51 protein-coding genes and 2 pseudogenes are annotated in these 57,671 nt (G+C 42.2%); 35 read left to right on the top strand and 18 right to left on the bottom strand.

Annotation, left to right across the window (positions count from 1 at the left end):
* Positions 1-71 precede the first annotated feature (71 nt).
* Both IEY42_RS13150 and IEY42_RS13155 read left to right on the top strand, forming a co-directional pair.
* On the top strand, positions 72-575 hold the full coding sequence (locus tag IEY42_RS13150) for a hypothetical protein (protein WP_188925661.1): 504 nt from the start codon (positions 72-74) through the stop codon (positions 573-575).
* 257 nt (positions 576-832) lie between these two features.
* A complete protein-coding gene (locus tag IEY42_RS13155; RefSeq protein WP_188925662.1) occupies positions 833-1,180 on the top strand; it encodes a hypothetical protein in 348 nt (115 codons plus the stop codon).
* Positions 1,181-1,302: 122 nt separating this feature from the next.
* Here IEY42_RS13155 and IEY42_RS13160 read toward each other — a convergent pair whose 3' ends face one another.
* Genes IEY42_RS13160 through IEY42_RS13170 form a run of 3 tightly spaced genes read right to left on the bottom strand, consistent with a single transcriptional unit; the run spans position 1,303 to position 4,524 of the window.
* Entirely contained in the window at positions 1,303-2,508 is a 1,206-nt protein-coding gene (locus tag IEY42_RS13160) for an ABC transporter permease (protein WP_188925663.1), read from the bottom strand.
* Complete coding sequence (locus tag IEY42_RS13165; protein WP_308424987.1) at positions 2,508-3,230, bottom strand: ABC transporter ATP-binding protein; 723 nt, start codon at positions 3,228-3,230, stop codon at positions 2,508-2,510. Before IEY42_RS13165 ends, IEY42_RS13160 begins: the two co-directional genes overlap by 1 nt.
* Positions 3,223-4,524 carry an efflux RND transporter periplasmic adaptor subunit gene (locus IEY42_RS13170; protein WP_188925664.1) on the bottom strand — a complete coding sequence of 434 codons (1,302 nt, stop codon included), beginning with the start codon at positions 4,522-4,524 and terminating at the stop codon, positions 3,223-3,225. The genes IEY42_RS13165 and IEY42_RS13170 overlap by 8 nt, the downstream gene beginning before the upstream one ends.
* Before the next feature lie 257 nt (positions 4,525-4,781).
* Here IEY42_RS13170 and IEY42_RS22665 point away from each other — a divergent pair.
* Positions 4,782-4,853 (top strand): annotated as a pseudogene (locus IEY42_RS22665) (transcriptional regulator); the annotation flags it as partial.
* Positions 4,854-4,855: 2 nt separating this feature from the next.
* Here IEY42_RS22665 and IEY42_RS13180 read toward each other — a convergent pair.
* Positions 4,856-5,839, bottom strand: a complete 984-nt coding sequence (locus IEY42_RS13180; protein WP_188925665.1) for an FAD:protein FMN transferase — start codon at positions 5,837-5,839, stop codon at positions 4,856-4,858.
* A 166-nt stretch (positions 5,840-6,005) separates the two neighbouring features.
* Here IEY42_RS13180 and IEY42_RS22670 point away from each other — a divergent pair, with 166 nt between their 5' ends.
* The gene (locus tag IEY42_RS22670; protein ID WP_188925666.1) at positions 6,006-6,962 is read left to right on the top strand and encodes a 4'-phosphopantetheinyl transferase family protein; all 957 of its coding nucleotides are present in this window, start codon (positions 6,006-6,008) and stop codon (positions 6,960-6,962) included.
* Positions 6,963-7,108: 146 nt separating this feature from the next.
* Here IEY42_RS22670 and IEY42_RS13190 read toward each other — a convergent pair whose 3' ends face one another.
* Positions 7,109-9,100, bottom strand: a complete 1,992-nt coding sequence (locus IEY42_RS13190) for an alkyl/aryl-sulfatase (protein WP_188925667.1) — start codon at positions 9,098-9,100, stop codon at positions 7,109-7,111.
* A gap of 142 nt (positions 9,101-9,242) precedes the next feature.
* On the opposite strand from IEY42_RS13190, the gene IEY42_RS13195 reads away from it, so the two are divergent.
* A complete protein-coding gene (locus IEY42_RS13195) occupies positions 9,243-10,175 on the top strand; it encodes a LysR family transcriptional regulator (RefSeq protein ID WP_188925668.1) in 933 nt (310 codons plus the stop codon).
* A gap of 227 nt (positions 10,176-10,402) precedes the next feature.
* Here IEY42_RS13195 and IEY42_RS13200 read toward each other — a convergent pair whose 3' ends face one another.
* Positions 10,403-11,926: a S10 family peptidase gene (locus IEY42_RS13200; RefSeq protein ID WP_188925669.1), complete on the bottom strand. Its 1,524-nt coding sequence runs from the start codon at positions 11,924-11,926 to the stop codon at positions 10,403-10,405.
* 306 nt (positions 11,927-12,232) lie between these two features.
* The gene (queF, locus tag IEY42_RS13205) at positions 12,233-13,090 is read right to left on the bottom strand and encodes an NADPH-dependent 7-cyano-7-deazaguanine reductase QueF (protein ID WP_188925670.1); all 858 of its coding nucleotides are present in this window, start codon (positions 13,088-13,090) and stop codon (positions 12,233-12,235) included.
* A gap of 54 nt (positions 13,091-13,144) precedes the next feature.
* Between queF and syd the strand changes: the two genes are divergently transcribed.
* Positions 13,145-13,798, top strand: coding sequence for a SecY-interacting protein (syd, locus tag IEY42_RS13210; RefSeq protein ID WP_188925671.1), 654 nt, complete (start codon positions 13,145-13,147; stop codon positions 13,796-13,798).
* Between the two features lie 86 nt (positions 13,799-13,884).
* Here syd and IEY42_RS13215 read toward each other — a convergent pair whose 3' ends face one another.
* Positions 13,885-14,658, bottom strand: coding sequence for a Zn-ribbon-containing protein (locus IEY42_RS13215; RefSeq protein ID WP_188925672.1), 774 nt, complete (start codon positions 14,656-14,658; stop codon positions 13,885-13,887).
* Between the two features lie 3 nt (positions 14,659-14,661).
* The gene (locus IEY42_RS13220) at positions 14,662-15,015 is read right to left on the bottom strand and encodes a hypothetical protein (protein WP_188925673.1); all 354 of its coding nucleotides are present in this window, start codon (positions 15,013-15,015) and stop codon (positions 14,662-14,664) included.
* Between the two features lie 157 nt (positions 15,016-15,172).
* Between IEY42_RS13220 and IEY42_RS13225 the strand changes: the two genes are divergently transcribed.
* Positions 15,173-15,556 (top strand): DUF3192 domain-containing protein, encoded by a 384-nt coding sequence (locus IEY42_RS13225; RefSeq protein WP_188925674.1) that lies wholly within the window; start codon positions 15,173-15,175, stop codon positions 15,554-15,556.
* Between the two features lie 19 nt (positions 15,557-15,575).
* On the opposite strand, the gene IEY42_RS13230 is transcribed toward IEY42_RS13225, so the two are convergent.
* Positions 15,576-15,806, bottom strand: a complete 231-nt coding sequence (locus IEY42_RS13230; protein WP_188925675.1) for a DUF2789 domain-containing protein — start codon at positions 15,804-15,806, stop codon at positions 15,576-15,578.
* A gap of 181 nt (positions 15,807-15,987) precedes the next feature.
* Between IEY42_RS13230 and IEY42_RS13235 the strand changes: the two genes are divergently transcribed.
* On the top strand, positions 15,988-16,641 hold the full coding sequence (locus tag IEY42_RS13235; RefSeq protein ID WP_188925676.1) for a GNAT family N-acetyltransferase: 654 nt from the start codon (positions 15,988-15,990) through the stop codon (positions 16,639-16,641).
* 81 nt (positions 16,642-16,722) lie between these two features.
* On the top strand, positions 16,723-17,046 hold the full coding sequence (locus IEY42_RS13240; protein WP_188925677.1) for an Mpo1-like protein: 324 nt from the start codon (positions 16,723-16,725) through the stop codon (positions 17,044-17,046).
* 711 nt (positions 17,047-17,757) lie between these two features.
* On the opposite strand, the pseudogene IEY42_RS13245 reads toward IEY42_RS13240, so the two are convergent.
* A pseudogene (locus IEY42_RS13245) lies at positions 17,758-18,654 on the bottom strand (LysR family transcriptional regulator).
* 187 nt (positions 18,655-18,841) lie between these two features.
* On the opposite strand from IEY42_RS13245, the gene IEY42_RS13250 reads away from it, so the two are divergent.
* Together IEY42_RS13250 and IEY42_RS13255 are read left to right on the top strand one after the other, a co-directional pair.
* A complete protein-coding gene (locus IEY42_RS13250; protein WP_188925678.1) occupies positions 18,842-19,441 on the top strand; it encodes a short chain dehydrogenase in 600 nt (199 codons plus the stop codon).
* Between the two features lie 1,037 nt (positions 19,442-20,478).
* Positions 20,479-21,186, top strand: a complete 708-nt coding sequence (locus IEY42_RS13255; RefSeq protein WP_188925679.1) for a hypothetical protein — start codon at positions 20,479-20,481, stop codon at positions 21,184-21,186.
* A 91-nt stretch (positions 21,187-21,277) separates the two neighbouring features.
* Here IEY42_RS13255 and IEY42_RS13260 read toward each other — a convergent pair whose 3' ends face one another.
* Both IEY42_RS13260 and IEY42_RS13265 read right to left on the bottom strand, forming a co-directional pair.
* Positions 21,278-21,664 carry a DUF3301 domain-containing protein gene (locus IEY42_RS13260; RefSeq protein WP_188925680.1) on the bottom strand — a complete coding sequence of 129 codons (387 nt, stop codon included), beginning with the start codon at positions 21,662-21,664 and terminating at the stop codon, positions 21,278-21,280.
* Positions 21,661-22,674 carry a DUF3549 family protein gene (locus IEY42_RS13265; protein ID WP_188925681.1) on the bottom strand — a complete coding sequence of 338 codons (1,014 nt, stop codon included), beginning with the start codon at positions 22,672-22,674 and terminating at the stop codon, positions 21,661-21,663. The genes IEY42_RS13260 and IEY42_RS13265 overlap by 4 nt, the downstream gene beginning before the upstream one ends.
* Before the next feature lie 93 nt (positions 22,675-22,767).
* Between IEY42_RS13265 and IEY42_RS13270 the strand changes: the two genes are divergently transcribed.
* Together IEY42_RS13270 and truC are read left to right on the top strand one after the other, a co-directional pair.
* Positions 22,768-23,085 carry a YqcC family protein gene (locus IEY42_RS13270; RefSeq protein WP_188925682.1) on the top strand — a complete coding sequence of 106 codons (318 nt, stop codon included), beginning with the start codon at positions 22,768-22,770 and terminating at the stop codon, positions 23,083-23,085.
* Positions 23,086-23,128: 43 nt separating this feature from the next.
* Positions 23,129-24,010, top strand: a complete 882-nt coding sequence (truC, locus tag IEY42_RS13275) for a tRNA pseudouridine(65) synthase TruC (protein ID WP_188925683.1) — start codon at positions 23,129-23,131, stop codon at positions 24,008-24,010.
* 46 nt (positions 24,011-24,056) lie between these two features.
* Here the strand turns inward: truC and IEY42_RS13280 are convergent, their stop codons facing one another.
* On the bottom strand, positions 24,057-24,218 hold the full coding sequence (locus IEY42_RS13280; RefSeq protein ID WP_160056695.1) for a hypothetical protein: 162 nt from the start codon (positions 24,216-24,218) through the stop codon (positions 24,057-24,059).
* 166 nt (positions 24,219-24,384) lie between these two features.
* Between IEY42_RS13280 and IEY42_RS13285 the strand changes: the two genes are divergently transcribed.
* The 4 genes from IEY42_RS13285 (at position 24,385) to IEY42_RS13300 (ending at position 29,648) form a co-directional block, all read left to right on the top strand.
* The gene (locus IEY42_RS13285; RefSeq protein ID WP_188925684.1) at positions 24,385-24,849 is read left to right on the top strand and encodes a flavodoxin; all 465 of its coding nucleotides are present in this window, start codon (positions 24,385-24,387) and stop codon (positions 24,847-24,849) included.
* Complete coding sequence (locus IEY42_RS13290) at positions 24,801-26,279, top strand: PTS transporter subunit EIIC (protein ID WP_188925685.1); 1,479 nt, start codon at positions 24,801-24,803, stop codon at positions 26,277-26,279. Before IEY42_RS13285 ends, IEY42_RS13290 begins: the two co-directional genes overlap by 49 nt.
* Positions 26,280-26,449: 170 nt before the next feature.
* Positions 26,450-27,319 (top strand): formyltetrahydrofolate deformylase, encoded by an 870-nt coding sequence (purU, locus tag IEY42_RS13295; protein ID WP_188925686.1) that lies wholly within the window; start codon positions 26,450-26,452, stop codon positions 27,317-27,319.
* A 418-nt stretch (positions 27,320-27,737) separates the two neighbouring features.
* Positions 27,738-29,648 (top strand): HD domain-containing phosphohydrolase, encoded by a 1,911-nt coding sequence (locus IEY42_RS13300; protein ID WP_188925687.1) that lies wholly within the window; start codon positions 27,738-27,740, stop codon positions 29,646-29,648.
* A 111-nt stretch (positions 29,649-29,759) separates the two neighbouring features.
* On the opposite strand, the gene dapD is transcribed toward IEY42_RS13300, so the two are convergent.
* The 3 genes from dapD to map are packed head-to-tail and all read right to left on the bottom strand — an operon-like array spanning position 29,760 to position 34,036.
* Positions 29,760-30,584 (bottom strand): 2,3,4,5-tetrahydropyridine-2,6-dicarboxylate N-succinyltransferase, encoded by an 825-nt coding sequence (gene dapD, locus IEY42_RS13305; RefSeq protein ID WP_188925688.1) that lies wholly within the window; start codon positions 30,582-30,584, stop codon positions 29,760-29,762.
* 60 nt (positions 30,585-30,644) lie between these two features.
* Complete coding sequence (gene glnD / locus IEY42_RS13310; protein WP_188925689.1) at positions 30,645-33,218, bottom strand: bifunctional uridylyltransferase/uridylyl-removing protein GlnD; 2,574 nt, start codon at positions 33,216-33,218, stop codon at positions 30,645-30,647.
* A gap of 20 nt (positions 33,219-33,238) precedes the next feature.
* Positions 33,239-34,036: a type I methionyl aminopeptidase gene (gene map / locus IEY42_RS13315; RefSeq protein WP_188925690.1), complete on the bottom strand. Its 798-nt coding sequence runs from the start codon at positions 34,034-34,036 to the stop codon at positions 33,239-33,241.
* A gap of 372 nt (positions 34,037-34,408) precedes the next feature.
* On the opposite strand from map, the gene rpsB reads away from it, so the two are divergent.
* The 18 genes from rpsB (at position 34,409) to IEY42_RS13405 (ending at position 55,988) form a co-directional block, all read left to right on the top strand.
* Positions 34,409-35,137, top strand: coding sequence for a 30S ribosomal protein S2 (rpsB, locus tag IEY42_RS13320; RefSeq protein ID WP_188925691.1), 729 nt, complete (start codon positions 34,409-34,411; stop codon positions 35,135-35,137).
* Positions 35,138-35,253: 116 nt separating this feature from the next.
* Complete coding sequence (gene tsf, locus IEY42_RS13325; protein ID WP_188925692.1) at positions 35,254-36,105, top strand: translation elongation factor Ts; 852 nt, start codon at positions 35,254-35,256, stop codon at positions 36,103-36,105.
* A gap of 69 nt (positions 36,106-36,174) precedes the next feature.
* The gene (gene pyrH / locus IEY42_RS13330; RefSeq protein WP_188925693.1) at positions 36,175-36,912 is read left to right on the top strand and encodes a UMP kinase; all 738 of its coding nucleotides are present in this window, start codon (positions 36,175-36,177) and stop codon (positions 36,910-36,912) included.
* A gap of 166 nt (positions 36,913-37,078) precedes the next feature.
* On the top strand, positions 37,079-37,621 hold the full coding sequence (gene frr / locus IEY42_RS13335) for a ribosome recycling factor (protein ID WP_275974619.1): 543 nt from the start codon (positions 37,079-37,081) through the stop codon (positions 37,619-37,621).
* An 81-nt stretch (positions 37,622-37,702) separates the two neighbouring features.
* Positions 37,703-38,527, top strand: a complete 825-nt coding sequence (uppS, locus tag IEY42_RS13340) for a polyprenyl diphosphate synthase (protein ID WP_188925695.1) — start codon at positions 37,703-37,705, stop codon at positions 38,525-38,527.
* 19 nt (positions 38,528-38,546) lie between these two features.
* Entirely contained in the window at positions 38,547-39,404 is an 858-nt protein-coding gene (locus IEY42_RS13345) for a phosphatidate cytidylyltransferase (protein ID WP_188925696.1), read from the top strand.
* Positions 39,405-39,409: 5 nt separating this feature from the next.
* Positions 39,410-40,600, top strand: coding sequence for a 1-deoxy-D-xylulose-5-phosphate reductoisomerase (ispC, locus tag IEY42_RS13350; protein ID WP_188925709.1), 1,191 nt, complete (start codon positions 39,410-39,412; stop codon positions 40,598-40,600).
* A gap of 12 nt (positions 40,601-40,612) precedes the next feature.
* On the top strand, positions 40,613-41,983 hold the full coding sequence (gene rseP, locus IEY42_RS13355; RefSeq protein WP_188925697.1) for a sigma E protease regulator RseP: 1,371 nt from the start codon (positions 40,613-40,615) through the stop codon (positions 41,981-41,983).
* Between the two features lie 31 nt (positions 41,984-42,014).
* Positions 42,015-44,498, top strand: coding sequence for an outer membrane protein assembly factor BamA (gene bamA / locus IEY42_RS13360; RefSeq protein ID WP_188925698.1), 2,484 nt, complete (start codon positions 42,015-42,017; stop codon positions 44,496-44,498).
* Between the two features lie 64 nt (positions 44,499-44,562).
* Positions 44,563-45,060 carry an OmpH/Skp family outer membrane protein gene (locus IEY42_RS13365; protein ID WP_188925710.1) on the top strand — a complete coding sequence of 166 codons (498 nt, stop codon included), beginning with the start codon at positions 44,563-44,565 and terminating at the stop codon, positions 45,058-45,060.
* Positions 45,061-45,065: 5 nt separating this feature from the next.
* Entirely contained in the window at positions 45,066-46,091 is a 1,026-nt protein-coding gene (gene lpxD / locus IEY42_RS13370) for a UDP-3-O-(3-hydroxymyristoyl)glucosamine N-acyltransferase (RefSeq protein ID WP_188925699.1), read from the top strand.
* 30 nt (positions 46,092-46,121) lie between these two features.
* Positions 46,122-46,583, top strand: a complete 462-nt coding sequence (gene fabZ / locus IEY42_RS13375) for a 3-hydroxyacyl-ACP dehydratase FabZ (protein ID WP_188925700.1) — start codon at positions 46,122-46,124, stop codon at positions 46,581-46,583.
* The gene (gene lpxA / locus IEY42_RS13380) at positions 46,580-47,350 is read left to right on the top strand and encodes an acyl-ACP--UDP-N-acetylglucosamine O-acyltransferase (RefSeq protein WP_188925701.1); all 771 of its coding nucleotides are present in this window, start codon (positions 46,580-46,582) and stop codon (positions 47,348-47,350) included. The genes fabZ and lpxA overlap by 4 nt, the downstream gene beginning before the upstream one ends.
* An 8-nt stretch (positions 47,351-47,358) precedes the next feature.
* Positions 47,359-48,513, top strand: coding sequence for a lipid-A-disaccharide synthase (lpxB, locus tag IEY42_RS13385; protein WP_188925702.1), 1,155 nt, complete (start codon positions 47,359-47,361; stop codon positions 48,511-48,513).
* Positions 48,514-48,530: 17 nt separating this feature from the next.
* Positions 48,531-49,160, top strand: a complete 630-nt coding sequence (rnhB, locus tag IEY42_RS13390; RefSeq protein WP_188925711.1) for a ribonuclease HII — start codon at positions 48,531-48,533, stop codon at positions 49,158-49,160.
* Between the two features lie 110 nt (positions 49,161-49,270).
* A complete protein-coding gene (gene dnaE / locus IEY42_RS13395; protein ID WP_188925703.1) occupies positions 49,271-52,747 on the top strand; it encodes a DNA polymerase III subunit alpha in 3,477 nt (1,158 codons plus the stop codon).
* Positions 52,748-52,756: 9 nt separating this feature from the next.
* The gene (gene tilS, locus IEY42_RS13400; protein ID WP_188925704.1) at positions 52,757-54,250 is read left to right on the top strand and encodes a tRNA lysidine(34) synthetase TilS; all 1,494 of its coding nucleotides are present in this window, start codon (positions 52,757-52,759) and stop codon (positions 54,248-54,250) included.
* A 148-nt stretch (positions 54,251-54,398) separates the two neighbouring features.
* Complete coding sequence (locus tag IEY42_RS13405; RefSeq protein ID WP_188925705.1) at positions 54,399-55,988, top strand: M28 family metallopeptidase; 1,590 nt, start codon at positions 54,399-54,401, stop codon at positions 55,986-55,988.
* A 488-nt stretch (positions 55,989-56,476) separates the two neighbouring features.
* Here IEY42_RS13405 and IEY42_RS13410 read toward each other — a convergent pair whose 3' ends face one another.
* Positions 56,477-57,448, bottom strand: a complete 972-nt coding sequence (locus IEY42_RS13410; RefSeq protein ID WP_188925706.1) for an integron integrase — start codon at positions 57,446-57,448, stop codon at positions 56,477-56,479.
* Positions 57,449-57,671 lie beyond the last annotated feature (223 nt).

Below are 57,671 nucleotides of genomic sequence, written 5' to 3' on the forward strand. Positions count from 1 at the left end.
CGGTAGTTCCGCACGTCCGGATCTGTGTGGGGTCGGGTCAGTAATGGCCCGCTCTACCACGATGGTTACCAATGAAGTTTATTTACATTCTGCTAATACTCATATTACTTGGGTGTTCGTCGAAACAGCAAACAAAAAGCTTTGAGTTAGGATCATATAGCGTTTTTGAATCGTATGTTTCAACTACAAAAATTTATAACAAACAATTGTGCAATGGCAACCTAGATTACTCAGGGGATATCAAATTCTCTAGAGCTCAAATTGAAAGAATTGTTAATGAAGCTCAAACAATTAACTTTTTTGAACTTCCTAGCACTATCACTCACCCATTAGCACCGATGCCTTTTATACAAGAGGACATCGAAAGAATTGATATTTGCGCACCTTGTTCAACAACGGCTTTGTATTTAAAAATTGGCAATAAAAGTCATAAAGTGTCTTGGCCATGCAATTGTTCAAATTTCAACGAACCAACGCCAAAAATATTAAGGAAACTTGTTAACACTGTTAATGACTCAATTAAGTCATCAGCAGCTTATATCCAAGCACCAGAAAGTTTTTGCCGTTTAAGGTAACAATTAACTATGCCACCCACGATAATTAACTATACCATCCACGATAATTGGTGTTGGTATTCGTTAAAAGCACTTAACAAACAGTTGGTGTGCTTACTTGCGGTGCTGGTGCGGTGAAACCTCGCTCGTTCCTCGCTGCGTTTCACCACCCCACAACAAAAGCGTTATATACTATCAAGGTAATAAAGCACTATCTCCCCCTTTTTTAGTACTATTATTGCTGTTTTTGGGTCTTAATATTGTAGGAATAAATTAATATGTCTAAAGAATTAGAATTGGCAAAGTATTATTTTGACTTGTCTAATACGAGTGATTTTACAGCGATTGCAACATTATTTGACGAGAAATCAACTTTTTGTACACGCAACTTAGATTACTTTATTGGCGTTAAAAATATCATGTCGATGCAAAAGGCGCATCATGGCTCTTATCAAAAACTCCACTGGGAAGTTACAACTGTTGAAGAAGTAAAGTCGGGTGTAATACGTTTTGAGTTTGATTTTTCTGGTTTGAATAAGGTAAATGAATTAATTCAGTTTTCAGGTATAGAGTATGTCGTAATTCGTGATGGGATAATTAGACATATCGATATCAGAAGTGCTTAAATAATCCGTTGAAAACGCATATAACTAATAAGGATAGGCCGCGTAGTAGAACATTATTATAACATGGCTACCCACCCCAACTGTACCAACACAGTTTTTGTATAGGCTATATTTTAAAAAGTCTATTCATGGCGTAAGGCTTCTATAGGATCGAGTTGTGCGGCCTTACGAGCAGGGAAGTAGCCAAAAATAACGCCTACAGCGGCTGAAAATAAAAAAGATATGGCGACAATGCTTAGATTAAATACAAAAGGAACGCCCATTAAGTTTGCCAGCGTAACCGATCCAATTAATGCCAGTATAATCCCAATAATGCCGCCTAATGATGACAACATTACAGCTTCGACCAAAAACTGTAACAGTACTTCCCGTTCCATGGCGCCAATAGCAAGACGAATACCAATTTCCCGCGTGCGTTCGGTGACGGATACCAACATGATATTCATAATACCAATGCCGCCTACCAGTAAACTCACTGCTGCTACAGCACCCAATAACGTGGTTAATACTTTAGTTATACCGCTTAACATATTAGATATTTCTTTCATATCCATGACGGTAAAGTCGTCTTCTTCATTAGTCGCAATGTGGCGCCGTTCACGCAATAATTCGCCGATAGCTTGTTTTACTTTTTGTGTTGACTCGCCATCGTTAACTGAAATTTGAATCAGTTTAATATCTTGATTACCGGATAAACGTCGCTGAAAAGTCCGCAGGGGTATCACCACTAAATCGTCTTGATCCGTCCCCATGGTAGACTGTCCTTTGGCATTCAATAGCCCGATAATTTCACAGGAAAATTTTTCTAATCGAATTTTTTGACCTAAAGGATTTTGACTACCAAACAATTCTTTACGAACGCTTTCGCCGATAACGCATATGGCTTTACCCGCGCGTAATTCACTTTGGGTAAATGCGCGCCCAGCTTCAAAAATCCAGTTACCAGCCACAAAAAACTGGTTGGTGGAGCCCATAATACTGGTGCTCCAGTTTTCATTACCGTACACCACGGTAGCACCTTGCGATGAAGAGGGAGCGACTGCATTGATATTGTTAATCTCTCGAGCAATTGCCTCTGCATCAGCCAAACGAAATGCAGAGGCCGATGAGCGTTGTCCCATCCCCATTCTCTGTCCCGGTGAGACTAATAACAGATTACTGCCAAGGCTAGCGACTTGTTCTGTCACCTGTAAGGTTGCGCCGCCACCAATGGTGACCATAATAATCACCGCAGCAACACCGATAACAATACCTAACACAGTAAGGAATGAGCGCATAAGATTACGGCGTATTTCTCGCATAGCCAGTAACACAGCATTCCATAACATTAGTGAGCTCCTCCGTTGTCATCATCTCTGACAACCTGCCCATCGAGGAAGTGGATCTGTCGTTTGGCAAAGGCCGCCATGTCAGGCTCGTGAGTGACCATAACAACCGTAATATCCAACTCACTATTAAATGAACTTAATAACTCCATGATTTCTCGGCTACGGGAAGAATCTAGGTTACCGGTTGGTTCGTCTGCTAATAACACCGCTGGTTGAGTCACAATTGCTCGTGCAATCGCCACGCGTTGCTGTTGACCACCAGACAATTCACCTGGCGTGTGATGAGCCCAACCACTCAAACCCACGACATTTAATGCATTTAATGCTCGCTCACGGCGCTCGCCTGCAGGCAAACCTCGATAGATTAATGGTAATTCGACATTTTCTAATGCGGATGTTCTATTGAGTAAGTTGAATCCCTGAAAGATAAACCCAAGGTAATTGCGTCTTAAAAGTGCTAATTGATCGCGACTTAATGTGCCGACATCTATTCCATCAAACAGATATTGACCTGATGTGGGAGTATCTAGGCAACCTAATACATTCATACAGGTCGATTTACCTGAGCCACTTGGACCCATCACGGCAACAAAATCACCACGGTTAATGGTTAAATTGACTCCTGCTAAAGCTTGCATTTTTGCTTGGCCAGTTCCGTATACCTTATATACTTCTCTTAACTCAATGAGAGGGGATTGATGACTGACGATAGCATTACTCACTTTTAGTACTGATTGTATCGATGATCAATGGCATATCGGCTTTAAGGTCACCGCTGATTATTTCGGTATTGATACCATTGGTTGATCCAGTTGTAACATTAATCGCGATTGGTTGATTATCACGAAGTGTCCACACGTGCTGTTGAAGGTTATCTGTATCATTACTTTCGACTTTAGTTTTGGAGATACTGGGTGGTCGAGGCATGATACTTTTCATAAAGCCGCCGTTGTTACTGGATTGTGTTTCCTCATTTGATGGTTTAAAGCGCAGTGCGGCATTAGGCACCAATAATGAATCTTTAATTTGTTTTACGAGAATATCTGCGGTTGCCGTCATTCCTGGACGCAGTAATAAATCAGAATTATCAACGCGTAAAACGGTTTCATATGTCACCACGCCATCTATTGTTTGCGAGGCAAAATGCACATCAGTTATTGTCGCGGGAAAGTTTCTGTTTGCATATGCATCTACTGTAAATAATGCTTTTTGCCCTACGTTAATTTGCCCTACATCAGCTTCATCTACATCTACATGTAATTCCATTTGAGTGAGGTTTTCGGCGAGAGTAAACATCACCGGGGTTTGGAACGACGCGGCCATAGTTTGCCCTGGCTCAACATCACGAATTAATACTATGCCATCAATGGGAGAATGTATGGTCGCTTTTGCCAAAGTGGTTAATTCAGCATCCAGTGCGGCTTGCGATTGAGCGACTAATGCTTTAGCACTGGCAAGGTTAGCGATCGCTCGGTCGTATGATGCTTGTGATACGTCTAATTCTTGCACTGAATACAAGTCTTTTTTAACTAATTGACGATAACGAGTTAAGGCTTTTTGAGTTTCTACAATGGTGGCTTCTATTTGCTTAACTTGAGCTTTTGCAGAATCTAGCGATGCCCTTGCTTGGCTAACTTTAGCTTCTAATTGATCGGTGTTCATGCGAGCAAGTATCTGGCCTTTTTCTACATAATCATTGAAATCAACTAATACCGTTTTAATGGTTCCAGAAATTTCAGATCCTACTTCAACTTGATTGACCGGTTGTAATGTCCCCGTAGCCGTAACCGTAATATTTAATGAACCTTTACTTACGTTAGTCGTTTTGTATTGTGTGGTTTGAGACTGACCATTGGCTAAAAATTGCCATGACAAAATAGCGATAACCACTATTATTCCAGCGAACCAAAAATATTTACGGAAAGTGTTATGGTGTTTAGTCGACTCATCTAGACCTAACGTTTTACGAATATCATTTTTTTGATTTGTGCTAGATTTTTGCGGTGTAGATACCATATAGCACACCTCGATTGGGTTGCATTATCTCTATTAAGGCTGGTGACCTTTTCTTTAATAAATAGCCCAAGGCTTTCTTGGGATTATATTAATCAGTGTAATGATTAGAAAAAAAGGCAATGTGATCTGAATCAACTTAGCGAGAATTATTAGAATATAACACTGTGTTGAATGGGCTAAAGATAGAGCATGGCCATATATGGTTTTTTTAGGAAAATGGGTGGCTCTTTTAGGAAGGAACTGGGAGCAAGGGAGCAGGGCAAGCAATTACTCTTTTGAAATTAGTACAGCGCCATCCAGAAACTCTCACGCACAAGGCAGAGCTATAGCATCAATCTTGTTGTAATCCCGTTGATACATGCAGGGTTTGTTGGTTATCGATAATGATGGCTTCGTATTCAGGTAACTCATTGATTAGCGCCATGCCTTGTTGTAATCCCATCACAAAAATGGCGGTGGAGAGGGCGTCTACGTAAGTTGGGTTTTTACCAATAATCGATACACTCACCACATTGCGGGCCGAGTCGCCGGTTTTGGGGTTAATGATGTGATGATAACGCACGCCGTCTTCGATGAAATAACGCTCATAATCGCCAGATGTGGATATCGATTCGTTACTCAGAGGTAATTGCACTGCGGTTTTCTCTTCGGCGCGAGGGTGTTTAATGCCAACAAACCACGGGCGACCGATACGATCGCCAAGTAACGTGGTGTCGCCGCCAGCGCTAATGAGTGCATGTTCAATGCCGGCTTTCTTAAGAATGGCGATACAGTTTTTAACCGCATGGCCTTTGGCTATACCGCCCAAATCGATTTTAACATCAGCATCGGTAAATTTAACGGATAAGCTCGGTTTATCTAAGATAACCGTTTGATAATTAATGGCGGTTAACGCTTGTTTGATTGCAGCTTGATTGGGTTTTTGATGCTTGCGGTAATTGTATTGATAACCGATAGAGGCATAAGTGATGTCAAACATGCCATGGGTTAATACTGCAATGTCGTGCGCATCGGTGAGTAAATCAAATAATTCCTGGCTAACAATAACAGGGCGGGTGGCCGCATCTCGGTTTATAACACTCAGTTCGCTGGTGGCGATATAAGGGCTCATGGTTTGATCAATGCGCTGCATCTCTTGTTCAACCGCCACAATGAGCTTATCTGCTGTTGCTTTTGTAGCGTCATCGTCTAACCAAAATTCAACATGAGCTAAGGTTCCCATGACATGGAAGCTCTTTTGGTGCCACTGGGCAAAGGCCGAGTGCGAATTAAATGCAAACAACATAATGACAATAACGGCGCTGAATTTACCCATGGATCTTCTGTTTTCTCTAATACGATAGTGCTGATTGTTGATTAAATGACATCGTTCGGCAACCGCTTAGGTGAAAATAACCGTCTACACAGACAAATTACTCGCTGAACAGCACATATTACGGTAATTTAGCCTTATTATCGTCTACTCGAGTTTTGTTGTTTTAATGCCCATTATTGCTGATGTAAATCAATGTTATCCATCCATAAAACCGCATATTTACTTTGTGCCACTTGATGATGAACTTGCCCCTGCAGACTTTGATGCTGGATTAGCCCTGGGTTGGTTAAGCGAAGACGAAGAGGCAAAAGTTGCCCGTTATAAAAGCCTGTCGGCGCGTAATAATGCCCTGCAAGTTAGACTGGCATTAAGAGCGATATTATCGCGCCATAGCGATATTGAGCCTACACAGTGGCAGTTTATTTATGGCGCTAAAGGCAAACCGGCATTAAGCCATGATTTGTGTGCGCAAACCGGATTACATTTCAATTTAAGTCACAGTGGTCAGTGGTTAATGATTGGCGTGATTGAAGTGGCGAGCAGTCAGCATAACGTTAACCTTACGTCTGAGCGTAGTGTTGAGTTAACCCAAAGCACTCAATCTGAGCTTCTTCCCTCTCTGTTTTTTGGTGTCGATATTGAGCGTGAGCGCAGCAGTACCGATATTGTGCCGATTTTAAATCACTATTTTACCCAGGCTGAAACCGACACATTGTTGCAGTTACCCATTGAGCAGCAGCGGCAACGTTTCTTTGATTTATGGGCGGTAAAAGAGTCTTACATTAAAGCGCGTGGGCTAGGTTTAGCCTTGTCACTTAAATCTTTTGCCGTTGATTTTAGTGAATTTAATGAAGGGCACGTGCAGTTGAAAGGCAAGGTTGAGCAATCAATTGTGTTACATCAAGGGGTTAAGCTTAACTTTACCGATGTTTCAGATATTGCCAATACGGTGGCATGGCAAACGCAATTGGGCCGGCTTGATCAACAATATCGTTTTGCCATCACTTTAGGCGTAAATAAACAAGATATTGGACTAGAGTTGACGAGAGCTGACGATGACGATAGTGCATTAATGGTTTATCAATTGTCACTGGCACAATTATTGGCCGATGCGAATGCTTAGGTCGCTGATCGTAAGTTCTCTATAAAGAATCATCTATAAAGCATCAGGCATAATATGCGAGAAGCCATTCAGCCGAAGCATCGCTTCGGCTGAATTAAGTGACGAAACATGTGAGTTGTAATTCGCAACTGTTTTACTGCTAACGTTTACTTTAAAGGGACGATGGCAAAGCTTTCATCAAATTGCACTAAGGTGGAGGCTATTTTGCCAAAGGCTTGTTGGTCACCTGTCATACTGGCTTTGCCTTTCTCAAGTAGTTGTTTAAGTGATGTTTTACCTAATAACACATTAACAATATCGTCTTTGTCGACGGTTAATGTAGCGTCTGCCGTTTTAGCTTTTTCGACCACAATGTTATTGAGGTTGCCATGACTTAGTTCAACAAACACGGTAGTTTCAGGTGTTGTTTTTGTCGCTTGAGTGACCACATTTAAACTGATATTGCCTAACTTGTCTGCTGCAATACTGTCGACTTTGACGGCTAAAAAGTCAAACAATGTGGTCATATCCATTTCGCTTAATACATCAGCAGAGGCCGATTTAGGTGCGCCAGGTTGAATACCAATGCGCAACTCTTGGGCACCAGTAAGGTAAATGTTTCTCCAACCAGCGCCTTCAGCTTGATAACCCAGTTGTTCATAGGTGTCTGCTAATAAATCGCGAGCATGTTCATTACTTGGGTCTGCCATCACCACTTTATTGAGCGCCGTTGCGACAAAGCGATACTCACCTTGATTGAAGTCAGCTTTAGCCTTTTTAACAATATTATTGGCTCCACCCATGTATTCGACAAATTTAGTCGCTTCTTGCTGAGTTGGCAGAGGGTTTAAGTTGGCTGGATTCATGTCAAAGTAACCCAAATACATATTGTAAACCGCTTTGGCGTTGTGACTGTAGGTGCCGTGATAGCCATTGGTATACCAGGTGTCTTTGACCTGTTGCGGAATCGTGTCCATGATGGCATCACCAATATCTTGTATCACCACACCTTGGTTGGCTAAACGTAATGATTGGTTATGCACTAAACCATAGTTGTCGCGCTGCATTTTAAGGTATTGATTAATTTCACTATTACCCCAAACTGGTGCAGAATGTGATGCAAATAATACTTCAACATCTTGACCAAATGCATTGACCATTTGGTTAATGTCTTTTGACCACTTTAAGGCATCACGCACTTTGGCACCACGTAATGTATAAATGTTATGCATACCGTCATAGGTTAGCTCTCCCGTCCATAATGCTTTCATTGACGGTATATAAGTCACCATTTCGCTGGCTGCTTCAGTACCAGAGGCATCCATAAATACCATTTCTAGCCCGTCGATCGTTAACGTTTCCCATTTACCTTGTTGGTTGAGTTCGTAATCTGGTTTTACATAGGTAATTTCACCTTTTGATAAGCCTTTTGCCAAGGCCGCATCGACAATACCGTGATCGTGTTTACCCAATGTGGCGCCATATTGATAACCCGCTCGGCGACTCATTGCATTACCGGCAAGGACATTTTCATCGACAATTTCGGTGGTAATATTATGTGAACCATAAACTTTCACGTCAGGATATAAGTTTTGAACACCGCGCGCGCCACCAAAGTGATCTGCATGACTGTGAGAGTAAATCATTGCAACAATGGGTAAATTTTTACCTTCAGGTAAGTGTTCAAAAGCAAATTTTATTGATTGCTCTGCGGCTTCTTTTGTGAGCAGTACATCATAAACAATCCAACCTGTTTCTCCACGGATCAAGGTCATATTAGATAAGTCAGTGCCACGAACTTGGTAGATACCATCAGTCACTTTATATAAACCGTTTGGCACCATATTGAGTTGTGCTTGGCGGTAAAGTGATGGGTTAACTGAGTCTGGAAACTGTTCACTGATAAAGCTAAATTCTGCACGCAAAATATCTGCTGTCGCTTGATCAAATTCTGCAATTTGGTTTTTACTAAAGCGCTCAAAAGCAACCTTGTCGTCAAACTTAAGGCTTTTTGTTAAGGCTGCATTATGGGCAACAGTAGCCGGTGTTGCTGCTTTACCGTGATAGTCGACCGTTAGATGGTCGTGCTCGTGTTGGGCGGCAAATGCATTTAGCGACAATATTGTTATCATTGATAGGGCAATGGTTGATTTTTTCATGATGGTATTCCTCGTTAAAATAAAAATGTAGGTTTTAAATTTGATGAACCTATCTTAGACAATAAATACCGAAAGATAACTATGGCTAAATTGTTATAATACATTCATATTATAAATGTATTTGCCGTGGTGGAATAAGTATATGAATGATGAAGTGAACCATAAATTAGCGACTTTAGACTTAAATTTATTGCGGGTATTTTGTGTCGTATGTCAGCAATCATCTATTACTCGTGCGGCCGAACAATTAGCATTAACGCAATCATCGGTGAGTAATGCGATAAATAGACTTAAAATGGCATTAGATTGTGAGTTATTTATTCGAATTGGTCGTGGTATTGAGCCGACAGCAGTAGGGTTACATATCTTCAATTCGGTTCAACCTATGCTCGATGCTATAGAGCAGACATTGATGGGAGTCAGTGAGTTTGATCCTTATACTTCTAAACGAGTATTTAGCATTTATGCAAATGAAGCGGTGATAGATTTACTTCAGCCTCATTTGGATAAGGCGTTAGCTCACTTTTCGGTGAGGGTGGTATTTCGAGATTCTCCCGTGCTTGAAGAAGCTCAATATCAAGACTTGCAAATGCAAAAGGTGGATTTGGTGATAGATATTGTACCGCCAAAACTTAAAACGTTTAGTTTTCAAAAGGTCGCACAAGAGCGGATTATTTGTGTTGTCCGTCAACAGCATCCGCAGATACATGATTGCATTAGTCGTGAAGATTACTTTGCTGCAGAACATGTAATGTATCGCTTTCATCGTGACAATATGCGTGTTGCAGATATCATTTCTAATGACCCATTACCAGATAGAACACTATACTGTGAACAGTCATCGTTACTGAGTATGTTGTCGCTGATCAGTAAGTCTAATGCGATTGCTATTGCACCTTATGCATTTACCAAAAATTATGCTGAGTTATTTAAACTCAACATCATTGAATTGCCATTTGATACCCGCCCGATTGAGCTATTCAGCATTTGGCCCAGCAAACATGCGCAAGATAAGTCGTGTATTTGGCTCAGACAAACCATTGAAACATTAATGAAAGAAGCATATGTTGCTTGATAAAAAACAGCCTAAATTTAACTTAGGGCTTTAGTTTCTAATAACGATTCGAAATTTACCGTTACAGATGATGACTTGCAACAATGGAAGTTTGCTTTGGACGTTTAAATCGAGCCTACAATTCAGTTTATGTTGTGGTGCACTCCAATCCAATCTCAGTCGACAGAACCAATAAAAACGCCAACGATGATAATATCGTTGGCGCAATTTATTAACGCTACAACAGGTTAGTATTTTGCAGGTTGGTCTGTTTTCGGTAGTGTTGACTGAATAAATTCACGTAAGTCATGGTTTGATTGCTTTAAGTCATCATGTCGTAGATACATCATATGACCACTGCGATAACCTTTGAATGACAACCTATCTTTTATTAACCCACTCCGGTCAAGTTGCCACATGGTGTACTTTGCATCAAAGTAATTGGTGGCTCCATCATAATAACCAGATTGAATCATCACATTAAGGTATGGATTTTGCGCCATCGCTAAACGTAAGTTTGCACCAGTATTGTTTTTACTTCTATCCCATGGATGAACAGGGCCGAACATATTATATTTTAGGTCTGTTTTATAGTTTAGTTCAGTGCGAAGGTAATCATTAATTGCCGGGGTAAAGCTGTGTAACCAAGATGCCAGCTCTGGATTGTAATCAGGTTTTCCACCCACACTTTTTTCGTCGATACCAATATAACGCGAGTCTAAACGGCCAATGGTTTGTTGGCGGTCACGCAGAAGTGTTTTCCAGAAATACTTGGTATCAATATCTAAATTACTTTGCAGCACTTCAGTGACACTCAGTCCTGAATATTGGGCGACTTGCTCCGCAACACGTTGTTTTTCTTCTGCTTCAATAAAGCTACCTTTAGCGAGCGCAGGTAAATATTGATTTAAAGTAAATTGTTCCACTTCGGCCAATAGTGGGCTTAAATCTTGTTGTTGTAAATCTTCCCCAAGTGCCTTGTGGTACCAAGCTGCAGCGGCAAAATAGGGTAAGCGGTTGGCGGCTTTAACTGGTCCGTTTCGTTCAATGCCGAGATCTGTTGGTGAAACTAAAATAACCCCGTTAGGGTACATCCACTGGTTTTTTTGCAGCTCTAAAGCTAAACCGGAAACGCGGGCAGTGCCGTAACTTTCGCCGATTAAATATTTAGGCGAGCGCCAGCGTTCATTGCGAGTCACAAATGTTGTCACCCATTCCGCTAGATATTTAATATCGGCGTTTACGCCAAAGAACATTTTCTGTTGTTCGTCTTTTGATGGCATTTTCCCTTCAACATTCGGTAATACTCTTGAGTAGCCAGTATTGACTGGGTTTACATATACGATGTCTGCGATATCTAATATTGAATAGTTGTTACTTTTAACACCATACGGTTGCAGTGGGTAACCTTCGTCGTCGATATTTAATACTTTAGGTCCCGTGTAAGCAATGTGCATCCATACCGAAGCAGAACCTGGGCCACCATTAAATGAAATAATTAATGGTCTTTTGCTATTGTCTTTAACATCAGTGCGCTGGTAGTAAGTATAAAATAAGGTTGCGGTGGGGTGACCTTCGTCATCCCATACTGGTTGAGTCCCTGTGGTCGCACGATAAGGTATCGTTTTTTCGTTGATTTGTGTTCGATGTTCGGTGATCACTTTTTCATCGATAAGGGATTGTCTCATTTCGTCGGCAAAAGTCGTTGATGAAATACAAAAACTTTGCAGGCAAAGCACAATGACACTTGTTTTGAATAAATAATGGAGCATAAGAGGTCTTATTAGGTATAGGGTTATTACTGAATACTTAGCAGATTATCATAAGGATTATGCAAAAGGGGCTGGTAAATGAGCCTATATTGTAAACAATTGTGCTTTATTGAATTACAATTAAAATGAGAGTGACAAAATGGTTACGAGCACAAATTGCTACCTTTATTGTTCTATCATCGCCTGATAAAAGCGAAAATGGTGTGGCCATATTTGAGTGTATTAATTATTTTAAATCAATGATTAATAAAAAGCCTTTATCGATTGATAAAGGCTTGGTGTATATTGAGATAGTTTACTATCAAATTACTGTCTGGCTAACCTGTTTGACTCTGGCGGGTTTTCAAAATCACTGCGGTAGGGGTTAATGTCTAAGCCGCCACGACGAGTGTAACGTGCATACACGGTTAACTTAGTGCATTGGCAGTATTTTTTTAGGTCGACAAAAATACGCTCAACGCACTGCTCGTGAAACTCATTATGCTGACGGAAAGAAATCAAATAGCGCAGCAGTTTTTCACGATCAATCTTAGGGCCCTGATAGCGTATCATCACACTGCCCCAGTCAGGTTGTGAGGTAATTAAGCAGTTAGACTTTAATAAGTTTGAGTTAAGAGTTTCGGCGACATTTTTGTCAGGATCTGTACTGCCAACTAAATGGTCTGGATTAAACTCGTACTCGGTGACTTCGATGTCTAAATCGTCAATACAGGTGCCGGGTAGGTCGACAATACGTTCAAGGTTAAAATGCTTAGGCTCAATGACTTTAACGCTAACATCGCCGTCGGCGCACAGTGCTAAATCGCGGCTTAAGGTGTCTTGCACGTCTTCAACGTTATCAAACTTAGTTTGGTTAAAGCTATTTAAGTACAATTTAAACGATTTTGATTCAATCAGGTTGGCGCTATTGATATCCAGTTGCACTTCTAATAACGCCACAACTGGCTTGCCTTTGGCGTTTAGCCACGACAACTCATAGCCTGTCCAAATGTCAGTACCATGGAAAGGTAAATCACCACTTAATGCAATTGCATCTCGATTAAGTTTGCGTGGAACCCCTTGCAGCAGTGACGCGTCATACTCAGCTTGATATACAGTTGCATGACCTAAGGTTAGGCCTTTAAGTGCATCAGCATCACTATAAGGGTCGTGATTGTGTGTCATCTAATCGGTTTCCGTGTCAAAATATGGTTTTATTATAAACTACGAGTGGCTTAAGTGTCTTGTTCATCTGCATTAGAAAACTTTATAAATAGCTATCTTAAATCTTACCAAGATACCTTGTCTGAATTTCCGCGCTATTATCCTTTGGGCGAAGACTCAATATGTATTCAAGGGGCCTTTAAACCTGGCTGTGATGATACTGTGTTTTGGCAGCCGGTTAAACGTGACGATGTGGCTGACTTTAATAATGTAGAGCATGCATTAAATATTCAACTACACCAAGATATTCATGCATTTTATGGTGAGTATTTTTCTGCGCCATTGCAGTTTACCGCACCATTTGGTGATGGTGAGTTATTGCAAGTGTGGAACCAAGATGACTTTGAAATTTTGCAACAAAATGTAATTGGTCATTTGATCATGAAGAAAAAGCTCAAACAACCGGCAACTTGGTTTATTGGCGTGCTAGGTGAGGGCGATGAAATGCTCACCGTTAATAATGACGATGGCAGTGTGTGGATTGAAATTCCGGGTGAAAAACAACGCACAAAATTAGCCGAGTCATTAACCGATTTTTTACAGATTATTTCGCCAATGATCAAACCTCCACAAAAGCCCGTTGAAGAGAGTGCGCCAATTGTTGAGCACCCTGGTATTTGGCAGCGGATGAAAATGATGTGGAATATGTTACGTGGTAAACATCATTAGTTAATGTTCATTGCAATTGAATATCTGCATCACGCTGTATAATCATATGCATATTAAAGTGTGATGCGTTTTCATGTTCATTCGATTTATTGATGATCCCAAGATAAGTTAGACACAATGCGGCAAGGCTCACACCTAAAGTGAAACATGTCTAATAACGGTTGTTCGAGCTTCCAATCATGTGAGCCGCAGCGCGGGCAAGGGCGGGCGAGCTCTGTTTGTAATGACTCTCCGCCCACGCGATATAAATAATAGTAAGTGGGTATCTTCGTTAGGTACTCAATCCGCCCACGTAAGTCCCATCCACGTCTAAATAAGTCACTGTCTGCCCGAGTAATTTCATCTAATGCGGCAAATTCTGCTTTAGTGGCTGCTGCCATTTGCAGTTCATCACAGGCTTGCCATTCGGTTTGCCATTTAATGATACGTTTATGGTCGCCATTGAAGGTGGCTGGTAGTTGATACAGCGGAATAGGTAATAAATTGTCACCACTGCGCAGTGGCGAGCACATGTGCACGTAGCTAGTATATAACAATTGCCAAGACGGCGTGTCGGTATTACTTACTTCAGAGTTAATGTCCTGCCCAATAAACTTCTCTCTTGGCGCTAGTAGCTTGGCTTGTGTCAGCTCTGTTAATGCCACTTTTACCCACGGGCTGTTATAACGATTGGCTAGGCTGGTTTTTTCTGGCAATAACAAGCGAACTTTAAACTCACCATCATTAAACGCGACCGCGAACTCACGCCCCAGTATTTGTCCATTAGCGCGCAGCGCCTCGAGTAAGCCGTTAATGGCTTTTTCGGCGGCATCAATGGTGGTGTCGGCAAAGCATTCAAAGCGAAGTTCAAAAACAAACATGGATTATTCGGCCTTAGGGGAAATGGTTGGCAAATGTTGGTTAACTTGTTGCTCAAGTTCATTCACACGGCTGTTGAGTTGGTTAATCAGTTGCTGCATGGTGTCGACTTGTTGCTGCAATTGCAAAATCGGATTGGCTAGCTCATCACTTGGGGTTTCAGGTGCTGGAATATCGGCTAATTCAGGTAAGTTTTGCCATTCCGATTTTGGCAAAGCTTTAAATTGTTGTAGCCCCTGGATCAGCACTGGCATCGGCAAACGACTGCCTAAACGTCCTTTTATTAACGCTAAGCTCGGTGTATGGCCATTTATGGCAATGGACTTGGCTGCGGCTAACACTTGTTCAATTGGACTCATTGTTAGTTAAATTCCTTAATTTTTGGTAATCAGAATCACTACTGTTGCAGAACTAAAAGGTAAAAACTAATTAATTCAATGTTTTATTTTTTGGCATGATTCTAGCTTTAAGGATCACAACACAATGCGGGTTATATTTTAACAAAAAGGATGCAACATGAAATCAAAACTTATTGCGGCAAGTGTCGTGGCGCTAATGTCAGTGGGATTAAGTGGCTGTGTGATCAGCGTAGGCGATCATGAATCAGGTAAAAGCCATGAGTATTGGCAAGAACAACAAGATAAAAACCGTGCTTTATTGGCTAACCTTGCACTCGGCATGACCAGCGAGCAAGTGTTGACATTAATGGGCACAGCCGATTTCAGTGAAGCGTATTCAAAAACAAATTCAGATAATACAGACCAGGCAATAAAAGTCTTATTTTATCGTACTCAGTGGGCAAAAGGTGACGGTAAAACAACTAAAGATGAGTGCACCCCAGTGGTGTTTAGAGATAACCTTTTAGTGGGCTGGGGTGACACGGCATATCAGCAAATTTAAGCTAATGTAATTATTGGTACTATTCTCTCATCATGACGTCCAATTGGTCGATGACTTCCGACCATTGGGCGTCTTCCATTAATGCCTCTTTTAAAAATGCGCGCTGACTAGAGCTCCAACACGGGGCATCAATTAACAAGGTGTGTTTAGCTAATTTATTCTGGCTAACAAATTCATTAATGTCTTCTGATTTATGGCCTAGCCCTAATTGTTGAAATAAATGGCTTAAATCATTTTCTGTTGTATCCATTTTCACGACTCCCTAGGTGACTCATTGTAATTATTTCAGTATTAATCTTAAGCGCAAAAATTGCAAAGAACTCGCCGAGAAAGCGAGTTATCAGCTATACAAGGTAAACAAAATTTGTTGATTGTTTCAAACTTGTTAACTTGCTAAGTTAACAAGAGTCATAACACAAGGAATAACAATAATGGACAATAACACCTTGGAAACCTTACGAGCAGTGTATTTAACTGCTGAAGATTTACGTGTGGCGGCCTCAATCCTATATAACGCTTACCACGATGATCCTTATTTTATTGAGGTGTTGGGTAAGCAAGATGTTCAACAATATGAACAAAAACTCCGCGCGGCGATCCGCGAAGAGTTAAATGAACTGTGGCAACAAGAACAGGCGCTAATTGGCTTATTTGATCAAGAACGTCTCATCGGTGTGGCCTGTGTGATAACACAACAAATCCCCTTAGGCGAGGCACGCTATTGGCACTGGCGTTTAAAAATGGTGATGGGCACAGGTTGGAAGTCAACCCAGGGATTAATGGAAAAAGAGAACTGTATATTAGAACATCTTCCGTCGGATAAATGCGGCATTTTACAGTTTATTGCCCTGGCCCCAAATGAGCAAAAAAAGGGTTACGGTTCGCGATTAGTCGAGGCGGTACTGAGTTGGTGCGACGAACAACCACGGCTAGATGGTATTGGTGTATTTGTGACTCACCCCTATCATCATGCTGTGTTTGTCCAACAAGGATTTATCAGCCTAGCAGAAGTAAATATTGGTCAGGTTGATGGTGAAATTTTATTTTACAACAAACAAGAAGCAGCCAATCAAGGCCAGATTTAATCCGATGACCGTCAATACCTAATATTCTCAACGGTGGCTTGTTGTTATCCGTTGTTAGTTAGATACATTATGGAGTGAGTTATGCAGCCCAAACGTTATACCTCTTTTGCCGAGTTTTATCCGTTTTACCTGTCGCAACATCAAGACCCTGTATGCCGAAGGTTACACTATGTTGGCAGCACCATTATTTTAGTTATTATTGTCAATACACTTATTAACCAACATTGGTGGCAACTGCTTTTATTGCCGGTTGTTGGCTATGGTTTTGCCTGGTTAGGCCACTTTATATTTGAAAAAAATCGCCCAGCAACATTTACCTATCCACTGTACAGTTTATGGGGAGATTGGGTGATGTTTGGACAAATGTTAAAACGGCAGTGGCGCAACGTTATTGGGGCAAAGTAGAGCCTTGCTCACACTCTTGTAAGCATTATCCTACATTGATGTAGGTTATTTTATCTTTAGTTGCCAGCATTTAGCATGGATTATGATTAAAATTTAATATTAAACAGTGGTTTGCGTGTTTTAGTACGTTTTTTGATATGTGAATTTTTTATGTCAGTCAGTTTTAGTGACTTTCCATGCAATGCTTTTTAGATAAAATGTACCCATCGAAAGCAAATAACGAACTGGTTTTCTTAGGATGAGAAATAAAGGTGAGTTTGCTTGAGAGCTGAAACCAATTGCTAAAGTAGATTGTTAGTACAGAATTTCAAGGATGATGCACAGGACACGCCCACGGAACTAGGCATAAGCTCGGTAAATGGATAACCGAATCAAGGAAGGGTGAAGCGCAAGCGACACAAGGAAAAAGGGATAGGACTGCAGGACGCAGCAAGGATGACTCAACGGATTGAATGCTCAGTCGATGGATAGGCTGTTCAATGGAATGACACTCATAAGATACTTTGTTTACAAAGAATCAAGGAAATGGGCATAAGGAAACGGATGCAGGATGCATGTATACATGGATGATGCAGGGAGCACAATTTCAGCTGGATTGCTGACAAAAAGCGTTACGGGCACAACCTTATTATTAAGGTTGTGCCTTTTTGCTTTTATAGCCTAAAATTCTTTAAAATCAATCGTTTTAAATCAACTTACTTCGTAATTATCTTAATGACTGGCGGCATGCAGCCGCAAAAAGTCGACTAAAAATTCAATTAATGCTTTGATTGCAGGGCTGATTAGGCGTTGCGATGGATAAAGTAAATTTATCGGCAACGGTGCGGGAGCAAAATTCGATAAAATGTCGACCAAATTATGATTAGCAATATCCTTATCGACATAAAAACTGGGTAATTGAGTAATGCCCTGATCTGCCACCGAAAACGCTTTTAAGCATAATGAATCGTTGGACTCCGTGTCGCCATTCACTTTTACCGTTTGCGGCTTTCCTTCTATTTGATATGTCCACTTTCTTGGGGTTGTAATGGCGCTGTGGATTAAACAGTTATGTTCAGATAATTATTTAGGATGATTAGGTATACCTCGCAACGCTAGATAACCTGAACTTGCGACGGTTTTAAACTGCATTTGGCCAATGCTGCGTGCAATCATGCTTGAGTCTGCGAGGTGTCCAACCCGCAGCGCTAAATCAAAGCCTTCTTCTATTAAATCTACTTTACGATTAACTAATGACAACGATAGCTGAATATGGGGATGCTGGCGTTTAAACTCGGCTAACGCATTGGGCAAAACATATTGCCCCATCATCATTGGTGCGGTGAGTTTAATGCTACCAGTTAAATGCTGGCTTTGTTGAGCTGTGGATTTTAAATCTTCCACTTGCGTCATTATGCTCGCCATTTTGGCCAAATAGGCGTGGCCGTCATCGGTTAGATTTAATGTGCGAGTCGTACGATTAATAAGACGAATATCGAGCCATTTTTCAAGTTCGCTAATTTGTCGACTGACCGCCGAAGGCACAAGGTTTAACTCATCAGCAGCACGACTAAAGCTTTGATGTTTGGCTACCTGTTGAAAAACCTGAATTGATTTTAGAAGATCCATTAACTGCCTTTACAATTACTCGACATTATTCACAAGAACTGTTTCCTAGAACCGATCCTTCTGAAACGATTACTTATTCACTATTATTCAGAAAAAGTCACAAGTCTTGTTCTTGTTGTAATATTTATTGATAAATATGTTACCAGTACTATAAACCTACTTAAACAGCAAACTTGTGGGATTTATGATGAAAATAGTATTAATTGGCGCAACAGGCATGATTGGTAAAGCAGTCGCACAGGAATTACACGACCATGACGTTATCTCGGTGGGATATAACAACGGTGACTATCAGGTTGATATTGAAGACATCGCCTCAATAGAAGCGTTATTTGCCAGTATTGGCCAGGTTGACGCGGTGATCTCAACGACCGGACTCATTGCTTTTGCGCCAATCACCGAGCTTAGCCAGGCGCAAATTGTCATGACAGTAAATAATAAATTAATTGGCCACATCGCATTATTTCAAGTTGCGCAAAAGTACATTTGTAAAGGTGGTAGCTTTACCATGACTTCTGGTTATTTAGCCCAGCATCCAATGGTCGGCTCATCAGTAATCAGTGTGGTGAATGCCGGATTAGACTCATTTGCCAAAGCCGCCGCTTTGGAGTTCGGGAATGCATTACGAACCAATACCGTGAGCCCGCATTTTGTTAAAGAAACCATGGAATTAATGGGTATGGACAGTACAGATGGGGTTTCTGCTGCTGACACAGCAAAAGCTTACCGTGTCGCCATTGAAACAAACGTGTCAGGTGCTGCGTTAGACACCAAAGACTATATTTAAGTTTGTTCACTGTTGTAAATAATTAACTCTGAATAGCTTTTACATAAAGCAAGTGCTTAACCATTTAGGTGCTTGCTTTTGAGTAGGTTATGCTTAACGCTAATGTCTTACTCATTAATCCCATCGCCCTCTTCATCACCTGTTATGGCTATCCATCGGTTATTCACGTTTATTTAACAAAACCCTGTTCAACAAGTGGAGTGATTATTTGTTCAAGCGCAACAACCTAAAGTACAAATATTATACTCACACCGTATTGTTTGTTGTTTTTTGTTAATAAGCAGCGTGATCGCTGCCATTTTTGCCTGCCTCCTTGTGAGATATATCTCACAAGCAATGTGAGATTAATCACTTTATTTTTGAGTAAATAATCTATAAAAATCCTAAGTTATTAATTTTATGTGCTTTTATTTTTTATGCGATTATGGTGCTAAATTATTCACTTGATAGGGCCTGTTTACGTGGAGGTAAATGAACTATTATTTATCTTGTTCCTAGGACGGAACAATCACAAGGAAGTAAATAGGTCATAGATGACCACAAGCAAATGGATGTTATGGACGGATTACTGTTTCAGGATGAAACGCAAAACACGTTATACGCTTAAAGTGAACAACGGGTTTTAAACATTATTAGGATGATAATGTTGCAGGACGCACAATACTCAGCAAATGATTTGCGACAGGATATGTAAAGATTTCATGGATGATACAAGGACACGCTTAGGACAGAGCAGGCTCGGTCAATGGATAATCGAGTAAGAAGGAAAGTACGCAAGTACACGGATCTTCACGGAATGACCAAGGATTGAGCAGGACGCAAGTTAGACGCATGGATGGTGCAGGGAGCACTTAAATAGCGGGAAAGCTTAACAAGAGATAAAAAGGCCGCGACAGTTACTGTCGCGGCCTTTCTTTTTGCATTTTTGCTGAGTGATGGAACTTTGTAGTGATATGTTGTCCAATTGTAAAGTATCTATGAGCTAACACCTCATTTGAGTAAGCAACATCTAAGTCGCCATTGTATAAGGAGATAGCATGAAAGGGTTTCAAATTGCACTATTGATGGGGTTTTCATTAGTTTGCTATAACGCTACTGCACAAGTGAGTGAAGAGCAGCAACAATGGGTCGAGCAAGCGTTAAGCGATATCAGTAGCAATACTGACGATACTAAAGTGCGTTGGCAGTACTCACAACACACTGTGATGCCAGACATGACCCGAGTTGAACAATTTAATGCCTCTTTACCCGACACTGAACGCTGGAGCTTAGTGACAGAAAATGGTGAAACGCCCGATAAAAAGCGCTTAAAAGAATACCGTGAACATCAGCAAGAACTCCTGCAAGATAAAGATGAAAATACCCATGAATTAGCGTTTTCTGATCTGATTAATTTATCGACATTAGCAATAGTGGATGAGGAAGGCGATAGTGTCGCATTTACATTTACACCTAATATCGACAAGTTAGATAATAATGCATTAACTGGGACTATTTTCCTAGATAAGCGCTCGAAGCAGTTACGCAAAATTTTAATCAGCAATACCGATGAATTAAACCCTGCTTTTTCAGTCACCCTAACCAAATTTGAATTGGAGTTGGGTTTTGATGTGTTTGAAGGATTGGTGATGCCTGCGCACACTTCAACCACCATTAATGGTACCGCAGCAATTTTTAAATCATTAGACAGCATACATAAAGTGACGTACAGCGAGTATAAAATATTGGATAAGCCACAAACCTAATCCAATAATCAAAGCAAAAAAAACGCTACTTTGTTAAAAATAGCGTTTTTTTATGCTGAACTGCCGTAATAAACGGTGCTTCAATGCTGAGCTAGTGGCACTTACCAGAGTTACAACTTTGGCTTGAACCACACCCACCAAACTTGCCGCTTGCCATAGGGGCGTCCATCCATTCTGGTTCTGGGAAAATAGGCCATTGAATTTTAGTCGCTCGATTACCGTGCATCATAATATGGCCGCGGAATTGATTGATACCATCGGTACTAAATTCGAACATAAATGTGGCTTTCCAACAAATACCGGTAGAGCCGCCAATACTTGGACGAGCAGACTCCATCGCAATAGCCAGCATTTGAACATTTTGTTTTTTGCATGATTGCTCAGCAACCCTCCGGCTGAGTTCAGCCATTTGCCTCAGTTGCCAAAAAAACGCGCCGACAACAACTAAAGCAACAATTAATAAAAAATCACTCATCATAGGCTGGTGGCCTTAAATAATCCGCCAATGGCGGTCGCTAATTGAATGCTGCGGTCTGGATGACGTAAATCTGACAGTAATCCTTGACGTAAGCTTGGTATCGCCACGATATCAGCAAATACTTGGTTAAAGAAGTGCTGTGGCTGTTTTGCTAATGCTTCTAAATACACTTTACGGGTTGCATCATTTTTTAGTGCCAACCAATTACGCGCTGCAATGGTAATTAAACTATTGTCGTTTAATAATTGCTGTTCATCCAGTTGCATAATCGCAGACATACTCAGTTGCGTATTTGACGCAAGAGCGGCTAAATACATTACTTTTAACTCTGGTTCAGCTTGCGACATTTTTGCAAATAACCGTTCAGCTAAATCGGCTTCAACAGTGATGTGTTCCAAGCACTGGCACAACGCCGATTGCACCTCTATTGGCGCCTGGTCGAATGCATTAATAATGTCATTAAGATGATCAAATTGATGTGCGCGAACGCAAATATCCGCCAAACCTTGTAAACCTAATTGCTGCCAGTTGTCTGTTGGCGCCTGGCCAGACAAATATTGTGCTGCAAATTCATACTGGCTAGATGCCGCTTGTCCAAGTTGCAGCCTGACTAAAGCATTAAACAGTGCGAGCTTATGTTGATTTGGTTTAAAGCTAAAAGGATGGTTAGCGAGTTGTTCTTGCTGCTCATCGGTTAATGCTTGGGTTGGATCGCGTCCAAGAGCCTCTAAAATCATTTTAATAAACTGAGTGCGAGGGGCGGGTGATAACAAGCCTTGCTCGTCTAAAGGTAACTTTACAAACCAAATGTACGGTTGCTGCTGTTGTTGCCAAAATACAATCGCAAATTGCGCGTGCCCTTGAATAGGATACGGATAGGGTGCCAATAAAGAATCGATTTGGTGAAATGCCAACATATCAATGTGCTGAACACGGCGGCCTAAATCGTAAATTTGGAATTGGGTGTTCGCGGTGGTCAGAAATTGGCTTAAGGTGGTTATTTCGGTCATGGTGTCTTCACTAAATCAAACGAGTTGGATGGGTATTCAAGAAGCTAAATGATATCATAATCCGACTTAGCCTCGATATTGTCGTTCATGTTTATGCTTTATTTAACCTGTAAAAACCATTTAATTATTTTAGAACAAACACTTAAGCAGTGTTCTTTATGGGCTGATAGTGCGCCCAGTGTGCACGCTATGGCGAGCAGCGCCCCTTTTGCCTGCGACACCATGGCATTTGAGCAGTGGTTGCAGTTTATTTTTATACCCAAAATGAGTGAACTTATTGAGCTCGAGCAGCCGTTACCGACCAATATGGCCATTGCGCCTATGGCTGAACATGTTTGGCAAGGTATAACAGATTACGCTGAGCTAATACGCCATTTACACAACTTTGACTCAGTATTAAGCCAACAATAACTCATAAAATTTTAAGCCCCACTAAAGTTAAGTGATACTCATAATGAATGCTAAAGATAACGATACGCTATCAGCCACTGATAACGACGAGTGCTATGAGCCAGAGTTTGTTGAAGAGGCTGCACCTTTAACGAGCACAGATGTTGCAACAGAGGCTGATGAACAGCCACCAGTGATTGAAGTGTTATATCAAGATGAGCACATCGTGGCGATACACAAACCTGCTGGGCTGTTGGTTCATCGCAGTTATTTGGCGCGTAAAGAACGCTTTTTTGCCATGCAAATGACCCGCGATCTTGTCGGTTGCCATGTATTTCCGGTACACCGATTAGATCGTCCTACATCTGGAGTCTTGCTGTTTGCTAAATCCAGTGAAGTCGCGCGCCAGTTGTGCGAGCAGTTTGCCGATCACAGCATTAAAAAACAATATTTAGCCATTGTGCGCGGTAATATGCACGAATCTGGCACCTTAGATTACGCACTCAAGCAAGAGTTTGACGATATTGGCGATAAACACGTTGACCCTAACAAAGCCGCGCAAGAGGCGGTAACCGATTTTCAGCCATTACTAAATACTGAAATCCCATTCAGCTCAGGTCGATACCCAAGTAGTCGATATGCATTAGTGCGTTTAAGCCCGCATACCGGTCGTAAACATCAATTACGCAGGCATATGGCGCATTTACGCCATCCTATTGTGGGTGATACGACTCATGGCGATGGTAAGCAAAATAAGTTTTTTAGAGAACACTTTAACATCAACCGGTTATGGTTAATTGCCAAAAGCTTGCAGTTTGTGCATCCGGTGACACAACAAGCCATGCATATTGAAACGGAATTAGAAGCAGAGTGGCTGACTGTGTTTGACGCATTTGGCTGGAATGATGCTCAATTATCATCAATGCCTAGTATGTTACTGAGTTAGTCATGTTTATGGCATCAGTATGACGTTTTACAGTGAAATACTGATGTTATTCCATGTGATCCGCGATAGCTTTTTTGAGTTTTTCAAATTCAGCAATAGGAGGCAGAAGTTCGTGATCTTGTTGCTCAACATGGAAGTAATAATTACGGCGTATATGCGCGAATTTGTGCTGGAGTTTGAGTTTTCGCTTTCTGCTGACTTGTCGCATACTACTGCTTCCGTAATGTCTTTGTTTATTTAGAGCGAATCACTCATTGCTCTGTATATATTTTACATACGTTATAAAAGGCGCTTGCGAAAAGCCTAACGAATAAAGTAAGTTATTCAGACTAAACGCATTTTATATCGAATTTTATTTAAGGGAATAGTATACCATGAAAAAGGTCAATATTGTTTTTGGTACTGTTTATGGTAGTGCCCAATATACTGCTGAAACCATTGAAAAGGCCATTGCAAAATTAGGATTTGCCACTAAACTTCTGCAACCCAATGAGTTATCGGGATTTGTGCCGCCCCAAGAAGAATTGTTAATCGTAGTATGTTCAACCACAGGCCAAGGTGATATCCCTGAAGATATTGCGCCTTGGTTTAACGAACTTAAATCTAATGCGCCTTATCTCCCTGCGTTACAGTTCAGCTTGATTGGTTTGGGCGACTCTAGCTACGACACGTTCTGTGGCGCAATCAAACAGTTTAATGAACTGTTAGTTGAGCTTGGCGCTAAGCCGCTCACCGAGACACTGGAAATTGATGCTTGCGAAACAATGGAACCCGAAATTGAAGCTGAAACATGGATAAGCAGTTGGCAAAACGCCGCCACATCGGCCAACGAAGCGTAAGTTTTTTTTCGCAACAATGGTTTAAATTTGCTCAGCGCTTAAGTCAAGCGCTGTTAATCCCTATTGCGATATTGCCCGCCGCAGGGGTCATGCTCGGCCTCACTGTTAATCCGTTACCTTTTATCCCTAATGAACTCAATATTGTACTGTCGGCGGTAGGCAATCTGGTGTTTACTATGATGCCTCTGCTATTTAGTGTAGCGGTGGCAATTGGGTTTTGTCGCGATCAAGGGATTGCTGCATTTTCTGCCGTGTTTGGTTTTGGCGTATTCTTATCAACCATGGGGGCGCTGACCGACATCTATGGATTAGTGTCAAGGCCACTGTGGGGAATGCAAACCATCGATACTGGTATTGCTGGTGGCATGTTGGTAGGTGCAATTACCTGCCTCGCGGTTAAGATTAGTTACCATGTTAAATTTCCGGTGATTTTTTCGTTTTTTGAAGGCAGACGAAGCGCGCCTATTATTGTTATTCCACTGTCAATGCTATTGGCATACGTGCTCAGCCATGTCTGGCCACCTTTATCATTAGTGATAGAACATTTATCTGACTGGTCCGTATATCAAGACCCTGCGATTGCATTTGGTGTTTATGGCACTGTTGAGCGATTATTAATTCCGTTAGGGCTTCACCATATTTGGAATGCCCCATTTTACCTTGAAGTTGGCCAATACATTAACCAAGGCACTGTAGTGAGAGGCGAGGTTGCCCGTTATCTGGCCGGCGATCCGCTAGCAGGAAATTTAGCCGGTGGTTATTTAATTAAAATGTGGGGGTTACCTGCCGCAGCATTAGCTATTTGGCGCTGTGCTGATAAATCAGAACGCAACCGCGTGGCAGGTATTATGCTTTCAGCTGCTACAGCGAGTTGGTTAACAGGGGTAACCGAGCCGATTGAGTTTGCTTTTATGTTTATCGCGCCGTTATTGTTTTTCGTCCATGCTTTACTCACGGGTATTGCCTATAGCGTGTGTATCTTATTAGAAGTGCACCACAGCATCGTATTTTCCCACGGTTTAGTGGATTTTAGTTTGCTGTTTTCGCGCTCGGCTAATACTTATTGGATATGGGTGCTTGGACCGATTACCGCCATCATTTATTACGCTTTATTTCGCGCCAGCATTTTAGCTTTTAACTTAAAAACGCCCGGAAGATTAGAGCAAACCGACCAGGAGTCAGAACCTAAAGAAAGTTTACGCGCCATGATTTCAGCACTCGGTGGACGCGACAATATTGTTGAAATCAACGCCTGTTTAACGCGTTTGCGCATTAGTGTGAATAAAGCTGATTTAATCGATAAAGCACGATTAATGCGTCTAGGTGCCAAAGGGGTTGTTGTGATGGGTAAAGGTGTGCAGGTGGTTTATGGTACGAAGGCTGAATCGTTACGTAAATTATTGCAAAAGTATTTAGATTCACGACGCTAAACCGAGTGATTTTTACGGCCTGTTGATCATTATTTTTTAGCAATCGATGCATAAAACAAATTAATTTGTGTTTATGAGCATTTATCATCAAAAAAACTCCCCTAAGAGCTGTTTTCAGTGGCAAACTGGCAAAACGATTGGTATTGGGCCATTTAACAGGAGTCGTAAGCGTGAGTGATCAGTCAAGTAACAGCAGTCCAACGGAATTACAGCGCAAAGTATTAATTACTGATTGTGCCGATGCGAAAGGATTAATCGCAAAAATTACCAGCGTGTGTTTTGCTAATCATCTTAATATTATTAAAAACACCGAGTTTGTGGATCATGCTCAAGGCCGCTTTTTTATGCGAGCAGAACTTGAAGGGCAGTTTGATGATGAACGCCTGTTGAACGAGTTGCGTGAGGTACTTCCTGCACAAAACCACATGAGACTTGTCGATATGTGCACCAAGCGCATTGTCATTATGGTGACCAAAGAAGCCCATTGTTTGGGCGATATTTTAATGAAATCTTATTATGGTGGCTTAGATGTTGAGATTGCCGCAGTCGTCGGTAATTACGATGTATTGCAGCCATTAACAGAAAAATTTGATATTCCGTTTCATTATGTCAGTCATGAAGGGTTAAATCGTCAAGAGCATGAACAAGCGATGCTTAAAGTGATTAAGCCATATGATCCTGACTTTGTGGTATTGGCGAAATACATGCGAGTACTCACACCAGAATTTGTTTCAGCCTTTGCAGATAAAATCATCAATATTCATCATTCATTCCTACCGGCTTTTATCGGCGCATCACCGTATAAGCAAGCGTGGGAGCGTGGCGTTAAAATTATTGGCGCTACAGCCCACTTTGTTAATAATCATCTCGACGAAGGTCCGATTATTAAGCAAGATGTTATTTCTGTAGACCACAGTTACAGTGCTGAAGAGCTTGCGCATAACGGCCGTGATGTTGAAAAGAGTGTATTGAGTAAAGCATTACAATTGGTATTAAATGAACAAGTGGTTGTCTACGGCAACAAAACAGTGGTGTTTTAATCTTTATGCAATTAATGGGTAAACTCAGTTTTATGGCAAATTGAGTTTAAGTTATGCCGTACTGTGGCCGATATAAATTATAGTGTTATTGTTAAACACTATTGTTAAACACTGTGGTGAGAAATTGTTTCGTGATGTTTGGGTAAGCGATTCACATTAGCTTGCCCACAATTTTACAATATCGTGCTTGGGCAAAGGCTTAAGCATTGAATAATGACATTTAACTTGCCAATAGGTAGTACTGTAATTAAGGCTTTATGCTGTAAATGCAGTTTGATTCGCTAACCTGACGTGTTCGAAACGGATTAGACCCTGACTTTTTGTGGCCTGTCAAAACTCAATGGATTGTTATCACAAGATTATTTATGTTTTATGTCATTTATAATGGGTAAGTATTTAATTTTTTATAGGGTTGTTGATGTTACAAAAAGCTGATTTTTTCTTAAAACCATCTGAAGTACCCAAAAGTGCAAAGCTTAGTTGGGGTATTGTAAACAATCGGCTTGAGTTAATTAAGCTAAGCGAACCCTTGTATACTTTGGTTAAAAAGCCGATTTCGGCCATTTTAAAGCAACCTTTGTCAAATGCATTTCCAACATTAAAACTCGACGACATTGATTTTACCCTACGCGACAGCACTCATGTCGTTAACTTTGTTGATGACAAAGGACATGCACTGCAAGCCACATTTACTCCATTAACTGAGAGTGCTGAACATTGGTGTCTCAGCATTATCAGAATTGAACTCGACAAAGCCTGGTTAAACGAACTTCATCCAGATTATCACCAAGCAATCCAGTCAAGTGATAAATGGCTTGAGCAGATTGAAGAAGTCATTAATGCCAGCGGCGATTTAGTGTTTGTCACGGCAATTAAACAAGCCTTAGCATTAACCCACTCTAAAGTCGGTTATGTTCATATCTTTAACGAAAAATCCAACCAAATTGTCCAAACAGCTTGGGATGAAGGCGTTGGTGATTACTTCTCGATACCGAAAAAACAAACCTACAGAGCAGACTCTGGGATTTGGGCTGAAACAATTAAAACCCGTAAAGCGGTTATTCAAAATGACTTAAGCACGGTCATTGAAGGCAAAAGCCAAAAAGACGGTTACTTTGCCTTTGAAAATCATCTTTGTATTCCGGTGCATTACCGAAAAAAACTGGTAGGTATTATTGGTGTAGGTAATCGAGACAAGCCATATACCGATGTTGATGCCAAATCATTAACTATTTTTGCCACTATTTTATGGCACAGTGTTGAGCTGCCAAGAACCATGAAAGCAGTGTCGCACCAATCGAGCATTATCAAGGCGCAAAAAGAGAAAATGACCTTGATTTTGGTGCAATTGATTGGAGCTATATCTGAAGCACTAGAGCTCAAAGATGCTTACACCGCAGGCCATCAAAAGTCGGTGGCACAGTTAAGCTATTTAATGGGCGAGAAAATGGGCTTGTCGCCTGAACGTCTAGAAGGGCTTAAATTAGGCGCGTTAATCCACGATATCGGTAAACTGGCATTGCCGAGCCAAATTTTGGCTAAACCTTCGCGGTTAACCGATGCTGAATTTGAGTTAGTGAAACAGCATCCTGAGCAAGGGGCAATGATTGTCGATGAGGTCGAGTTTCCTTGGCCAATTAAAGAAATGATTTTACAACATCATGAACGTTTAGACGGTTCTGGTTACCCTAAAGGCCTTAAAAGTAAAGATATTATTTTTGAAGCTAAGATTATTGCAGTTGCAGATGTTGCAGACTCTATTTTGAGTCATCGTCCTTATCGCCCATCACTGGGTATGGATGCGTTAATCGGCGAGTTAATGAAAGGTCGTGGTACACGCTTTGATGCCGATGTGGTTGATACCTGTTTAGAGATTTTAGCCGTTGAAGATTTTAAAGAAGAAGAATATGTGTCGAGTTTACCTTTACTCCCAGTAGTGTTTTTAGAGGAGTACCATACCTTAGAGCACGCAGAAGCCATGATGAAAAAGGCTAAACTAGACGTTGCCGTGGTATTGTCTGAGCAAGAGCGTAAACCAATCGGGATTATTGATACCCAAACGTTGGCATTTTGGCACAGCCCATTTATTGATACCGCAGCAGAGCGAGCGGCCGATAGAAGTTTATTAAATAAACGTGCGCACCAAATTATGACTCATAAAATGAATTTGATTAATGGCCATACTATTTTAAATGATGCCAAAATTACCCTAGAGAAAACTAATGCCAATTACTTATTGGTTCAAAATGACAAAGAACAAGTATTGGGTATGTTAACCTGGCAATTATTGGCGAATGCCATTTTAAAAAATAACCTAAACTCTGGATAGTGAACCTTTTAAAACAACGTGTTGTTTCCATGTCTTATACCGAGTTCTTGTTAACTAAAAAAGGCGCTTATCAGCGCCTTTTTTAGTTAATGAATGCATCGAGTACGATGATTAATCAACAATTCGCAGTAGTTCATTAATACCCACTTTACCGCGAGTTTTAGCGTCTACTTTCTTAACGATAATCGCAGCATATAAGCTGTATTTACCGCAAGCAGATGGCAAGTTACCAGACACAACAACAGAGCCTGCGGGTACACGGCCGTAATGCACTTCACCGGTTTCACGGTCAAAAATACGTGTGCTTTGGCCAATGTAAACGCCCATTGAGATCACGCAGCCTTCTTCAACAACAACGCCTTCAACGATTTCGCTGCGCGCGCCAATGAAGCAGTTGTCTCCAATGATGGTAGGACCTGCTTGTAATGGCTCTAATACGCCACCAATACCCACTCCGCCAGATAAGTGAACGTTTTTACCAATCTGTGCACATGAGCCAACCGTTGCCCATGTATCAACCATGGTACCTTCGTCAACGTAAGCACCTAAGTTTACATAAGATGGCATTAATACGGTGTTTTTACCTATAAATGAGCCTTTACGTACGGTCGCTGGTGGCACAACACGAATACCTTCAGCTTTAAAGCGTGCTTCGTCATAGTCAGCAAATTTTTGCGATACTTTGTCGAAATATTTAGTGTCGCCGCCGTCAATCACACCGTTGTCGAAAATACGGAATGACAGTAACACTGCTTTTTTAAGCCATTGATGAACATGCCATTCACCGTCAATTTTTTCAGCAACGCGTGCTTCGCCTTTGTCTAGCATGTTGATTACAGTTTCAACATCAGCACGTACACTTGCTTCGACACTTGTTGGTGAAATGTCTTGGCGTGTTTCGAATGCTGCTTCAATGCGTTGGCGTAAAGCCTCCATTGTTTTCTCCCAGTAGATAATGATTAGCTCAAAATTAGCATAAACATTGAGTTTAAAAAATTAGTTAGATGATTTCAGCGCCAATTTTAAGGCTGCTGATAATTGTTGCTGCTGTGGTTCGTCTAAAGCCGCGCCGCTTTGGTTTTGCAATATAAAGAAATCCTCTGCGCGCTCACCAATAGTGGTGATTTTTGCCGCCAATAATGTCACACCACAACGATAAAATGTGTCACCGACTTTGGCGAGTAGGCCAGGCGTATCCAAGGTGATTAATTCCATCATACTTGTACCATGACGGGCACTCGGTAAGAAACTCACATGAGTCGCAACATTAAAAGGTTTCATGATCCGCGCCAGTTTTCTGAACTTTGGCAGTTTTGGATTTTCGCTGGCTAAGGCTTTTTCGAGCGCTTTACGGATACTTTGAATACGCGACAGCTGAATGATAGGTTCGCCATCTTGTTCTAAGATGACAAACGTATCGAGTGCATAGTTGTCTTTTGATGTCATGATGTTGGCATCATGAACATTGATGTTTTTATTGTCTAATACAGTCATTACCGTGGCAAACAGTTTGGGTTTATCTTTACTGTAAATAAACAGCTCTGTGCCGCCTCGAGTGGTGTGCTTAGACATTAATACTAATGGCTCGTCGCGGTTGTGCTTTAGGATCGCTTCAGCGTGCCAAGCCACTTGATTGGGTTGATGGCGTAAAAAGTAATCGGTTTTAAAGCGTGACCAGAGGGCGTCCATGTCTTTTTCTTTTAAGCCTCGGCGGATCAGTTCTTTTTTAGCCTTAGCTTGAATTTCGCTTACTCGTGCTTTCACGTCGACAGGCTTTTCTTTGCCGCGGGCTAATACGCGCTGTGTCGAGAAATATAAATCACGCAGTAATGAGGCTTTCCAGTTATTCCAGGTTTTTTCATTGGTGGCACAGATATCGGCTACGGTAAGGCAATACAAGTAGCTTAAATGAATGGTGTCGTGGACTTTATCTGCAAATTCAGCCACTACGTCGGGATCTGAAATATCACGTCGCTGTGCGGTGACAGACATCACTAGATGATTTTCAACTAACCATGCAACGAGGCGTCCGTCATGATCATTCATGCCATGCAATTTACAAAAGTCGATGGCATCTTTTGAGCCGAGCTTGCTGTGATCGCCGCCACGACCCTTGGCAATATCATGAAATATCGCACCTAGTACCAATAAGCCTTTTTTAGGCAATTGGTTAATTAAAATCGCGCCAAGAGGGAACTCATCTTTTTGTTCCGCTTGTGAAAAACGTTCAATATTGAGTAATAATCTATGGGTGTGCTCATCGACAGTGTACGCATGGAATAGGTCAAACTGCATTTGACCTTCAATTTTGCGCCAGGCGGGTAAATACGAAGATAAAATACCGTGTTTGTGCATAAACGATAAGGCTTCAATGCCTCTGGGATGTTTTAAAATTTCCATCAGCACTTTGCGACAAGCGGGGTTATCTTGCAAAGGCGCGGTTAATCCGCGGCGTGCATTACGCAGTAAGCGTAAAGTTGGAGCATAAATATCTTGAATGTTAGAGTTTTTCGCTATCATTAAAAATAAACGTAAAATCTCTTCATTCGCGCGAGTAAATAACTCATCGTCTAATACTTCAATATAACGACCACGGCGTTGAAACTGATGATTAATCGGCTGAATCTCTAAGGCTTGAGTGTGCCCAAGAGTGGCGCGTTTAAATAATTGCAGCAGCATTTGATTAAGCTCCATCACTCGGCGTACCGTGCGATAGTAGCGTTTCATCATTTGCTCAACAGCAAGTTGTGTGGCGTCTTCATAGCCAAGTAAACTGGCTACCTGGCGTTGTAAATCAAACAGCAGTCTGTTTTCATTGCGATTTGCCGTGATGTGCAGGGCAAAGCGAATTTCCCACAAAAAGTTTTGACACTCAAGCAGTTCTTCTAACTCTGCAGGGGCAAGAAAATCATACTCGACTAATTCTTCTAAGGTTGCGGCATCAAAGTGACGCATTGCAACCCATGCCACAGTTTGAATGTCGCGCAGCCCACCTGGGCAGGTTTTAATATTGGGCTCTAAATCGAAGGCACTGGCTTTACTGTGGCGGGCAATTTGTTCTTCTCTTTTGGCATTGTAAAATTCATAAGATGGCCAAAAGTCTTGTTGACGAATGTTGTCATAGAGTAAATCGAACAAGTTTTCGCTACCGGTTAATAGCCTTGCTTCAATTAAGTTAGTGGCAATGGTGATGTCTGCTTTGCCTTGTTCGATAGTTTGACTCAGCGTACGGACGCTGTGACCTATTTCAAGTCCGGTGTCCCACAGGTAGGTAATAAACAAACTTAATTGGCTTTCTAACTCGGCAGATAATGGCTCATCGTTAACTAAAAACAATAAATCGATATCAGAATGAGGATGTAATTCACTGCGGCCATAACCGCCAACCGCAACCAAAGCAAGCTCGCCAGTATTTAAGGCGAATTCTTGCCATGCTTGGGTTAATAAAGAATCAACAAATTGACTGCGATGCTTAACAATATCAGCAATAGAATGTTTTGCCGTGTATTGCTCAACTAAGCGCTGGTTTAAGTCTATTAATGCATTTTTGGCGGCCAGCGCAGTTTTCATTGATATCCTTACTCTTTATGTTAGTGATTAATGATACGAGGGAAGTCTTCTTCTTCGCGTAAAGTTAATACTTCTACACCGGTTTCGGTAACCAGTAATGTATGCTCCCACTGAGCTGAATTTTTACCATCAGAGGTGGTCACTGTCCAATTATCGCTTTTGTCTAAAATTGTAGTATGACGACCAGCGTTAATCATTGGCTCAATAGTAAAACACATGCCCGGTTTAAGCACGGTTTTGTCATTGTTTTTGTAATGCACAACCTGAGGTTCTTCATGAAAGCCAGAGCCAATGCCATGCCCACAATAATCTTGCACGATGGAGTACTTATCAAGCCCTGTTTTGCTTGCCTTGATGAATTTTTCGATGGTCGTACCAATTTCGCCTAATTTTAAACCAGGACGAACCTTACGGATTGCCAAATATAAGCTTTCCTGAGCAATTCTGCTTAAGCGTTTGTCTTTTGCGGACACTTCACCGATTAAAAACATTTTAGACGTATCACCATGATAACCATCTAAAATGACAGTAATATCGAGGTTGACCATATCACCTTCTTTTAAAACGTATCCAGATGGAATGCCATGGCATACGACTTCATTAACAGAGGTGCAAATTGATTTTGGAAAACCATGGTAATTGAGCGGGGCAGAAATCGCGCCTTGCTCTTCGGTGTATTTTGCACAAATGTCGTTTAGCTCGTCCGTGGTCGCGCCAGCTTTTACAAAAGGTGCAACCATTTCTAATACTTGCGCAGCCAGTTTGCCTGCTGCACGCATTTTTGCTATTTCGTCTGCATTTTTAATCACAATACTCATGAAAACTCTCTATCATTTGACGGTCAAAATTGGCTCGTTTTACCCAAGGATTTTGCAGCAAAAATTTGTAATTAGCTGCTGATTATGGTATAAAGCGCGCCGTTGTGTATAAGATCGTTGTTGTACGGTTCGAGTTAGCTCGATGTCGTTGTATGTCATTAAACGCTTATTTATAGGCATTTTAAACAAAACATCACAAAGAGTTCGGCAAACCGTAAAATATGGCGGTCATTATACATGGCAATTAACTTAAATACTAAATCACACACGTATCGACACATTTTTCGGGGTGCTTTTTTATTACAACGGTAATAAGAGGGTCGAAAACATGGGATGCGTGGAGGTCTAACCCCTTACATTAAGGTATATACAATGACTACTGTTTCAATGCGCGACATGCTACAAGCTGGTGTTCACTTCGGTCACCAAACACGTTACTGGAACCCAAAGATGAAGCCTTTCATCTTCGGCGCTCGTAACGGTGTACACATCATCAACCTTGAGCACACTGTACCAATGTTCAACGAAGCTTTAGCTTTCATTAGCAACGTTGCTTCTAAGAAAGGTAAAGTATTATTCGTAGGTACTAAGCGCGCTGCTGGCGAAGCTATCAAAGAATCTGCAATTTCTTGTGACCAGTACTATGTTGATCACCGCTGGTTAGGCGGTATGTTAACAAACTGGAAAACTGTTCGTCAGTCAATCAAGCGTCTTAAAGAGCTAGAAAGCCAGTCTGTAGACGGTACTTTCGACAAGCTTACTAAGAAAGAAGCGCTAATGCGTTCACGCGAATTAGACAAGTTAGAAAAGTCTTTAGGCGGAATCAAAAACATGGGCGGCTTACCTGACGTATTATTCGTTATCGGTGCTGACCATGAGCATATCGCTATTAAAGAAGCAAACAACCTAGGTATCCCAGTTGTTGCAGTTGTTGATACTAACTCTGCGCCAGACGGTGTTAACTACATCGTTCCTGGTAACGACGACGCGATGCGTGCTATTCGTTTGTACACTTCATCTGTTGCTGCTGCTGCCAATGCTGGCCGTGGTCAAGATTTAGCTGTTCAAGCTGAGCAAGACGGTTTCGTAGAAGCTGTTTAATAAGGCGTGATGGTTACCATCTCCCTTATTTGCCAATAGATAATTGGTGAACAGGGGCCTTTTGGCCCCTGTTTTATAAATGCATAATTAGACGAATTAAAATAGAGGATTTAACAATGGCAATTACTGCTGCCCAAGTTAAAGAACTTCGTGACCGCACTGGCGCTGGCATGATGGACTGTAAGAATGCACTGACTGAAACTAACGGTGACATCGAATTAGCAATTGATAACATGCGTAAAAGCGGCGCTGCAAAAGCTGCTAAAAAAGCAGGTAACATCGCTGCTGATGGTACAATTCTAATCAAGAACGGCGACGGTTTCGCTGCGCTTTTAGAAGTTAACTGCCAAACAGACTTCGTTGCTAAAGATTCAAACTTCCTAGGTTTCGCAAACGCAGTGTTAGACGTTGCAGCTGCATCTAAAGTGACTATTGAAGATCTTAAAGCACAGTTTGAAGAAACGCGTGTTGCTTTAGTCGCCAAAATCGGTGAAAACATCAACGTTCGTCGCGTTGAATACATCGATGGTACTAACCTATCTTCTTACCGTCACGGCGACCGTATCGGTGTTGTTGTTACTGGTGAAGCTGATGAAGAAACGTTAAAGCATATCGCTATGCACGTTGCTGCTTCTAAGCCTGAATTTGTTAATCCTGAAGATGTACCTGCAGATCTTGTTGAAAGAGAACGAGCTCTACAAGTAGAAATCGCAATGAATGAAGGTAAGCCACAAGAAATCGCTGAAAAAATGGTTTCTGGTCGTATGAAGAAGTTCACTGGTGAGATCTCTCTTACTGGTCAAGCTTTCATCATGGAACCTAAGAAAACTGTAGGCGAAATTCTTAAAGAGAAAAAAGCAACAGTAGCTAACTTCATTCGTTTAGAGGTTGGTGAAGGTATTGAGAAGAAAGAAGAAGATTTTGCTGCTGAAGTAGCTGCTCAAATCGCTGCAACTAAAAAAGCGTAATCGCTTTTTCTCTAAGTACCCTAAGACCGCAGCAACCGCTGCGGTCTTGTTATAATCAGGACGAAAATTATGAGCACCAATCCAAAACCAGCGTTTAGACGTATTCTGCTTAAATTAAGCGGTGAAGCATTAATGGGCGAAGAAGGCTTCGGCATTGACCCAAAAGTACTTGATCGTATGGCACAAGAAGTAAAAGAGCTTGTTGAACTCGGCATTCAAGTTGGTGTGGTCATTGGTGGTGGTAATCTGTTTCGTGGTGAAGGCTTAGCAAAAGCAGGCATGAACCGCGTGGTGGGCGATCACATGGGTATGTTGGCAACGGTAATGAATGGCTTAGCCATGCGTGATGCCTTGCACCGTGCATATGTTAATGCTCGCCTAATGTCAGCCATTCCGTTAAAAGGTGTGTGTGATGACTATAATTGGGCTGAAGCGATTAGCTTATTAAAATCGGGCCGTGTAGTGATTTTTGCTGCAGGTACTGGTAATCCTTTTTGCACGACCGATTCTGCAGCGTGTTTACGCGGAATTGAAATTGAAGCTGAAGTGGTATTAAAAGGGACTAAAGTAGATGGCGTTTACTCTGCTGACCCAATGAAAAACCCTGAAGCGGTTAAATATGACACGTTAAGCTATGCCGAAGTCCTTGAATCAGAATTAAAAGTAATGGACCTTGCAGCATTTACCATGGCTCGTGATCATGATATGCCAATTTTAGTGTTCAATATGAACAAACCTGGCGCACTTCGCCGCGTGATTATGGGTGAAGACGAAGGTACTGTTATTAACAGTAAACAGCCTGCTTAAAGACCCTATTCACAAAAGTAAAAAATAGTTATACCAAATAATATTTATTCTTATCAAAGTGTAAATTAACTGTTTGAGCTGTTTTATTGCTTGTGTCATTCTTAGACCAAAGCTCGAGCACACATGAATTTGTGACAAAAAGGAAATTATTGTGATTGATACTATTATGTTAGATGCGCAAGAGCGCATGGGTAAATGCGTTGATGCGACTAAAAACCAAATGGCTAAGGTTCGTACCGGCCGTGCACACCCAAGTTTATTAGATTCTATTCAAGTTTCTTATTACGGTTCTATGGCGCCTCTTAACCAGGTCGGTAACGTCGGTGTTGAAGACTCGCGTACATTATCTGTCACTGTGTTTGACCGTACTATGGTTCAAGCAGTAGAAAAAGCCATCATGAGCTCTGATTTAGGCTTAAACCCTATGACAGCCGGTGCAACGTTACGTATTCCGTTACCCGCATTGACTGAAGAACGCCGTAAAGACTTTATCAAAGTGGTTAAAAACGAAGCTGAAAATGGGCGTATTGCTATCCGTAACGTACGTCGTGATGTCATCAGTGAAGTTAAAAAACTTGAAAAAGCCAAAGAGTGTACTGAAGATGATGTGCGTCGTAGCGAAGACGAAGTGCAAAAACACACAGATTCTTACATCAAAAATATCGACACCATTTTAGCGGTCAAAGAAAAAGAGTTGATGGAAGTATAATCTCTCGACATAGACGCTAGAGTTAACACGCCGTGTAAGGGTATACTACACGGCGTTTGTTTTTATAAAGGATTGCCGTAGATGTCATCTACAGTTGAGTTTGAATCAGATCCAAATGCAGATCCGGAGTTAGTCGCTTCGCAATTGCTGCCGGGACAATTATCTGATGTTGTAAAACAATCTCTACCTAAGCATGTTGCGATTATTATGGATGGTAATGGCCGCTGGGCCCAACTGCAGGGAAAAGCCCGAGTGTTTGGCCATAAAGCCGGTGTTAAAGCGGTACGTCGTGCAGTGAGCACTGCCAGCCAGCTAGGGATTAAATCATTAACGCTGTTTGCTTTTTCGAGTGAAAACTGGCGTCGTCCAGACAAAGAAGTCAGCTTATTAATGGAGCTGTTTTTTACGGTGTTGCAGCGCGAATTGAAATTACTTGATAAGAACCAAGTTAAGCTCAATATTATTGGCGACACCAGCCGATTTTCACCGCGTTTGCAAAAGCAAATTGCCGCCGCACAAGAAAAAACGGCAACTAATACAGGCTTAATATTGAATGTGGCCGCTAACTACGGTGGACGCTGGGATATTTTACAAGCGGCACAAAAATTAGCCGAAAAAGTCGCAACTGGTGAAATCAGCAGCAGTCAGATGACTGAAGATGCACTAAATGAACATTTATGCATGCAAAATCAGAGCGAAGTTGATTTAATGATCCGCACAGGCGGTGATTACCGCATTAGTAACTTTGTTTTGTGGCAGGCCGCCTATGCCGAATTGGTGTTTACTGACACCCTGTGGCCTGACTTTGATGAACAAGCATTTCGCGATGCACTTGTCATTTTTGCTAGTCGGCAGCGCCGTTTTGGTTTGACTGGGAGTCAAATCGAAGAAATACGCGCAATATAAAATTTAAGAGGATTAGTTTTTGCTAAAACAACGAATAATAACAGCATTGTGGTTAATCCCAATTGTACTCGGGGCGATATTTTTACTACCAGCAAATTACTTTGCATGGGTTTTAGTACCAGTGTTTTTAATTGCAGCAAAAGAATGGGGCAGTTTTATTGACCCTCAATGCAATGCGACTCAATGGTCTTTTACGGCCACGTTAGGTTTCTTGCTTATAGCGCTTAATTTAACCGTACCAGTTGATGTGTTGTGGTTTAAAGGCCAATTACACCCAATGTACCTGGCAATCATAACTATTGGTGTGTTTTGGTGGTTGGTCAGTTCGGTATTGGTGTTTAGTTTTCCTAAAAGTGCCAAATTTTGGAAAACCAGCCCAATGTTAAAGTCTATGTTTGGACAGCTAACACTGGTGCCATGTTTTGCCTCATTAATTGCACTTAAATCGTTAAGTAGCAATGTCGATCCATACTATGGCGGCGCACTGGTATTTTTAGTGATGCTAGTGGTATGGGCTACCGATACCGGTGCATATTTTGCGGGCCGCACGCTAGGTAAACACAAGTTGATGCCAAGCGTTAGTCCAGCTAAAACCTTAGAAGGCCTCGCAGGCGGGTTGATTACTACCATGGTTGTGGTTGCTGGCGTAATGTATGTTGCACCTGAGCAAGAGCTTGGGTTACTGGTTGCTGTGACGTTAGTAACTGCATTGGCCTCAGCATTTGGTGACTTATCTGAAAGCATGTTTAAGCGTGCTGCCAACATTAAAGATTCAGGTACCATTTTACCTGGCCACGGTGGTATTTTAGACCGCATCGACAGCTTAACGGCGGCTTTTCCCGTGTTTACCTTTATCTATATTGCAATGTGGATGTAATGCCAATGCAAAATATGGTGATATTAGGAGCAACAGGCTCCATAGGGGAAAGTACGCTCAGTGTGATAGCGAACAACCCGACTGAATTTAATGTTTACGCTCTAGTAGCCAATGCCAGTGTCGATAAGATGCTGTCACTATGTTTACAACATCAGCCGCAATACGCACATATGGTTAATGAGCACGCTGCTATGCAGCTTAAAGCCCAGCTCCCAGCCGGTTGTGTTACCGAGGTAACGACAGGCGCACAGGCGCTTAATGCACTCGTTACCGATAGTCGCACCGATACGGTCATGGCCGCCATTGTTGGGGCTGCAGGATTGGTGCCTACGTTTGATGCCGTAAAGGCGGGTAAGCGTGTGCTGTTGGCCAATAAAGAAGCGCTCGTGATGTCTGGCGAATTGTTTATGAACACAGCTAAAACCTCAGGAGCTACCGTGCTACCTGTCGATAGCGAGCATAATGCGATTTTTCAATGTTTACCCGTGCAAGTTCAGGGGCAACTTGGCTATTGCGACCTTGGCCAACATGGCATTTCACATATCTTATTAACCGGTTCAGGCGGCCCGTTTTTACAAACCGATCTAAGCACCTTAAGTGCCATGACACCGGCTCAAGCCTGTAATCATCCAAATTGGTCTATGGGCCCTAAAATCTCAGTAGATTCTGCCACTATGATGAATAAAGGCTTAGAGTTTATTGAGGCTCGTTGGCTGTTTAACACTCAAAAAGAACAGCTAAAAGTGGTGATTCATCCACAGAGTGTGATTCATTCCATGGTGCAGTATCGAGATGGTTCGGTTATCGCACAAATGGGAAATCCAGATATGCGTACTCCAATTGCTCATTGTATGAGCTATCCGCAAAGAATTCACGCAGGTGTTGAACCTTTAGACTTTTTCAAAGTCGGACAATTAAGCTTTTGTGAGCCTGACTTTAGCCGCTTTCCATGTTTACAGTTAGCGATGCAAGCTTGTGAACAAGGCCAAGAAGCCACGACAGTACTGAACGCAGCCAATGAAATTGCTGTTGATGCATTTTTAAAAGGTCAGATACGCTTTACTGACATAGCGGATGTTAATTATCGCTGTTTAGATTCGGTACAACAAACTCGACTAGCCAGCATTGAAGATATTTTACAGCTCGATGAGCAGGCGCGTGTAACCGCGAAGTCAGTAATTAAAACACTTAATTAATTCAGGGAAATAATGATAGATTTTTTGTGGAGCCTTGGTTCATTTATCGTTGCATTGGGTATTTTAATTACTGCTCATGAATACGGCCATTTTTGGGTCGCTCGCCGTTGTGGCGTCAAAGTGGAACGTTTCTCTATTGGGTTTGGTAAAGCCATTTGGCGCAAAGTCGGCCAAGACGGTACCGAATATGTCGTTGCGATGATCCCTCTCGGTGGTTACGTTAAAATGCTCGATGAGCGGGTTGAAGATGTACCAGCTGAATTAGTTGACCAGGCTTTTAACCGTAAAACGGTATGGCAACGTATTGCTATTGTATCTGCCGGACCCATTGCCAACTTTATTTTTGCCATTATTGCTTTGTACATTATGTACATGATTGGGACTCCGTCGCTTAAACCGGTTATCGATAGCACCACATTAGACAGTCCAGCAGGCATCATCAATGTGGTCGAGCCACAACAGATTATTGCTGTGTCAGGTCAAAATGTTCGCACTTGGGAAGAAGTTAACCTGGCTTTAGTCGGACACATTGGAGACAGCAGTCTTGATTTAACCATCGCCCCGCTAGCAACCTTGTCGGGCATGGATATGCCGACAAAGACAGTCACGTTAGATACCAGTAATTGGGTATTCGACCCAGAAAAAACCTCTCCTATCACCTCGTTAGGTTTACATATTTTCCGCCCAGGCATCGACCCCACCATTGCTGTTGTTAGTGCTGACAGCGCAGCAGAGCTAGCGGGTTTACAGGTGGGAGACACCTTAACCAGTATTAATGGTAACCCTTACAGTGATTGGAATGCTTTTGTTGATGTGGTACAAACATCAGCAAATAAAACAATCAACATGACATTGATACGTGATGGCCAAGTTATCAATGTCGATGTGACACCTAAAGCACAACAAAACGCAGATGGGAAAACCATTGGTATTGTTGGCATAAGCCCAACTCAAGCACCTTGGCCTGATAATATGCGCTTTGAACTTGAGTATGGCATAGTAGATTCGCTCATCGCGGCAGCAGACAAAACGTGGCAACTCGTTGTCGTCAGCTTCAAGATGATTGGAAAATTATTTACCGGCGATGTGTCGGTGAAAAACTTAAGTGGTCCTATCTCGATTGCACAAGGCGCAGGTGCCAGTGCAAGCTATGGGTTAGTGTACTTTCTTGGGTTTATCGCGCTCATCAGCGTTAACTTAGGCATCATTAATTTAATGCCTTTGCCAGTGCTCGATGGTGGACACTTGCTGTATTACTTTGTAGAAGTGATTACTGGTAAGCCTGTACCGGAAAAAGTACAGGAAATAGGTTTCAGGTTTGGCGCAGCTTTGCTGCTAATGTTGATGGGCGTAGCCTTATTCAACGATTTTGCCCGACTCTGAGCAAGGACAGACAAATAATTAGAAGTGCTCTATGAGATTGAATAAAATTTTTGCCTCGATGTTATTCGTCGGCGCGTCTTTTTCAGGGAATGGTTGGGCAGAGTCTTTCCAACCTTTTGAAGTGACCGACATTCAAGTAGAAGGTTTGCAACGAGTTGCTCTCGGTGCAGCGCTATTAAGTTTGCCTGTGAAAGTGGGTGACACGATAGATGAAGTTAAATTACAGCAAGCCATTAAGAGCCTGTATGGTTCGACCAACTTTGAAAACATCAGTATTAGTCATGAAAATGGCATTCTGTATGTGAGTGTCAAAGAACGTCCAACCATCAGCATTATCTCGTTTGAAGGCAACAAAGACATCAAAGACGAACAGCTACAAGAAAGTCTTGATGGTTCTGGTGTTAAATCGGGTGAGTCGTTAGATAGAACGATGTTGTCAGGCATTGAAAAAGGCCTGCAAGATTTCTATTACGGCGTGGGTAAGTATGGCGCTAAAGTTGAAGCGCAAATCATAAATTTACCGCGTAACCGTGTTGAACTTAAATTTAAGTTTACTGAAGGTCTAGCGGCAGAAATTCGTCAAATTAACGTAGTAGGTAACACCGTATTTTCTGACTCAGAGCTGATTAGCATGCTTGAGCTTAAAGACTTTGTTGCCTGGTGGGATTTATTCGGCGAGCGTCGCTATCAAAAGCAAAAACTACAAGCCGACTTAGAAACCATTAAGACGTATTATCACAACCAAGGCTATATTCGTTTTGAAGTGACATCTACTCAGGTTGCGATGACCCCAGACCGTAAAGGTTTGTACATCACAATTAACGTTAATGAAGGCGAAAAATACAAGGTTAAGGACGTTAACTTAGTGGGCGACCTTATGGGCCGTGAAGAGTTAATGAAATCGATTTTGCCAATTAAACCCGGCAATATGTACAACGGTGCAGATGTGACATTCACCGAAGAAATGTACAGTAAATACCTTGGCCGTTTTGGTTACGCTTACCCAGAAGTCAAAACCTATCCAGAAATTGATGATGAAAACAAAGAAGTTGTTCTCAACATCAATGTTAAGCCTGGAAAACGTGTTTATGTTCGCTCTATCAACTTTACCGGTAATACCGTAACCAAAGATGAAGTGATGCGTCGTGAATTGCGTCAAATGGAAGGGGCTTGGTTAAACTCAGCGCAAATCGAACAATCTAAAACTCGTCTTAACCGTTTAGGTTACTTTGAAACGGTTGAAACTGAAACCATTCAAGTGCCTGGCAGTGACGATCTTGTTGATGTAGCGGTGACTGTAAAAGAGCAACCATCAGGTTCGTTCAATGCGGGTGTGGGATACGGTACAGAATCAGGCGTTAGCTTACAGTTTGGTGTTGAACAAAATAACTTCCTTGGTACCGGTAACCAAGCCGGTGTGAGCATTAACACCAACAAATATTCAAAAAGTGCGACCTTGTCTTATACCGACCCCTATTTTACTAAAGACGGTGTCAGTTTAGGCGGAAGCATTTATTGGAATGAGTTTGATGCAAATGAAGCTAACCTTGAGCGTTATAAGAATAAATCTTATGGTGTTGCACTTAACTCAGGCTTCCCAGTAAACGAATCTAACCGTTTAAATGGTGGTATTGGTTATCGTCATAACACGATTTCTGAAATCTCATCATATGAACAAGCAAAACGTTTTTATAATGTTTACCGTGAAACTGATGATGTAGATGCTGATTTAAGTTTTGATAACTTCGAATTGACCGCTGGTTGGTACCGCAGTACGCTTAACCGCGGTACGTTCCCTACAGACGGTTCATCTCAACGCTTAAGCGGTAAAATGACGGTACCAGGGTCGGATTTACAATATTTTAAAACCGACTTTGAAACGAATTTCTATTTCCCGTTAACCCGTCAACACGGATTTGTGTTCTTGGCGCGTGCGCGTTTAGGTTACGCTAACGGCTATGGTAGTTTTAAAGACAACGATCAAATTTTACCGTTCTGGGAAAACTACTACTCAGGTGGCTCAAGTTCACTACGTGGCTTTAAGTCTAACTCAGTCGGCCCGCGTTCATTTTATCTCTACCGTGGTAGTGAGCCTTGTTCGCCAGATCCATCAGCCGATGGTTGTAGCTTGCCTGGTGACCCAGACTCTCTTTATGTGAGTGAAGGTAACTCTATTGGTGGTAACGCAATCGCAACCGCCAGTTTTGAGATGATTGTGCCAACGCCATTCTTAGATGAGGCTTATACCAACTCAGTACGTACCAGCTTCTTCGTTGATGCCGGTAACGTGTGGGATACTGAATTTGATTACGATGGCTATCGTTATTTACCTGCTGATCAATTCAATCAGCTAAGTGATTATAGCGACCCTGAGCGTATTCGGGCATCATGGGGTATGAGCGTACAGTGGTTGTCGCCTATGGGGCCAATGGTATTCAGTTTAGCCTGGCCAATCAAAGAATATGAAGACGATGAAACAGAGATTTTCTCGTTCAATATTGGCAAAACGTTCTAAAACAAATACACTCGGCAAGTTTTGCTGATAACAACAAGTTTAAAAGGAGTCTACTTTGAAAAAGATGGTAAATCGCGCACTAGTAACATTGGCATTTCTTGCTACACCTATGCTAGCTCACGCTGAAAAAATCGCAGTGGTTGACATGGGTGAAGTATTTGAGCAGTTGCCACAGCGCGAGCAAATTGCAAAGTCATTAAAAACTGAATTTGGTGATCGTGTCGCTGAAGTTCAAAAAATGCAGGAAGAAATGCGCACGTTAGTTGAAAAACAACAACGTGACGGTGCATTAATGAGCGACACACAAAAAACTGATTTAGTACGTAAAATGGAATCATTAAAGTCTGATTTCCAATTAAAAGGCAAAGCACTGGATGAAGACATGCGTCGTCGTCAAGGTGAAGAGCAAAACAAACTATTAGTTCAAGTTCAACAAGCGATAAATACCATTGCTGGTAAAGAAGATTACGACCTAGTGTTACAACGTGGTGCAGTTATTTTTGTTAAGCCAGAAGCTGACATCAGCAGCAAAGTGGTTGAAGCCTTAAGCAAAGGCAAATAAGTAATATGCAAAAAGTGACTTTAAAAGAGCTTGGCCAGCAATTAAACGCAACGGTTAAAGGTGATGCGACAGTGGAAATCACCAGTGTTGCTACTCTTGAAGATGCGGTCCAAGGTCAACTCTCTTTTTTAGCCAATAGTAAGTACCGTGCTCAGCTTGAGGCAACTCAAGCTAGCGCGGTATTGCTAAGCGAAAAAGAAGCTGAATTTTATCTAGGCAATGCATTAATTGTTGCAGACCCTTATGTGAGTTTTGCCCGAGTGGCACAACTGCTCGATATCACACCTAAACAAGCGTTGGGTATTCATCCGTCTGCGAGTATAGATCCTTCAGCCATTATTGGAGAGGGTGTTGCTATTGGTGCAAATGCGGTGATTGAAGCAGGTGTTATTTTAGGCGAAAATGTTCAAGTCGGTCCCGGTTGTGTTATTGGCCAAGACAGCATTATTGGTTCAGATTCTCGTCTATGGGCTAACGTCACTGTGTATCATGATGTGCATATCGGACAACATTGTCTCGTGCAATCAGGTACTGTGATTGGTTCTGACGGTTTTGGTTACGCTAATGAGCGTGGCACCTGGGTTAAAATCCCTCAAACTGGTGGTGTCCGTATCGGTAACCGGGTTGAAATTGGTGCATGTACTAGTATCGACAGAGGTGCGTTATCTCATACTGAAATTCATGATGGTGTGATTATCGATAACCAAATTCAAATTGCCCATAACGTCATTGTCGGTCAAAATACTGCTATTGCAGGTAGCACGACAATTGCAGGTAGTACCGAAATTGGGAAATACTGTATTATTGGTGGTAATACGGCTATTGCTGGCCATCTAAGCATTGCAGATGGTGTGCATGTTTCTGGCGGTACTAACGTAACCAGTATCATCCGTGACAAAGGCGTGTATTCATCTGCGACGGTTGCAATGGAAAACAAGCTATGGCGTCGAAACACTGTGCGTTTCCGTCAATTAGATGAATTATTTAATCGAGTTAAACAGCTCGAGAAAAGTACCAAAGGCGAAGAATAAGCCAATTCTGCCTTGATTAAGGAATGTAGTGTGTCAAACCAATTAAACACCATGGATATTAAAGAGATCCTTAAATATCTACCTCATAGATATCCATTTTTGTTAATCGATCGTGTTCTTGATTTCACCAAAGGTGAGCAACTACATGCGATTAAAAACGTCACTATTAATGAGCCATTTTTTCAGGGCCATTTCCCAATTCAGCCGGTAATGCCGGGTGTATTGATTTTAGAAGCAATGGCTCAAGCAACAGGCTTACTCGCGTTTAAAACCATGAGCACAGAGCCATCTCCAGACGTATTGTACTATTTTGCTGGTATCGATAAGGCGCGTTTTAAACGTGTCGTTGAGCCAGGCGATCAAATACATTTCCACGTCAAAATGATCAAAGAGCGCCGTGGCATAGGTGTATTTATTGGTGAAGCATTAGTTGATGGGGAACTGGTTTGTTCTGCAGAAATTATGTGCGCACGTAGAGAGATTAAAAAGTGATAGATAAATTAGCATTTGTTCACCCAACTGCCAAAATCGGGCAAAATGTGACGATAGGCCCTTGGACCTACATTGGCGAAAATGTTGAAATTGGCGACGACACATGGATAAGTTCTCATGTGGTCGTTAAAGGCCCAACCGTGATTGGTAAAGGCAACCGTATATTTCAATTTGCATCCGTTGGTGAAGAGTGCCAAGACAAAAAGTATGCTGGCGAACAAACACGCTTAATTATCGGTGATAACAATATCATTCGCGAATCTGTCACCATTCATCGTGGTACAACACAAGACAATCACGAAACCCGTATTGGTTCAAACTGCTTATTTATGGCTTATGTGCATATCGCTCACGACTGTGTTGTGGGTAATAATGTGATCATGGCTAACAATGCTTCAATTGCTGGCCATGTACATGTCGGCGATTGGGTTATTCTTGGCGGTATGACAGGTGTGCATCAATTTGTTCGCATTGGTAATCATGCTTTCACTGCGGGTGCCTCTCTTATATTACAAGATGTGCCGCCATTTGTGATGGCTGCGGGTTCTCCTGCCGCACCACGTGGATTAAACCTTGAAGGCTTAAAACGTCGCGGCTTTACTAAAGAAAGCCAGCGTGCGATTTTAAATGCGTATAAAGCAGTGTTCCGTAAAAGCTTAACCATTGAAGAAGCCAACGCTGAAGTCAGTGAGATGGCTGAAAAAGATGAAAATGTAAAAGCCTTTATGGAATTTATTAATCATCCTGGTCGCGGTATTATTCGATAGAAGACACGATGACTCAACGATCTCAAAAAATATTTGCCATTGTCGCCGGAGAAATCTCCGGCGATATTTTAGGTGCAGGCTTAGTTAAATCACTTAAAAAACGCCATCCTGATGCCCGTTTCATTGGTATTGGTGGTCCGCGTATGCAAGCGCTCGGTTTTGAAAGCCTATTTTCAATGGAAGAGTTAGCCGTAATGGGCCTGGTCGAAGTGCTGTCACGCTTGCCACGTTTACTCAAGATCCGTTCAAGTCTGATCAAACAGATTACCGAACTCGCACCTGATTGCTTTATTGGCATCGATGCCCCCGATTTTAATATTGGTGTTGAGCTTAAATTAAAAGCCAAAGGCATTAAAACCGTGCATTACGTTAGCCCTTCTGTATGGGCGTGGCGTCCAAAACGCATTTTTAAAATAGCCAAAGCCACCAATATGGTGCTGTCTTTATTGCCGTTCGAAAAAGCCTTTTACGATAAACACCAGGTTCCTTGCACATTTGTTGGCCATACATTGGCTGATGATATTCCAATGTACAGTGATAAATTAGCCGCTCGTGCAGAGTTAGGTCTTGAGCCAACGGCTGAATACCTCGCTGTGTTGCCTGGTTCTCGCGGGGGTGAATTAGCCCAGCTTGCCGAGCCTTTTATTAAAGCAGCAGTATTGGTTAAACAGGCCTATCCAGACATTAAGTTAGTGACGCCTCTGGTTAATGAGGCGCGCAAACAACAATTTACTGAAGCGTTAAAGCAATATGCTCCTGATTTAGAAATTCATCTTATTGATGGTCATTCTCGTGAAGTGATGGCGGCCGCAGACTGTATTTTATTAGCGTCTGGCACTGCCACTTTAGAGGCGATGCTGGTTAAGCGTCCTATGGTGGTTTCTTACCGTGTTAGCCCGATAACTTATGCTATCGCCATTCGAATGATGAGCATCAGCAATTATTCATTACCTAATTTACTGGCAAATGAAACTATTGTGCCTGAATTGATGCAAGCAAATTGCCAACCACAATTAATTGCAGACGCGATAATTGATCAGCTTAATAAAGATTTTGCGCCGCTTAATGCCCGATTTGAGCAATTGCACCAGCTACTTAAATGCAATGCCAGCGAGCGTGCAGCAGATGCTGTAGATGCTTTATTGGTAACAGGACAATCCTAATGATAACGCTTGATACTATGCCGGTAGTGATAAAAAACATCACACCTGAACAAGTCAATTTGATATCACAAGGTGTGGTTGCTGGCGTTGATGAAGTTGGCCGTGGCCCATTAGTGGGCGACGTGGTGACAGCGGCAGTGATTTTAGATCCCAATAAGCCTATTGCTGGCTTAAACGACTCTAAAAAGCTCAGTGAAAAACGCCGTAATGCTTTATATCAAGATATTATCGACAACGCGCTGAGTGTCAGTGTTGGCCGAGCTAGCCCGGCAGAAATTGATGAGCTTAATATTTTGCATGCCACCATGTTAGCCATGCAACGTGCAGTTGCCGGATTAAGTATTCAACCGCACCGCGTGCTCGTCGACGGTAATCGTGTACCTGACTTTGGTATTGCTAGCCATGCCGTGATTAAAGGTGACGGCTTAGTGGCAGCCATTAGTGCGGCCTCTATTATTGCTAAAGTGACCCGCGACGCTGAAATGGATATGTTAGACCAACAATATCCTCAATATGGCTTTGCTAAACACAAAGGCTACCCAACTAAAGCCCATTTTGAGGCTTTAGCATTGCACGGAGTATTGCCTGAGCACCGTAAAAGCTTTAAACCGGTTGCTGAACGTATTTTACTTCAGAATAAATCTTGATATTAAAGACAATAACCGACTTAATCATTGGAGAAAGTAGCTTAGTTTGATAGTCTAAATCCCGCTTTTTCGTGTTGTTTCATTCATCTTTTTCGAAGAATAATTAATCTATGTCCGATCCTCGTTTTGTTCATTTACGCGTTCACAGTGATTTTTCGATGTCAGACGGCGTCGCAAAAGTTAAGCCCATTATTGCCGCGGCAGAAAGCCTCGACATGGCGGCGATAGCGTTAACCGATCAAAACAACTTTTGTGGCCTGGTAAAGTTTTATGGTGGTTGCCATGGCGCGGGGATAAAACCCATAGTTGGTGCCGACTTTTGGGTGCAAACGCCAGGTTTTGAAAAAGAGTTTTGCGCGTTGACCATTATTGCGATGGACAACGAAGGTTATCAAAACCTGACTCAATTAATCAGTGAAGCCTACTTACGTGGTCAAATTGATGGCCGGGTGGTGATTGATCAAGATTGGCTGGTTAAATTTAACCGTGGTTTAATTATTTTATCGGGTGCTAAAGAAGGTGATGTTGGTAAGGCGTTATTAAAAGGCAATCAAAACCAGGTTGACGCTTTGGTGAGCTTTTACCAACAACACTTTAACGACCGCTATTATTTAGAATTAATTCGCACTGGGCGCGCCGACGAAGAACGCTACCTGCACATGGCAGTTGAGCTTGCATCAAGCAGAGGTTTGCCGGTTGTTGCCACTAACCAGGTGGTATTTTTAAAGCAAGATGACTTTGAAGCTCACGAAATTCGTGTGGCAATTCATGATGGTTTTACCCTTGTGGATCCTCGTCGTCCTAAAACCTACAGCGACCAACAGTATTTACGCAGTCAAGATGAAATGTGCGAACTGTTTAGCGATATCCCTTCGGCGATACAAAATTCTGTCGAAATCGCTAAGCGTTGTAATGTCACCATACGATTACACGAGTATTTTTTACCTAACTTCCCTACCGGGGATTTATCAATTGAAGACTTTTTAGTTGATGTGTCTGAAAAAGGCTTAGAAGAGCGACTCGAGTTTTTATTTCCTGATCCACAGGTACGAGCTGAAAAGCGTGGTGAGTACGATGAACGTCTCGAAGTTGAACTCAAAGTTATTAACCAGATGGGTTTCCCGGGTTACTTCCTTATCGTAATGGAATTTATTCAGTGGGGTAAAGATAACGGTATTCCTGTCGGGCCAGGCCGTGGTTCTGGTGCGGGGTCGCTGGTGGCCTATGCACTTAAAATTACCGACCTTGATCCGTTAGAGTATGACTTACTGTTCGAACGTTTCTTAAACCCTGAACGTGTTTCGATGCCCGACTTTGACGTCGACTTTTGTATGGACCGTCGTGACGAGGTGATTGACCACGTAGCCGAGCTATATGGCCGAGAAGCGGTATCACAGATTATTACCTTTGGAACCATGGCGGCCAAAGCGGTTGTCCGCGATGTTGGCCGAGTATTAGGCCATCCATACGGTTTTGTTGAACGTTTAACAAAAATGATCCCAGCAGAACCTGGGATGACATTGGCCAAGGCCTTTGAGGTTGAGCCAGCGCTACCTGAAGCTTACGCTGCAGATGAAGACGTAAAAGAGCTAATCGACATGTGTCGCCGCCTTGAAGGGGTCACCCGTAACGCGGGTAAACATGCCGGTGGTGTGGTGATTGCCCCCACACGGATCACTGACTTTGCGCCATTATATTGCGACGCAGAAGGTTTAAACCCGGTTACCCAATTTGATAAAAACGACGTTGAAACCGCCGGTTTAGTTAAGTTCGACTTCTTGGGATTACGGACCTTAACCATTATTGACTGGGCATTGCAGATGATTAATCCGCGCCAAGTTAAAGAAGGTAAAGAGCCGGTTCGTATCGAATCCATCCCGCTTGCCGATCCTGCTTGTTTCAGGTTGTTGCAACGCTACGAAACCACTGCGGTATTTCAGCTCGAATCCCGCGGTATGAAAGACTTGATTAAACGTCTACAGCCAGATTGTTTTGAAGACATGATTGCATTGGTGGCGCTGTTTCGTCCAGGGCCGCTGCAGTCGGGCATGGTTGATAACTTTATCGAACGTAAGCACGGCCGTGAAGAAGTGTCTTACCCAGACTCTGAATATCAACACGAATCGTTAAAAGAGTTACTGTCACCTACCTACGGCATTATCTTGTATCAAGAGCAGGTTATGCAGATTGCTCAGGTACTTTCTGGTTACACCCTAGGCGGCGCGGACATGCTCCGTCGTGCAATGGGTAAGAAAAAACCGGAAGAAATGGCCAAACAGCGTGGCACCTTTAAAGAAGGCGCTATCAACAATGGCATCGACGGCGAGCTGTCGATGAAAATTTTCGACCTGGTAGAAAAGTTTGCGGGTTATGGTTTTAACAAATCGCATTCGGCCGCTTACGCCCTAGTGTCGTACCAAACATTGTGGCTTAAAACCCACTATCCGGCGCAGTTTATGGCTGCGGTAATGTCTGCCGACATGGATAACACCGATAAAATCGTTACCCTAGTTGATGAATGCGAGCGCATGGGCTTACCGCTTATTCCGCCTGATGTGAACAAAGGCTTGTTTAAGTTTACCGTCGATGACGACCTTAATATTGTTTATGGCATTGGCGCCATTAAAGGCGTGGGCGAGGGCCCTGTTGATTCGATTTTAGAAGCTCGAAAAGACGGCCCTTTTATCGATTTATTTGATTTCTGTGCTCGTGTCGACTTAAAAAAGCTCAACAAACGCGTCATCGAGAAACTTATTCTAGCAGGGGCATTAGACACCCTAGGCCCACATCGCGCCTCAATGATGGCAACATTACCCGAAGCCATTAGCGCAGCAGCTCAGCATGCCAAAGCTGAGGCGATTGGCCAACATGATATGTTTGGTTTGCTTAATAGCGAGCCAGAAGACAGCAAGCAAAACTTTGTTCAATGCACGCCATGGCCTGATAAAATTTGGTTAGAAGGCGAACGTGAAACCTTAGGGCTCTACTTAACCGGACACCCGATTAATCAGTATTTAAAAGAGCTCAAGCAATACACTAATGGCCGTTTAAAAGACATTCATCCAACCGAGCGGGGCAAAACCGTTAAAGCGGCTGGGTTAGTGGTGGCAACCCGAGTGATGATCACCAAGCGTGGTTCAAAAATGGGTCTGGTTACCCTTGACGATAAAAGTGCGCGTCTCGAAATCATGCTATTTACCGAGCCATTTGAAAAATTTGGTCACTTGCTAGAAAAAGATCGCATTCTCATTTGTGAAGGCGATGTCAGCTTTGATGATTTTTCGGGTGGTAACCGCATGAATGCCCGTAATGTGATAGAAATTGGTGAAGCGCGCAGTCACTTTGCCAAAGCGGTTGAAATTAATGTTCAAGGCAATGATGTCACCCCTGAGTGGTTAGATACATTTGAACAAACCCTAACGCCATGGCGTAATGGCGCAGTGCCAGTGGTGATTAATTATGTTAAACCAGAAGCCAGCGGTAAGATCACTTTAGGTGATGAATGGCGGGTCAACCCAAGTGATGAATTAATGCTATCACTTGAAAGTATGCTCGGTTCACATAACGTTAAAATTACGTTTAATTAGGCAGATATCATGACTCATGCCGCGCAGAAGTCAGACAATATAACAACCGCTCAGCTATTAACCTTGCTAGAAAATAGCGTGCTACCTTTGTACCAACAAGGTGTACAACTCAATGAGCATGCGCCTAAGTTAGTGCTGGCTTACAGTGGCGGTGTTGACTCTGAGGTCTTAGCGTTTGGTTTAAGTGCCTTTGCCCAAAAACATCCACACATTGCATGTTTGCTTATTCACGTGCATCACGGTTTAAGCCCTAATGCTAATGTGTGGGTTGAGCACTGTATTAGCCGTGCGAATCATTACCAACTGCCGGTACAAATAGAGCGGGTTAAGGTAGAAAAAGGCCCAAGGGAAAGCTTAGAAGCCAAAGCGCGTGATGCGCGTTATCAAGCGTTTGAGCGCTACCTTAATCCTGGCGATATCTTGCTTACCGCCCACCATCAAGATGATCAACTCGAAACCGTATTACTGGCATTAAAACGTGGTCAGGGCCCCAAAGGCCTGGGCGCGATGGCGCCCATGCAATTATATAAGCAATCCTGGTTGCTTAGACCGCTGTTAGCCATTAGCCGTCTACAAATAGAGCAATTTGCAACTCAATACCAATTAAGCCACATAGAAGATGAGAGTAATCAAGACGACAGTTACGACCGTAACTTTTTACGCCTAGAGATTATTCCTCGCTTAAAACAACGCTGGCCAAGTATTGCCACCACAGCAGCAAGAAGCGCCGCATTGTGTGCACAGCAACAACAAGTGATTGATGATGAAGTGAGTCATCGCTTACCCCAGTGGTTAACTCTACCCACCGATATCGATGGGTTAATCACTGAGTCTAGTGGGTTTAAACTGGGGCACTTGAGCCAATTAACGCCTGCATGGCAAGCATTGTTATTTCGCGGTTATTTACAACATTGTGGTGTTAATTTGCCATCACAATCGCAATTACAGCAAATATTGTTGCAATTGATCGAGGCCAAAGAGGATGCCAATGTGGCCATTCAATGGGGCGATTATCAGGTTAAACGCTTTGCCAATGCGGCTTATGTATTAACCCATCAAGCGCTTGAACCTGTCGATGCCACAAAGCTTGAAAATGATATTCGCGCAGTATTAGCAGGCGAGCTAAATCAAGCCTCGGGCAAAATAGGGCAGCTGCCATTTAGTGTGCAAATTCAGGCGCAAGAGCTTGCACAACAAGATATTCCAACATCAGTAACGCCGTTACTTGCCTTGCCTTTAGATCAAGCACAAATCACTGTGCAGTATGGTGCAACTGGTGCAATTAAATGTCAGCCACAGTTTGCCACATCGCAGCGCAGCAAACCGCGTGAGCTTAAAAAGCTTTGGCAGGAGTGTCATATTCCGCCATGGCGTCGTCAGCAAATTCCATTAATTTTTTACGGTGATGTGTTAGTTGCCGCTATCGGATTATGGATAGACAAACGTTACCTAGCAGCACCAGGCCAACCCGGGCTTAGCTTGCCGCTTTTGACAACCCGTTGAATAGCGATGAAAAAGCACTAGCACTGATTATCGCATCAGACTATATTGGTTTGCCTAGTCTTTATCGTCGCGCAGTGTTCTAGCAGGATGAAGTCCGCTCTAATGCCTAGTCATTGTTACAATAAATTTTCTTAATTATTTACAAAGGATGTTGTCTGTGAATACCTTTCGTTTAATAGCCTTATGTGGTGTTTTTTTATTACCAAGCGCAAATGCCGCGCCGTTTCAGTTTGATGAAAAAACCTACCGCCAAGATGTAGAAACACTCGCCAGTGATGAATTTGAAGGTCGTGGGCCTTTGTCTAAGGGCGAGACACTGACCGTTGAGTATTTAGAGAAAGCATACAAAGCGATAGGGCTCAAACCGGGTTTTGGCGACAGCTACCGTCAAGCAGTGCCTATGGCTAAAATAACTGCCGATCAAACCATGCAGCTAACCATTGCTGATGTGGTGCTAAATAATGGCAGCGACTTTACCGCCCGCACCGAACAAATTCAGCCACAAGTGTCATTAGACAACAGCGACGTTATTTTTGTGGGTTACGGTATCAATGCCCCAGAATATAAATGGAACGATTACGCCAATGTTGATGTGAAAGGTAAAACGCTGATTATGCTGGTCAATGATCCAGGTTTTGCCACTCAAGACCCTGATATTTTTAAAGGTAATGCCATGACCTACTATGGCCGCTGGACTTACAAGTACGAAGAAGCAGCAAGGCAGGGCGCCAAAGCGGTGTTTATTGTGCACGAAACCGCACCCGCAGCCTACGGCTGGAACGTCGTTGAAAACAGCAACACCAATACCAAATATACTTTAGTGGATAACCACAAAAATCAATCTCACATCGGTGTCATGGGCTGGGTTCAACATCACGGCGCACAAAAAATCTTTAGCGCAGCAGGCCTTGATTACGACACTCTGAAACTCACCGCCGCAAAGCCAGGTTTTAAAGCGATACCCCTTAAACTTAAAGCCAACTTAACCCTCAAAAACCAAATCGAATTGGCCACCTCTTATAACGTAGCTGGTATTTTACCTGGCAGTTCACAAGCCGATGAATGGGTTATTATGCATGCGCATTGGGATCATTTAGGCAAAACAGTGCAAGATGGCAAAACGCGCATTTATAACGGTGCTGTCGATAATGCCTCAGGTGTTGCCGGAGTATTACAGTTAGCGCGTCATTTCAAAGCACAAAACAAAGTTCCTAAACGCTCTATATTGTTTACTGCCTTTACCGCAGAAGAAACAGGCCTTATTGGTGCGCAATACTTTGCTGCCAATCCTCCTGTACCGACCAAACAACTCGTATCGTTTTTAAACATTGACGGCATGAACGTTGGCAAAGGAGTTAATTACATACTGCGTTACGGCCAGGGCGTGTCAGAGTTAGAGACCTATTTAGATGATGCCGCTAAAGCACAAGGGCGCACAGTAAAAGCAGACCCTCGTCCACAAAACGGCCTTATGTTCCGCTCAGACCACTTTGCCTTAGCCCAACAAGGAGTGCCAGGGTTAATGTTTATGAGCCTAGGTGATACAGACCCAGATTATATTGCTCATAAATATCATCAAGATGCTGACGATTATGATGCCAGCTGGAATTTAGGCGGAGTCGAGCAAGACCTCGGTTTAATCAGTGACATTATTGAAAAGCTTGCCAACAACAACGACTGGCCAAAATGGCTCGAAGAATCTGACTTTAAAAAACGTCGAGCGATGGACGGTAAGTAGTGTTAGCTAGTTGGATAAAGAGAGGAGGCGAAAGCCTTCTTTTTCATTAGATATGGCCTACGGCCACTAACGTCGTGGCGCTTCACCCACACCAGGCTTTTTCAAACTTCGTTTGAATTAAGTGCGCAAGGTTCCACTCTACATGGGCTGATACATATGGCCTGTGGCCACCAACGTCGTAGCGCTTCGTTCACACCAGACCTAGAGGAAACTAACAACGGTTCCGATGGTACACTCTGTACCGCGAAAGCTAAGCTCACCTCCATGTGAGCTTTACGCATTCTTTTATAAAGAGTCTTCAACGTCCTCAAGTTCAGAGTTGAATCACACCATTTCCAAGTCAAGAAAACTAACTCGTTTTTGCCTCAAAATAAGTTAAAGTAAATGCTCCAATGGCGACTTTGAGCAAACAAGAGATGGTTCAAGTCGTTTAATGTTATTAGCTTTATTCTACAAAGCGGACGTTCCGCTAACGCATTTTTCGCTAACTAGAAAATTTTGCTTAATGGGCTTACAACACCGTTCGCTCCCTGTTGCAAAACATGCGTATATATTTGTGTGGTTTTGACATCAGAATGGCCCAATTGTGCTTGAACGGTGCGAATATCGGCGCCACTTTGCAATAGATGCGTTGCAAATGAATGACGCAAGGTATGCGGTGTTATTATTTTTGTTAATCCCGCTTTTTGAACGGCTTTTTTTACTTCTTTTCTTATACACGAATGGTGAAAATGATGTCGTCTTATTTCACCACTTTGAGGATCTGTACTTAATATATGTGAGGGAAATAAATACTGCCACGCAAGTGATTTTGAGGCAGAAGGATATTTTTTTGTTAAAGCATAAGGCATCCATACGCCAGCATATTTCGTATTATTTAAATCAAGTTTTAGATAGTCATCAACCTGCAGAATTTGATTTCTCAGCATAGGAATTAGCTCGGTGGCCAGCGTTACAATGCGGTGTTTATTACCTTTGCCATTCCATACTTGAATACACTTGTAATCAAAATCAATATCTTTCACTCTTAATTGTACCGCTTCCATTACTCTTAAACCACTTCCGTACATAAGGCCTGCAATAAGGTAATAACGCTTATTTAAGTGAGTCATAAGCAGCTTAACTTCTTGTGGCGTCATAACTACAGGTAGTTTTGTTTGTTTTTTACTGCGGGCAAAATTTAAGTTTAACGAAAGCTCTTTTTTTATTATGTGCTTGTACAGAAATGACAAGGAATTGAGTGCCGTGGCTTGCGTTCGTGGTGCAACGTCTTGTTTTAATACTAAGTACTCTAGATAGCGTTCGACTTCATTGTCTCCCATTGAGGCGGGGTGGCGCTTATCATGAAAATGGATATAAGATGCAATCCATTTCAGGTACGTATCCACGGTACGTAATGAGTACTGACGTACCAACATATAATCAGCGATATAATTTAAAAATGGAGAGCGCGTTTTCATGTCATCACCAGTATAAGTAACTGTATAAGTATACAGTGTGGTTGTTATGCTCCCATATTCAAGAAAATGAGCGACGAGCGCACTTTTTTTTCTGAATCTCTTTAGCATCAATAAAAAAATTATAGTTGGCAATACATTACGTTATTTGTTAAAAATAGATTTATTAATACATGAGCGTGACATCGGTAGAAAGATGCGCCCTTCACGCACTATAAAATTGTTA

Origin of the sequence: Shewanella algicola (assembly GCF_014648035.1) — a bacterium.
Classification (GTDB): Bacteria; Pseudomonadota; Gammaproteobacteria; order Enterobacterales; family Shewanellaceae; genus Shewanella; species Shewanella algicola.

Bases quoted from the DNA above. Each gene is read 5' to 3' on its own strand.
- IEY42_RS13255 (WP_188925679.1), top strand. From the start codon at position 20,479: ATGAAAGGGTTTCAAATTGCACTATTGATGGGGTTTTCATTAGTTTGC.
- IEY42_RS13410 (WP_188925706.1), bottom strand. From the start codon at position 57,448: ATGAAAACGCGCTCTCCATTTTTAAATTATATCGCTGATTATATGTTG.
- IEY42_RS13260 (WP_188925680.1), bottom strand. From the start codon at position 21,664: ATGATGAGTGATTTTTTATTAATTGTTGCTTTAGTTGTTGTCGGCGCG.
- IEY42_RS13220 (WP_188925673.1), bottom strand. From the start codon at position 15,015: ATGAGTCCAATTGAACAAGTGTTAGCCGCAGCCAAGTCCATTGCCATA.
- tsf (WP_188925692.1), top strand. From the start codon at position 35,254: ATGGCAATTACTGCTGCCCAAGTTAAAGAACTTCGTGACCGCACTGGC.
- IEY42_RS13190 (WP_188925667.1), bottom strand. From the start codon at position 9,100: ATGAAAAAATCAACCATTGCCCTATCAATGATAACAATATTGTCGCTA.
- frr (WP_275974619.1), top strand. From the start codon at position 37,079: ATGTTAGATGCGCAAGAGCGCATGGGTAAATGCGTTGATGCGACTAAA.
- IEY42_RS13230 (WP_188925675.1), bottom strand. From the start codon at position 15,806: ATGGATACAACAGAAAATGATTTAAGCCATTTATTTCAACAATTAGGG.
- IEY42_RS13405 (WP_188925705.1), top strand. From the start codon at position 54,399: ATGTTGTCTGTGAATACCTTTCGTTTAATAGCCTTATGTGGTGTTTTT.
- IEY42_RS13280 (WP_160056695.1), bottom strand. From the start codon at position 24,218: ATGCGACAAGTCAGCAGAAAGCGAAAACTCAAACTCCAGCACAAATTC.
- IEY42_RS13285 (WP_188925684.1), top strand. From the start codon at position 24,385: ATGAAAAAGGTCAATATTGTTTTTGGTACTGTTTATGGTAGTGCCCAA.
- rpsB (WP_188925691.1), top strand. From the start codon at position 34,409: ATGACTACTGTTTCAATGCGCGACATGCTACAAGCTGGTGTTCACTTC.
- dnaE (WP_188925703.1), top strand. From the start codon at position 49,271: ATGTCCGATCCTCGTTTTGTTCATTTACGCGTTCACAGTGATTTTTCG.
- IEY42_RS13225 (WP_188925674.1), top strand. From the start codon at position 15,173: ATGAAATCAAAACTTATTGCGGCAAGTGTCGTGGCGCTAATGTCAGTG.
- IEY42_RS13195 (WP_188925668.1), top strand. From the start codon at position 9,243: ATGAATGATGAAGTGAACCATAAATTAGCGACTTTAGACTTAAATTTA.
- IEY42_RS13250 (WP_188925678.1), top strand. From the start codon at position 18,842: ATGAAAATAGTATTAATTGGCGCAACAGGCATGATTGGTAAAGCAGTC.
- ispC (WP_188925709.1), top strand. From the start codon at position 39,410: ATGCAAAATATGGTGATATTAGGAGCAACAGGCTCCATAGGGGAAAGT.
- dapD (WP_188925688.1), bottom strand. From the start codon at position 30,584: ATGGAGGCTTTACGCCAACGCATTGAAGCAGCATTCGAAACACGCCAA.
- IEY42_RS13240 (WP_188925677.1), top strand. From the start codon at position 16,723: ATGCAGCCCAAACGTTATACCTCTTTTGCCGAGTTTTATCCGTTTTAC.
- IEY42_RS22670 (WP_188925666.1), top strand. From the start codon at position 6,006: ATGCCCATTATTGCTGATGTAAATCAATGTTATCCATCCATAAAACCG.
- glnD (WP_188925689.1), bottom strand. From the start codon at position 33,218: ATGAAAACTGCGCTGGCCGCCAAAAATGCATTAATAGACTTAAACCAG.
- IEY42_RS13300 (WP_188925687.1), top strand. From the start codon at position 27,738: ATGTTACAAAAAGCTGATTTTTTCTTAAAACCATCTGAAGTACCCAAA.
- IEY42_RS13180 (WP_188925665.1), bottom strand. From the start codon at position 5,839: ATGGGTAAATTCAGCGCCGTTATTGTCATTATGTTGTTTGCATTTAAT.
- rnhB (WP_188925711.1), top strand. From the start codon at position 48,531: ATGCCGGTAGTGATAAAAAACATCACACCTGAACAAGTCAATTTGATA.
- truC (WP_188925683.1), top strand. From the start codon at position 23,129: ATGAATGCTAAAGATAACGATACGCTATCAGCCACTGATAACGACGAG.
- bamA (WP_188925698.1), top strand. From the start codon at position 42,015: ATGAGATTGAATAAAATTTTTGCCTCGATGTTATTCGTCGGCGCGTCT.
- IEY42_RS13290 (WP_188925685.1), top strand. From the start codon at position 24,801: ATGGATAAGCAGTTGGCAAAACGCCGCCACATCGGCCAACGAAGCGTA.
- tilS (WP_188925704.1), top strand. From the start codon at position 52,757: ATGACTCATGCCGCGCAGAAGTCAGACAATATAACAACCGCTCAGCTA.
- map (WP_188925690.1), bottom strand. From the start codon at position 34,036: ATGAGTATTGTGATTAAAAATGCAGACGAAATAGCAAAAATGCGTGCA.
- IEY42_RS13270 (WP_188925682.1), top strand. From the start codon at position 22,768: ATGCTTTATTTAACCTGTAAAAACCATTTAATTATTTTAGAACAAACA.
- IEY42_RS13200 (WP_188925669.1), bottom strand. From the start codon at position 11,926: ATGCTCCATTATTTATTCAAAACAAGTGTCATTGTGCTTTGCCTGCAA.
- queF (WP_188925670.1), bottom strand. From the start codon at position 13,090: ATGACACACAATCACGACCCTTATAGTGATGCTGATGCACTTAAAGGC.
- uppS (WP_188925695.1), top strand. From the start codon at position 37,703: ATGTCATCTACAGTTGAGTTTGAATCAGATCCAAATGCAGATCCGGAG.
- IEY42_RS13215 (WP_188925672.1), bottom strand. From the start codon at position 14,658: ATGTTTGTTTTTGAACTTCGCTTTGAATGCTTTGCCGACACCACCATT.
- lpxB (WP_188925702.1), top strand. From the start codon at position 47,359: ATGACTCAACGATCTCAAAAAATATTTGCCATTGTCGCCGGAGAAATC.
- IEY42_RS13265 (WP_188925681.1), bottom strand. From the start codon at position 22,674: ATGACCGAAATAACCACCTTAAGCCAATTTCTGACCACCGCGAACACC.
- IEY42_RS13150 (WP_188925661.1), top strand. From the start codon at position 72: ATGAAGTTTATTTACATTCTGCTAATACTCATATTACTTGGGTGTTCG.
- IEY42_RS13155 (WP_188925662.1), top strand. From the start codon at position 833: ATGTCTAAAGAATTAGAATTGGCAAAGTATTATTTTGACTTGTCTAAT.
- pyrH (WP_188925693.1), top strand. From the start codon at position 36,175: ATGAGCACCAATCCAAAACCAGCGTTTAGACGTATTCTGCTTAAATTA.
- IEY42_RS13235 (WP_188925676.1), top strand. From the start codon at position 15,988: ATGGACAATAACACCTTGGAAACCTTACGAGCAGTGTATTTAACTGCT.
- IEY42_RS13170 (WP_188925664.1), bottom strand. From the start codon at position 4,524: ATGGTATCTACACCGCAAAAATCTAGCACAAATCAAAAAAATGATATT.
- lpxD (WP_188925699.1), top strand. From the start codon at position 45,066: ATGCAAAAAGTGACTTTAAAAGAGCTTGGCCAGCAATTAAACGCAACG.
- IEY42_RS13160 (WP_188925663.1), bottom strand. From the start codon at position 2,508: ATGTTATGGAATGCTGTGTTACTGGCTATGCGAGAAATACGCCGTAAT.
- rseP (WP_188925697.1), top strand. From the start codon at position 40,613: ATGATAGATTTTTTGTGGAGCCTTGGTTCATTTATCGTTGCATTGGGT.
- IEY42_RS13365 (WP_188925710.1), top strand. From the start codon at position 44,563: ATGGTAAATCGCGCACTAGTAACATTGGCATTTCTTGCTACACCTATG.